The organism is Nocardia sp. NBC_01327 (assembly GCF_035958815.1).
In the GTDB taxonomy this organism is placed as follows: Bacteria; Actinomycetota; Actinomycetes; order Mycobacteriales; family Mycobacteriaceae; genus Nocardia.
Window position 1 is genome coordinate 4,075,071 of the sequence record NZ_CP108383.1, and the last position, 57,361, is coordinate 4,132,431.

General features: G+C 65.7%; 56 protein-coding genes and 1 pseudogene (2 of these 57 only partly in view). 34 read left to right on the plus strand and 23 right to left on the minus strand.

Features of this window, described 5'->3' with window-relative positions; translation table 11 throughout:
- A protein-coding gene (locus tag OG326_RS18530; protein ID WP_327145895.1) for an STAS domain-containing protein crosses the window boundary here: on the minus strand, positions 1-225 show its 5' portion. 123 nt of this gene lie to the left of the window's left edge; 225 of the gene's 348 nt are visible here — the first part of the coding sequence; the start codon lies at positions 223-225; its stop codon lies beyond the left edge, outside the window.
- Positions 226-589: 364 nt separating this feature from the next.
- Here OG326_RS18530 and OG326_RS18535 point away from each other — a divergent pair, with 364 nt between their 5' ends.
- The gene (locus tag OG326_RS18535) at positions 590-916 is read left to right on the plus strand and encodes a hypothetical protein (RefSeq protein ID WP_327145896.1); all 327 of its coding nucleotides are present in this window, start codon (positions 590-592) and stop codon (positions 914-916) included.
- A gap of 754 nt (positions 917-1,670) precedes the next feature.
- On the opposite strand, the gene OG326_RS18540 is transcribed toward OG326_RS18535, so the two are convergent.
- Complete coding sequence (locus OG326_RS18540) at positions 1,671-3,179, minus strand: HNH endonuclease signature motif containing protein (protein ID WP_327145897.1); 1,509 nt, start codon at positions 3,177-3,179, stop codon at positions 1,671-1,673.
- A gap of 1,200 nt (positions 3,180-4,379) precedes the next feature.
- Between OG326_RS18540 and OG326_RS18545 the strand changes: the two genes are divergently transcribed.
- Positions 4,380-4,781, plus strand: a complete 402-nt coding sequence (locus tag OG326_RS18545) for a nitroreductase/quinone reductase family protein (protein WP_327146519.1) — start codon at positions 4,380-4,382, stop codon at positions 4,779-4,781.
- Positions 4,782-4,940: 159 nt separating this feature from the next.
- Entirely contained in the window at positions 4,941-7,004 is a 2,064-nt protein-coding gene (locus OG326_RS18550) for a neutral/alkaline ceramidase (RefSeq protein WP_327145898.1), read from the plus strand.
- A 4-nt stretch (positions 7,005-7,008) separates the two neighbouring features.
- On the opposite strand, the gene OG326_RS18555 is transcribed toward OG326_RS18550, so the two are convergent.
- On the minus strand, positions 7,009-8,517 hold the full coding sequence (locus OG326_RS18555) for a PucR family transcriptional regulator (RefSeq protein ID WP_327145899.1): 1,509 nt from the start codon (positions 8,515-8,517) through the stop codon (positions 7,009-7,011).
- Between the two features lie 162 nt (positions 8,518-8,679).
- Between OG326_RS18555 and uraD (OG326_RS18560) the strand changes: the two genes are divergently transcribed.
- The 17 genes from uraD (OG326_RS18560) (at position 8,680) to alc (ending at position 23,639) form a co-directional block, all read left to right on the plus strand.
- Positions 8,680-9,216 (plus strand): 2-oxo-4-hydroxy-4-carboxy-5-ureidoimidazoline decarboxylase, encoded by a 537-nt coding sequence (gene uraD, locus OG326_RS18560; protein WP_327145900.1) that lies wholly within the window; start codon positions 8,680-8,682, stop codon positions 9,214-9,216.
- On the plus strand, positions 9,213-9,512 hold the full coding sequence (gene uraH, locus OG326_RS18565; RefSeq protein WP_327145901.1) for a hydroxyisourate hydrolase: 300 nt from the start codon (positions 9,213-9,215) through the stop codon (positions 9,510-9,512). Before uraD (OG326_RS18560) ends, uraH begins: the two co-directional genes overlap by 4 nt.
- Position 9,513: 1 nt before the next feature.
- Positions 9,514-10,386 carry a factor-independent urate hydroxylase gene (pucL, locus tag OG326_RS18570; protein WP_327145902.1) on the plus strand — a complete coding sequence of 291 codons (873 nt, stop codon included), beginning with the start codon at positions 9,514-9,516 and terminating at the stop codon, positions 10,384-10,386.
- A gap of 16 nt (positions 10,387-10,402) precedes the next feature.
- Entirely contained in the window at positions 10,403-11,800 is a 1,398-nt protein-coding gene (locus OG326_RS18575; RefSeq protein ID WP_442790972.1) for an 8-oxoguanine deaminase, read from the plus strand.
- Between the two features lie 219 nt (positions 11,801-12,019).
- Positions 12,020-13,459: an NCS2 family permease gene (locus OG326_RS18580; protein ID WP_327145903.1), complete on the plus strand. Its 1,440-nt coding sequence runs from the start codon at positions 12,020-12,022 to the stop codon at positions 13,457-13,459.
- A 99-nt stretch (positions 13,460-13,558) separates the two neighbouring features.
- Positions 13,559-13,801 carry a thiamine-binding protein gene (locus OG326_RS18585; protein WP_327145904.1) on the plus strand — a complete coding sequence of 81 codons (243 nt, stop codon included), beginning with the start codon at positions 13,559-13,561 and terminating at the stop codon, positions 13,799-13,801.
- Positions 13,794-14,183 carry a helix-turn-helix domain-containing protein gene (locus OG326_RS18590; RefSeq protein ID WP_327145905.1) on the plus strand — a complete coding sequence of 130 codons (390 nt, stop codon included), beginning with the start codon at positions 13,794-13,796 and terminating at the stop codon, positions 14,181-14,183. The genes OG326_RS18585 and OG326_RS18590 overlap by 8 nt, the downstream gene beginning before the upstream one ends.
- 200 nt (positions 14,184-14,383) lie before the next feature.
- Positions 14,384-14,878: a 2-oxo-4-hydroxy-4-carboxy-5-ureidoimidazoline decarboxylase gene (gene uraD / locus OG326_RS18595; RefSeq protein WP_327145906.1), complete on the plus strand. Its 495-nt coding sequence runs from the start codon at positions 14,384-14,386 to the stop codon at positions 14,876-14,878.
- Positions 14,879-14,932: 54 nt separating this feature from the next.
- Positions 14,933-15,838, plus strand: a complete 906-nt coding sequence (pucL, locus tag OG326_RS18600) for a factor-independent urate hydroxylase (RefSeq protein ID WP_327145907.1) — start codon at positions 14,933-14,935, stop codon at positions 15,836-15,838.
- 10 nt (positions 15,839-15,848) lie between these two features.
- A complete protein-coding gene (locus tag OG326_RS18605) occupies positions 15,849-17,255 on the plus strand; it encodes a nucleobase:cation symporter-2 family protein (protein ID WP_327145908.1) in 1,407 nt (468 codons plus the stop codon).
- A 150-nt stretch (positions 17,256-17,405) separates the two neighbouring features.
- Positions 17,406-17,786, plus strand: a complete 381-nt coding sequence (locus OG326_RS18610; protein WP_327145909.1) for an allophanate hydrolase-related protein — start codon at positions 17,406-17,408, stop codon at positions 17,784-17,786.
- Positions 17,783-18,580 (plus strand): hydroxypyruvate isomerase family protein, encoded by a 798-nt coding sequence (locus OG326_RS18615; RefSeq protein WP_327145910.1) that lies wholly within the window; start codon positions 17,783-17,785, stop codon positions 18,578-18,580. Before OG326_RS18610 ends, OG326_RS18615 begins: the two co-directional genes overlap by 4 nt.
- Positions 18,577-19,452, plus strand: a complete 876-nt coding sequence (locus OG326_RS18620) for an NAD(P)-dependent oxidoreductase (protein ID WP_327145911.1) — start codon at positions 18,577-18,579, stop codon at positions 19,450-19,452. Before OG326_RS18615 ends, OG326_RS18620 begins: the two co-directional genes overlap by 4 nt.
- The gene (locus OG326_RS18625) at positions 19,449-19,622 is read left to right on the plus strand and encodes a hypothetical protein (protein ID WP_327145912.1); all 174 of its coding nucleotides are present in this window, start codon (positions 19,449-19,451) and stop codon (positions 19,620-19,622) included. Before OG326_RS18620 ends, OG326_RS18625 begins: the two co-directional genes overlap by 4 nt.
- Before the next feature lies 1 nt (position 19,623).
- Positions 19,624-21,426 (plus strand): glyoxylate carboligase, encoded by a 1,803-nt coding sequence (gene gcl, locus OG326_RS18630; protein ID WP_327145913.1) that lies wholly within the window; start codon positions 19,624-19,626, stop codon positions 21,424-21,426.
- Positions 21,423-22,601 carry a glycerate kinase gene (locus tag OG326_RS18635; protein WP_327145914.1) on the plus strand — a complete coding sequence of 393 codons (1,179 nt, stop codon included), beginning with the start codon at positions 21,423-21,425 and terminating at the stop codon, positions 22,599-22,601. Before gcl ends, OG326_RS18635 begins: the two co-directional genes overlap by 4 nt.
- Positions 22,602-22,616: 15 nt before the next feature.
- Positions 22,617-23,639, plus strand: a complete 1,023-nt coding sequence (alc, locus tag OG326_RS18640) for an allantoicase (protein WP_327145915.1) — start codon at positions 22,617-22,619, stop codon at positions 23,637-23,639.
- 65 nt (positions 23,640-23,704) lie between these two features.
- On the opposite strand, the gene OG326_RS18645 is transcribed toward alc, so the two are convergent.
- Positions 23,705-24,814, minus strand: a complete 1,110-nt coding sequence (locus OG326_RS18645) for a lycopene cyclase family protein (protein WP_327145916.1) — start codon at positions 24,812-24,814, stop codon at positions 23,705-23,707.
- Positions 24,815-24,906: 92 nt separating this feature from the next.
- Here OG326_RS18645 and OG326_RS18650 point away from each other — a divergent pair, with 92 nt between their 5' ends.
- Positions 24,907-25,851 carry a hypothetical protein gene (locus tag OG326_RS18650; RefSeq protein ID WP_327145917.1) on the plus strand — a complete coding sequence of 315 codons (945 nt, stop codon included), beginning with the start codon at positions 24,907-24,909 and terminating at the stop codon, positions 25,849-25,851.
- A 62-nt stretch (positions 25,852-25,913) separates the two neighbouring features.
- Here OG326_RS18650 and OG326_RS18655 read toward each other — a convergent pair whose 3' ends face one another.
- Positions 25,914-26,678, minus strand: coding sequence for an SDR family oxidoreductase (locus OG326_RS18655; protein WP_327145918.1), 765 nt, complete (start codon positions 26,676-26,678; stop codon positions 25,914-25,916).
- A 462-nt stretch (positions 26,679-27,140) separates the two neighbouring features.
- Positions 27,141-27,443 (minus strand): annotated as a pseudogene (locus OG326_RS18660) (Ltp family lipoprotein); the annotation flags it as partial.
- 146 nt (positions 27,444-27,589) lie between these two features.
- On the opposite strand from OG326_RS18660, the gene OG326_RS18665 reads away from it, so the two are divergent.
- Positions 27,590-29,004 (plus strand): IS3 family transposase gene (locus OG326_RS18665; protein ID WP_327146491.1). Its coding sequence is split into 2 segments (ribosomal slippage): positions 27,590-27,956 and positions 27,956-29,004, totalling 1,416 coding nucleotides; the frame shifts between segments, so codons are not numbered across the junction.
- On the opposite strand, the gene OG326_RS18670 is transcribed toward OG326_RS18665, so the two are convergent.
- The gene (locus tag OG326_RS18670; protein WP_327145919.1) at positions 29,001-29,231 is read right to left on the minus strand and encodes a hypothetical protein; all 231 of its coding nucleotides are present in this window, start codon (positions 29,229-29,231) and stop codon (positions 29,001-29,003) included. The genes OG326_RS18665 and OG326_RS18670 overlap by 4 nt on opposite strands.
- A gap of 430 nt (positions 29,232-29,661) precedes the next feature.
- On the opposite strand from OG326_RS18670, the gene OG326_RS18675 reads away from it, so the two are divergent.
- The 3 genes from OG326_RS18675 (at position 29,662) to OG326_RS18680 (ending at position 31,912) form a co-directional block, all read left to right on the plus strand.
- Positions 29,662-30,507 carry an alpha/beta fold hydrolase gene (locus OG326_RS18675; RefSeq protein ID WP_327145920.1) on the plus strand — a complete coding sequence of 282 codons (846 nt, stop codon included), beginning with the start codon at positions 29,662-29,664 and terminating at the stop codon, positions 30,505-30,507.
- A gap of 386 nt (positions 30,508-30,893) precedes the next feature.
- Positions 30,894-31,172 (plus strand): DUF7336 domain-containing protein, encoded by a 279-nt coding sequence (locus OG326_RS43045; RefSeq protein WP_442790973.1) that lies wholly within the window; start codon positions 30,894-30,896, stop codon positions 31,170-31,172.
- Between the two features lie 83 nt (positions 31,173-31,255).
- Positions 31,256-31,912, plus strand: a complete 657-nt coding sequence (locus OG326_RS18680; RefSeq protein ID WP_327145921.1) for a hypothetical protein — start codon at positions 31,256-31,258, stop codon at positions 31,910-31,912.
- A gap of 261 nt (positions 31,913-32,173) precedes the next feature.
- Here OG326_RS18680 and OG326_RS18685 read toward each other — a convergent pair whose 3' ends face one another.
- Both OG326_RS18685 and OG326_RS18690 read right to left on the minus strand, forming a co-directional pair.
- The gene (locus tag OG326_RS18685; RefSeq protein ID WP_327145922.1) at positions 32,174-32,494 is read right to left on the minus strand and encodes a putative quinol monooxygenase; all 321 of its coding nucleotides are present in this window, start codon (positions 32,492-32,494) and stop codon (positions 32,174-32,176) included.
- A gap of 371 nt (positions 32,495-32,865) precedes the next feature.
- Positions 32,866-33,705 (minus strand): TY-Chap domain-containing protein, encoded by an 840-nt coding sequence (locus OG326_RS18690; protein WP_327145923.1) that lies wholly within the window; start codon positions 33,703-33,705, stop codon positions 32,866-32,868.
- 425 nt (positions 33,706-34,130) lie between these two features.
- On the opposite strand from OG326_RS18690, the gene OG326_RS18695 reads away from it, so the two are divergent.
- The 3 genes from OG326_RS18695 (at position 34,131) to OG326_RS18705 (ending at position 36,177) form a co-directional block, all read left to right on the plus strand.
- Positions 34,131-34,478, plus strand: coding sequence for a hypothetical protein (locus tag OG326_RS18695; protein ID WP_327145924.1), 348 nt, complete (start codon positions 34,131-34,133; stop codon positions 34,476-34,478).
- 357 nt (positions 34,479-34,835) lie between these two features.
- Complete coding sequence (locus OG326_RS18700) at positions 34,836-35,447, plus strand: TY-Chap domain-containing protein (protein WP_327145925.1); 612 nt, start codon at positions 34,836-34,838, stop codon at positions 35,445-35,447.
- Positions 35,448-35,556: 109 nt separating this feature from the next.
- Positions 35,557-36,177: a YxiG-like protein gene (locus OG326_RS18705; protein ID WP_327145926.1), complete on the plus strand. Its 621-nt coding sequence runs from the start codon at positions 35,557-35,559 to the stop codon at positions 36,175-36,177.
- A 212-nt stretch (positions 36,178-36,389) separates the two neighbouring features.
- On the opposite strand, the gene OG326_RS18710 is transcribed toward OG326_RS18705, so the two are convergent.
- Positions 36,390-36,704: a hypothetical protein gene (locus tag OG326_RS18710; protein ID WP_327145927.1), complete on the minus strand. Its 315-nt coding sequence runs from the start codon at positions 36,702-36,704 to the stop codon at positions 36,390-36,392.
- A gap of 242 nt (positions 36,705-36,946) precedes the next feature.
- On the opposite strand from OG326_RS18710, the gene OG326_RS18715 reads away from it, so the two are divergent.
- Both OG326_RS18715 and OG326_RS18720 read left to right on the plus strand, forming a co-directional pair.
- The gene (locus OG326_RS18715) at positions 36,947-37,270 is read left to right on the plus strand and encodes a transposase (protein ID WP_327141148.1); all 324 of its coding nucleotides are present in this window, start codon (positions 36,947-36,949) and stop codon (positions 37,268-37,270) included.
- A complete protein-coding gene (locus tag OG326_RS18720) occupies positions 37,270-38,169 on the plus strand; it encodes an IS3 family transposase (RefSeq protein ID WP_327141149.1) in 900 nt (299 codons plus the stop codon). The genes OG326_RS18715 and OG326_RS18720 overlap by 1 nt, the downstream gene beginning before the upstream one ends.
- 74 nt (positions 38,170-38,243) lie before the next feature.
- Here the strand turns inward: OG326_RS18720 and OG326_RS18725 are convergent, their stop codons facing one another.
- Positions 38,244-38,471, minus strand: coding sequence for a hypothetical protein (locus OG326_RS18725; protein WP_327145928.1), 228 nt, complete (start codon positions 38,469-38,471; stop codon positions 38,244-38,246).
- A gap of 257 nt (positions 38,472-38,728) precedes the next feature.
- Between OG326_RS18725 and OG326_RS18730 the strand changes: the two genes are divergently transcribed.
- The 3 genes from OG326_RS18730 (at position 38,729) to OG326_RS18740 (ending at position 40,508) form a co-directional block, all read left to right on the plus strand.
- Entirely contained in the window at positions 38,729-39,070 is a 342-nt protein-coding gene (locus OG326_RS18730; protein ID WP_327145929.1) for a hypothetical protein, read from the plus strand.
- A gap of 271 nt (positions 39,071-39,341) precedes the next feature.
- On the plus strand, positions 39,342-39,761 hold the full coding sequence (locus OG326_RS18735) for a hypothetical protein (RefSeq protein WP_327145930.1): 420 nt from the start codon (positions 39,342-39,344) through the stop codon (positions 39,759-39,761).
- Positions 39,762-40,043: 282 nt separating this feature from the next.
- Complete coding sequence (locus OG326_RS18740) at positions 40,044-40,508, plus strand: hypothetical protein (RefSeq protein WP_327145931.1); 465 nt, start codon at positions 40,044-40,046, stop codon at positions 40,506-40,508.
- Positions 40,509-41,654: 1,146 nt separating this feature from the next.
- Here OG326_RS18740 and OG326_RS18745 read toward each other — a convergent pair.
- Positions 41,655-41,939, minus strand: a complete 285-nt coding sequence (locus OG326_RS18745) for a hypothetical protein (protein WP_327145932.1) — start codon at positions 41,937-41,939, stop codon at positions 41,655-41,657.
- 392 nt (positions 41,940-42,331) lie between these two features.
- On the opposite strand from OG326_RS18745, the gene OG326_RS18750 reads away from it, so the two are divergent.
- Positions 42,332-43,516, plus strand: a complete 1,185-nt coding sequence (locus OG326_RS18750) for a hypothetical protein (protein ID WP_327145933.1) — start codon at positions 42,332-42,334, stop codon at positions 43,514-43,516.
- Between the two features lie 128 nt (positions 43,517-43,644).
- Here the strand turns inward: OG326_RS18750 and OG326_RS18755 are convergent, their stop codons facing one another.
- From OG326_RS18755 to OG326_RS18805, 11 genes are all read right to left on the minus strand, one after another.
- Entirely contained in the window at positions 43,645-44,388 is a 744-nt protein-coding gene (locus tag OG326_RS18755; RefSeq protein WP_327145934.1) for a hypothetical protein, read from the minus strand.
- Between the two features lie 17 nt (positions 44,389-44,405).
- Positions 44,406-45,170, minus strand: a complete 765-nt coding sequence (locus tag OG326_RS18760) for a hypothetical protein (RefSeq protein WP_327145935.1) — start codon at positions 45,168-45,170, stop codon at positions 44,406-44,408.
- Between the two features lie 268 nt (positions 45,171-45,438).
- Positions 45,439-47,958 carry a glycoside hydrolase family 3 C-terminal domain-containing protein gene (locus OG326_RS18765; protein ID WP_327145936.1) on the minus strand — a complete coding sequence of 840 codons (2,520 nt, stop codon included), beginning with the start codon at positions 47,956-47,958 and terminating at the stop codon, positions 45,439-45,441.
- Between the two features lie 7 nt (positions 47,959-47,965).
- Positions 47,966-49,360, minus strand: coding sequence for an MFS transporter (locus tag OG326_RS18770; protein ID WP_327145937.1), 1,395 nt, complete (start codon positions 49,358-49,360; stop codon positions 47,966-47,968).
- A gap of 220 nt (positions 49,361-49,580) precedes the next feature.
- Positions 49,581-51,164: a sulfatase family protein gene (locus tag OG326_RS18775; protein WP_327145938.1), complete on the minus strand. Its 1,584-nt coding sequence runs from the start codon at positions 51,162-51,164 to the stop codon at positions 49,581-49,583.
- Positions 51,165-51,199: 35 nt separating this feature from the next.
- On the minus strand, positions 51,200-51,766 hold the full coding sequence (locus tag OG326_RS18780) for a PadR family transcriptional regulator (RefSeq protein ID WP_327145939.1): 567 nt from the start codon (positions 51,764-51,766) through the stop codon (positions 51,200-51,202).
- 65 nt (positions 51,767-51,831) lie between these two features.
- On the minus strand, positions 51,832-52,791 hold the full coding sequence (locus tag OG326_RS18785) for a formylglycine-generating enzyme family protein (protein ID WP_327145940.1): 960 nt from the start codon (positions 52,789-52,791) through the stop codon (positions 51,832-51,834).
- A 66-nt stretch (positions 52,792-52,857) separates the two neighbouring features.
- Positions 52,858-54,651: a sulfatase gene (locus OG326_RS18790; RefSeq protein ID WP_327145941.1), complete on the minus strand. Its 1,794-nt coding sequence runs from the start codon at positions 54,649-54,651 to the stop codon at positions 52,858-52,860.
- A 224-nt stretch (positions 54,652-54,875) separates the two neighbouring features.
- Positions 54,876-55,493: a TetR/AcrR family transcriptional regulator gene (locus tag OG326_RS18795; protein ID WP_327145942.1), complete on the minus strand. Its 618-nt coding sequence runs from the start codon at positions 55,491-55,493 to the stop codon at positions 54,876-54,878.
- A 79-nt stretch (positions 55,494-55,572) separates the two neighbouring features.
- On the minus strand, positions 55,573-56,805 hold the full coding sequence (locus OG326_RS18800) for an MFS transporter (RefSeq protein ID WP_327145943.1): 1,233 nt from the start codon (positions 56,803-56,805) through the stop codon (positions 55,573-55,575).
- Positions 56,786-57,361, minus strand: partial view of an SDR family NAD(P)-dependent oxidoreductase gene (locus tag OG326_RS18805; protein WP_327145944.1) — the 3' portion only. 291 nt of this gene lie beyond the right edge of the window; only the last 576 of its 867 coding nucleotides appear in the window; its start codon lies beyond the right edge, outside the window — the gene reads right to left on this strand; the stop codon is at positions 56,786-56,788. Before OG326_RS18805 ends, OG326_RS18800 begins: the two co-directional genes overlap by 20 nt.

The window sequence follows — 57,361 nt, forward strand, 5'->3', positions numbered from 1 at the left end:
CACCGATTCCAGCGCCTCGACCAGCACGCTCAGTCCGGCGGAGCCGAAGAAGCCCACCTCGGTCAGGTCCAGGATCAGCAATTGTGAAACGGTGGCCAGCGATTCGGCCACCGCGGCGGAGAGTTTGGGCGCCGACACCATATCGACCTCGCCCGAGACCGATAGCACCACTGCCGAATCGATCGAGGTGGTCCGCACGTTCAATTCGCGGTTATCGCTGCTCACCGACTGTTCTCCCGCTGCCCGATCGATCCGTCCATGCGAATCGTCACTTCGCCACCTCCGACACCTTGGCGCTGCGCGAGCCGACTGTTCTGCCGACCGGTAAGCCTACCCGCGAGAACCTACCGCCAGTAAAGTTATACAACCCATGTCGCTACCGACACGGTTATCGGCGAATCGCCGCCGCCCACCGCCCGGCGTGTTGCGCGCCACGGCCCCTCTGCCCAATTGTCACGGCCGCTCTGCCCAATTGTGGTGCCTCGCCCCGATTCCTGGCTGTAGACCAGGCAGGCTGCTTCGATGCCCGCATCCCGGATAGTACCTCCGAACGTATGCCGCAGTAATCGTCACGAACGGAGGCCTCGACATGAGCATCGAACAGCACAAAACCCGAGATCAACGCCGCCGAGCACCGGGCCGCTCCTTCTCCAGCCGATTCCGCACGCCTCGCACCCACGCCGAAGAAGGCGTCGAAGACAACTACAACCTCCCCGGCTTAGCCCTACTCGGCCTAGCCCTGATAGCAACCGCCCTCTCCCTACTCGCCGCCGCCTACGGCTTCTCCACCCGAGCAATCATCGCCGCAGTGATAGCCGCCCTCCTCTACCTCTCCGGCGCCCTCTGGCTAGCGATCGAGTGGCGCCGCCGCAACACCCAAGGCCGCAGCAACAACATCGACCGCCAAGGCCACTGATCCCAACACAACCCCTTCCAGCCCTTCATCTTCCGTGTCTTGTTCTCGAGAACGGCACCACAGCCGGTCGACCCCGCTGGAACCGCAGGTCCGCTCCTGACTGCGGAAGGTAAACCGGGTACCCCTCCCCACGCGCCCAGCACGGCCATCTCGGGCTTTGCCCGCACCCCGTGCTGACCAACCCTGCCCGGGACGCACGCAACCCAGGTGCACCGGCCGTTTCGGCATAGAACCCGTCGGCCACCGGGGATGGAACAGCGGGTCTCTCAGCGGCACAACGGTTATCGGTCCTGTACCGTGCGGACACCCGCTGTGCGGCCGAGATGAGGCCGGTGCACCTGGGTTGCGTGCGTCGAGAGGCGGTGTTGAGTCCCGGGGTGCGGGCAGGGCCCGAGATGGCCGTGCTGGTGGCCTCGGGTGGGGTACCCGATTTACCTTCCGCGGTCAGGAGCGGTACCTGCGGTACCAGCCGGAAGACTGGTTGTGGTCCGGTTTCAGAGACAAACACGAAAAGACGAAGAACGAAAAGACGAAGGACGCCTGGAACACAGGGACGAGATCAAGAACCCGAAAGACCCACTCGGGCAACGGCTGTAGGGGGACGGGTCGGGCTGGCAGGGGCAGGGAAGCCCTGTGCCTCGACCGAGGTGCATGGTTCGGGTTCCGCGAGCGAGCCGGTCTCGAAACACCCTGATAGGCAACGACCTGTAGCACCGACAGGATGATCCTGTCGGTGGCACGAGGGGCGGGAAACCTATTGTCGCGGCGGCGGTGTGGCGACCCGGCGCAGCACCCGGTACCGCACCGGGGACAACCCCCAGGCACGACACACCCGGCCAGGCCGCAGCGACGGCGGAGCCTCCGACATCAACTCGCCCGGATGGTGCAGATGATTGACCTGCGGAGTACCCGTCGGGTCCACGTGGGCGGGCGCGATCCACGCGGTCCGGCCGGGGAAGTCCGAATCCTGGCCCAGCTTGATGGTTTTCCAGCCACGCGGGCCATCCTTGACCAAGGCATGGCAGTGATCGCAGGCCAGGGTGAGGTTCTCGATGTCGGTGCGGCCGCCTTTGCAGAACTCGGTGACGTGATGCACCGCCGCCATGCTCGCCGGGGCCGAGCACCCGGGGCGGGTGCAGCCGCGTTCGGTGGCGATCAACGCCAACCGTTGTGCCGGGTTCGCCAACCGGGCTTCCCCCAGGTGCAGGGGCATGCCGTCCTTGTTCTTCACCAACACGAACGTCTTCGAGCGGCGGGCCACCAACTTCAACGCCTCAGGAACCGGCACCGTCCCACCGGTCGCGGTGGTCGCCACCCCGGCGACGCGTTCCACGTCCTCGATGCTCATGGTGAGGATGGTCGAGACGGGCAGCCCGCGATGGGAGCCGAGCTTGGCCGGGTTGAAGTCCGGGTGCAGCACCGCCAGCAACGCATCATGCTGGCGCTGCACCTTCGAGCGCTCGTCGCGGGCGGCGCAGGCTTCGAGTACGTCCCGGGGGATCGGGTTGTCCTCATCCTCGGCCCACGGGCTTTCCTTGTCGGCCGGGTTGCACATGCCCGGACGCGCGAGCTTGGCCATGACCGCATCGAAGGCCCCACGCGCATCGGGGGTGAGTTCGACGGTGAGGGTGGACATCAGGTCGTAGCGTTGCGGACTCGCACTCGCGCTGCGCAACCGTTGCCGGTCGTCATCGTCGGTGAGCTTGCCGTCCGGGTCGAGGTAACCCAGGATCCGCTCCCCGATCCTGGGCAGATGCGTCGGATCCAACGCACGCGCCTGCCGGGCCAGTTCTTCTTCGGCATAGGCGCGGGCCTCGGCCGGGACTTTGCTGGGCAGCCGGTTCATGACCTGCCGGATCACCCGCACATGATCGAGAGAGATCGCACCGTCATCCAAAGCCTGCGCCGAACACGGCAGGACCGGGGCAGGGTCGGGTTCGTCACCGACGCGGTGCCACACGGCGAGGTCTTCGGCGGTACGCCACCGGTTGATCGCGTCCCCGTGCGAGATATGCAGCACCGCTTGCAAATACAGGGCGGGGCTGCCGGACCCGTTCTTGGTGGGCAGGGACCGGGCGCACGCTTGCACGATCAGATCTCGTTGTACCGATGCCAATCGGCGGGTGCTGGTTTCGATCTGCTGCATCAACGCGACGATGTCGGTGTCGGGCAACGGAATCAACGACAAGGTGGTGAGGGAATCGACCGCCGCGACCAGTGCGGCTGCACCGGTCGCGATTGCGGTTTCTTCCCTTGATTCCATGCCTCTATTCTACTCCGGGGAAACAGACTCGGAAAGGCGAATTCTGTTGTGATATAAGCCTATTCAGAATATTCGGGTTTTATCTTTTGTTCTTGTTCTTATGTCTTGCCCTTCTTGTCCAGGCGTCTTTTGTATTGTTCTTATCCCTTCTCTATCAACGGTTTTCAGCATCGAACCCATCAACCGGACTCCTCTCCTACCAGGGGCGGAGGTCGGAGTCGTCTCGGGGCACGATGCGGGTGGAGCGGGGCGGGCATAGTGTTTGCCACCGTGACAATTGAGATTGATGGGCTCGAGGGGATTCTCGACGGGGACTTCGTCGTCGGGCTGGCTCAGGTGACGCCGCTGCGGGGAGTGGTGGTGTCGCCGGTGAACAGTGCCGGGTGGGATGCGGAGACTTCGACGTTTTCGTTTACCAGTGATCTCGCGGCGTTCAAGAAGTTGCGGCGGCTGGAGCGGAATCCGCAGGTAGCCGTGGTTTTTCATACGCGCGAGCACGGCACCGCGGAGGGCGGTGAGTACGTGCTGGTGCAGGGGGATGCGAGTTTCTCCTGGTATCCCGATCGGGAAGCGCTGGCCCCGTTCTATGAGCGGCCCGGTACCGCGCTCGGGCCGGAGAATCTCGGCGGCGTCTTCTGGGACTGGTGGCTCGGGCCGTTCTGGTGGGAGCGGATCGTCGTGCGCGTCCACGCACAGCGCGTGATCGCTTTCCCGGATGCCGAGTGTTCGGGTCCGGCATCGGTGTTCGGGTCCGCCGAACCGTCCGCCGAGCCCGAACCTCAGCAACCGCCCGCGAAGGGCACTGAACCGCGGGTCGACGTCGACAGCACAGCTCGGGCATTGCGGAAGCTGGAGCATCGACTGCTCGGATGGGTAGGCGCAGATGGTTATCCGGTCGTCGTACCGGTCCAGATCGGTGCGACGGAATCGCGAGGGATGACACTGACAGCACCTGCGGGCTCGGTGCCCGACCATGGCCGCCGGGCGGGGCTCACCGGCCACACCTTCACCGCGGGCACGCTCGGACAGCGTCAGACAGCCCTGACCGGCTGGCTCGAAAAAGACGGCAAGACACTGTATTACGCACCGCACACCCAGCTGACCTACATGATCCCTCCGAGCCGCGCGGTCTGGCGCGTGGTCATGGGCGCGGTCACCCGGATCGGTCACGAGCGAGCCCGCCGCGACGGTGTGCCGTCACTGCCGACCCGCAATATCCGACTCCGCCTGATCACGCCGGTGCAGCGCTATATCGCGAATCCCGTCGGCAGACGGGTGGCCCGGTATCTGAACAGCCAGGCGGTGCTGGAGACGACGGGACGCAAGAGTGGTCAGCCGCGCACGACGCCGATCGGCGGCAGGCAGGTCGGATTGTCGTACTGGATCGTCTCGGAGTTCGGTCGCAAATCCCAGTACGTGCGCAATATCGAGGCGAATCCACACGTGCGCTTGCAGATTCGGGGCGTCTGGCACACCGGTGTCGCGGTGCTGCTCGATGAGGACGACTCGCGCCGGCGCCTGCGGGAGCTGCCGTGGTTGAACAGCGCCCTGGTCCGGCTGGCCGGATCGGACCTGTTAACTATTCGTGTCGATCTGGATTGATTTCTGTTCACCATTCTAAATGGTCACTTGTCCAGGTAACGTATCGCCGAAGCGGCTCGCCGCCGCAGGTTGAACGCGACAGGCCGGACCATCCATCGATACTGTGCTGACACGGAACTGGGACCGGTCCCGCCAACCCCGTAACTCAGAGGAGTCTCGATGATTGTGTCCCGGCGATCTGCGCTGGTGGGCGCGGCGGCATCGGCCGTCGCGGTCGGTGCCAGCGGGCTGCTGCACTCGAAGCCCGCTGCCGCCCAGCCGGTCAACGGCCAGGGCTATCTCGTCGGATGCGGTATCGCCGATATGACCGGCGCCCCCGCGGGCCAGGGCATGATGGGCTATTCGGAGCTGGATCAGATCACCACCGGGTTGCTGACCCGCTGTTATGCCCGCGCCTACATCATCGTCGACCAGACGACCGGCGGCCGTGTCGCATTCGTGAACACCGACAACGCCTGTCTGTTCCAGTCGGTCCACCTCGCGGTCATGACGGAACTGGCCAAGCGATTCGGCGACACGTACACCGAGCGCAACGTCAACCTCAATGCCACCCACAATCACAACTCCTGCGGCGGCACCGCCCGCGAATACGCATACTCGCTGGCCGCGAAGGGTTTTCAGCAGAACTCCACCGATGCCGAGGTGAACGGCATCGTCGCGGCGATCGCCAATGCGCACGACCGCCTGGCCCCGGGCACCATCATGCTCGGTCACGGTGAGCTGCACGATGCCAGCGCCAACCGCTCCCGCGTCGCCTTCGACCTGAATCCGCCCGAGGACAAAGCCGAATTCCCCGAGGGCATCGACCCCAAGGTGACCGTGCTGCGATTGCGCCAGGGCGGCAAGGATGTCGGGGCCATCACCTGGTTCGCCACCCACGGCACCTCGCTGACCGATCGCAATACCCTCATCTCCGCCGACAACAAGGGTTACGCCAGCTACCGCTGGGAGCACGATGAGATGGGCGGTCGCTACCTCGACGGGCAACCCGGTTTCATCGCGGCGTTCCCGCAGACCAATCCCGGCGATATGACCCCGAACCTGGCGGTGCGCCCCTGGCATCCGTCCGGCCCGACCGAGGACAACCGCCTCAACTGCACCCTGATCGGCGAACGCCAATATCAGGCCGGGCGAACAGCTTTCGCCTCCGCGCAGGCAATGTCCAAGGGCGGTGTGGACTCGGTCATCCGATACGTCAATATGGCCGACACCGCCATCGACGGCTCCTACACCCCCGACGGCAAGCCCGCGCGAACGTCTCCGGCGATGATGGGCGCATCCGCTGTCGCCACCAGCTCGGAAGACAACTGGAACACCCAGATCCCGTTCCTGCACGAGGGCGATACCAACCCCATGGTGGCCGCGCTCGGCGGCATCGACGCGCCGATCGAGCAGTGGATGCGCGATGTGCAGGCCCCCAAGCTGGCGATCGTGCCCCTCGGCATTCTCCCGCCGCGCCCCTGGGTGCCGCAGGTGCTGCCGATCCAGATCATGCGCATCGGCGATCTCGTACTCGCCTCGGGCCCAGCGGAATTCACGATTGTCTCGGGCCTGCGGGTGCGGCGCGTGGTCGCCGGCGCCCTCGGCGTCCCGGTCGAGAACGTCCTCATGCAGGGCTACGCCAACGGCTACAGCGGCTATGTCACCACGCCCGAAGAGTATGTCTCCCAACAGTACGAAGGCGGCGAGACGCTCTACGGCCGCTGGACCCTGTCGGCGTACATGCAGGAATTCGACCGCCTCGCCCGCGCGGTAGCGGCCCGCACCGACCTCGGCCGCGGCCCCGCCCCCTTGGATTGGACCTCCGGACTCCAGCCCAACCTCTTGGCTCCGGTCCCCGCCGACGTCCCCGTGGCGGGCCACGCCTTCGGCGATGTGCTTGCCCAACCTGCTACGAATAGCGGTGCGGGAGATGCGGTTTCGGTGCAATTCGTCGGCGCGCACCCGAACAACAACTTCCACCTCGGCAGCACCTACTTCGAGGTGCAGCGCGCTTCCGGCGGCGGGTGGACACGCGTCTACGACGACAACGACTGGTGCACCGAATTGCATTGGGAGCGACCAGCGGACAATGACGCCGCCTCGCTCATCCGCGTCGTCTGGACGGTCCCGCAGGACGCTCCGTCCGGTCAGTACCGCATCCAGTACTTCGGCGACAGCCGCGACGGCTCCGGCGCGACGGCTCAATTCACCGGAACCTCGAACGAGTTCGCGGTGGCCTAGGCGGTCAGCGGAGCGCTAGGGCGAGGAAGAAGTCGACGCGGTCCTCGAGGCGGGACAGATCGCGATCGGTGAGTTCCTCGATGCGCTGAACTCGGTACCGCAGGGTGTTCACGTGCAGGTGCAGGAGTTCGGCGCATTTGGTCCAGGAACCCGAGACCTGCAGGAACGTCTCCAGGGTGTGGATCAGGTCGGCGCGATTGTCCCGGTCGTAATTGCTGAGCGGGTCGAGCAGCCGGACCCGGAACATGCGCCGGACTTCATCGGGGACGCTGGCCAGCAGCAGCATATGGGTGGCCAGTTCATCGTGGCGCACCACGCTGGTCGGCTGATTGCGTTCGGCGGCCATGCGGCGCGCGTACCGCGCCTCTTCGACTGCGCCACGCAGACTTTCGCCGTCCACGCCACCGCTGATGCCGACCGCGAGGCGGCTGCCCTGCAGTCCGGGTTCGAGGGCCTCCACCGCGCGATGGATGCGATCCTCGAGCGTGCCGTCCTCCCCGATGGGAACCAGCAGGATGGCTTCACCGTCGATCACACCCGCGGCAGGGCTTCTGTCGTAAAGGATTTCGCGCAGCAGTGAGCGCAATTCGCGCGGCCGGACGCCACCGGCGTCTGCGGTCGCGGCGACTGCCAGATACCGCTCGGACAGCCCCAGTCCGGTGAGTTCGAGCCGCGAGACGATATCGGCGGGTTTGGCATCGGAGACGATGAGCTCGACCAGCTCCTGCGCCAGCCGACCCTCCGCGCTCTGCCGGTCGTCGAGCCGAACACGTTCCAGCGCAACGATTCCGGCGAGTTCGGCGACAATCGCGCGCCGCTCTTCCGGCCAATCCTTGTAATCGCTCTCGAACACCATGAACCAGTCCGCGACCCGCGAGGTGCCGTCCGGATCCACGGCGAACAGCGAGAACCGATTGCCCTCGGAGGTGATCACCTCGGGCAGTCGCGGTGCGGCCAGACAGGCGATCCGCGTCTGTTCGGGCGGAGCCTTGACCGGCCCCGCGACGACACGCCCGGTCGAGGACATCACCCAGCAGGCCGTACCGAGGTTGCGGTGAATTAGCTCTAGCACCGAATCGAGCCCGCCACCCGAGACGAGCTTGCGGTGCCGATCCAGCACGGCCGCCAGATCCGCGGCCCGCCCCGTCGACAGATTGCGATTGATCTGTTCGGCGACGGTCGCGAACGCGAATTCCTCGCGCACCCGGAACAGCGGGATGCGATGGCGGCGGCAAGCCTCGACGAGATCGGCCGGCGGCTCGCCGTAAAGCGCGTCACCTGCGGCGACAGCGGCGACCTTGGCCCGGGCGAGGGCGGCGATGAACGCGTCGCTGTCCGCCGATTCGGTCCACCACTGCAGTCCGGTGAGCACGAGTTCGCCGCCGGAGAGGTAGCGCGAGGGGTCGAGCATGTCCGTCGTCACGACCCAGCGAACGAACCGGTCGAGCTCGTCTTCTCCTGTGACGAGTTCCAGGCCGGTGTCCGAAAGGGCGAGCAAAGATCGCAACCGCATGATTGCTAACGCTAACAGCCGATGACGCGACGGTTACCGGCTTGGATGTATCTACAAGTGCGCCCGTGTGAACTGGGCCACAGATTCGGAGGTCTCGTCCTGGCAGGTGAGGACCCCCGGCGGATGTACTTACGTGGCAAGTCGCCAATGGATGGAGGTCGGATGTCGGGTCGCCTGGAATGGCTCGGGTCGCTGCCCCTGGAAGAGGCCGAGGCCCAGCTGTTGACCTGCTGCGCATCGCAGAGATGGGCACGGAAAATGGTGGCCGGTCGGCCGTACGTGAACGAGTCGAGCCTCATGCAGGCCGCGATCTCGGGGCTCGGTGAGCTCGCGTGGCCCGATGTGGAGGAAGCTCTCGAGGCCCACCCCCGCATCGGTGAACGCGCCGAAGCCGCACGCGCCGAAGGAGTTTCGGCAGAGGCCGCACAGCGCGAGGCGCAGTGGTCGCAGGACGAGCAGTCCGGCGCCGCCACGGCCGCCGATACGGTGCGCGAGGCACTCGCCGCCGGCAATGTGGCCTACGAGCAGCGCTTCGGACATGTCTTCCTGATTCGCGCCACCGGCCGCAGCGCCGAGGAAATGCTGTCGGAGCTCACGCGCCGGCTGGCCAATTCGCCCGCGGAGGAGCGCACTGTCGTCCGTGCCGAACTCGTCGCCATCACCCGCCTGCGTATTCGCAAGCTGCTGGGGTTGATATGAGTCTGTCTACCCATGTGCTCAACGCGGCCACCGGCCGCCCCGCGGACGGCGTGTCCGTCCGGCTGGAAAGAGCCGACGGCACCGTCCTGGCCGCGGAGCGCACCGATACCGACGGGCGCGTCAAAGGATTGCCCGCCCCGGAACCCGGAGTGCACCGGCTGGTCTTCGACACCGGCGATATCAGCCCCTTCTATCCCGAGGTGACCATCGCCTTCACGGTCACCGACCCGGCGGAGCACTATCACGTGCCGCTGCTGCTCAGTCCCTATTCCTTCTCCACATATCGAGGTAGCTGACATGTCGATCAAGCTCGGTCCCAACCGCTACGGCAAGGCGGAGACCCGCGTCGTGCGGGTCAACAAGAGCGGGACCAAACACCAGCTCCGCGATCTCAATGTCAGCGTGGCGCTCGGCGGCGATATGGAGGACGTGCACCGCACCGGTGACAATGCGGCGGTGCTGCCCACCGATACGCAGAAGAACACGGTCTTCGCCTTCGCCAAGCAGCACGGCATCGCCTCCCCGGAGGAGTTCGGCCTGAAGCTGGCCCGCCACTTCGTGGACTCGCAGCCGACCATCGATCACGCGCGCATCGAACTCGAGGAATACGAGTGGGAGCGCAATGTGGTCGGTCTCAACAGCCACCCGCATTCGTTCGTGCGCTCGGGCCGCGAGACCCGCACCGCCCTCGTGCACTACGACGGCAGCCGGGCCTGGGTGGTCTCGGGTCTGAAGGATCTCACCGTTCTCAACACCACTAAGTCGGAATTCCACGGCTACATCAAGGACCGCTACACCACGCTGCGCGAGACCCGCGACCGCGTGCTGGCCACCGAGGTGAACGCGCAGTGGCGGCATTCGGGTGAGAACACCGAATGGGACAAGTCCTACGAGATCGTGAAACGCTGTCTGCTGCAGGCCTTTGCGGATACCCACAGTCTCTCGCTGCAGCAGACGCTGTTCGAGATGGGGGAGCGGGTGCTCGAAACCTGTTCCGACATCGTGGAAGTCAAGCTGGTGCTGCCCAACAAGCATCACTTCGAGGTGGATCTGTCGCCGTTCGGCATGGTCAATGACAACGAAGTATTCTGGGCCGCCGACCGTCCGTACGGGCTCATCGAGGGCACGGTGGTGCGCGAGGTTCCGCCCGCCGGACCGGCGTGGTCCTGAATACGGAAGCGATGCAGTGAAATTCTCAGCACCTGGCACCGGCGGCGACGCGCTCATCCGCAATCTGGGTAAGACCGTCATCGAGAACGCCTATATCGCACCGGTTGTCGGTGACGAGATCGAATCGGGCTACCTCGTGATCGAAGGCGGCCGGATCACAGCTCTCGGCGCCGGACCGGCGCCGGCGGTGCCGGGCGCCGATCGCCTCGACGGCACCGGCTGCCTGGTGACCCCGGGTCTGGTGAACACCCACCACCACCTCTACCAGTGGGCGACCCAGGGCCTGTTCCAGGATTCGACGCTGTTCGAATGGCTGACCGGCCTCTACCGGACCTGGGCCGGTATGGACGCCGATGTCGTATACGGCGCTGCCACAGCGGGTTTGGGCTGGCTGGCGCTGACCGGCTGCACCACCTCGAGCGATCACCACTACATCTTCCCCAAGGGTCGTGGTGATCTGTTCGACGCCGAGGTGAGCGCCGCCCGGGAGATCGGCCTGCGCTTCCACCCCTGCCGCGGTTCCATGGACCGCGGACAGTCCCAGGGCGGTCTGCCGCCGGACGAGGTGGTCGAGGATCGCGAAGCGATCCTGATCAATACCGAAGAGATCATCGACAAGTACCACGACGATTCCTTCGATTCCATGCTGCGCGTCGCCGTCGCCCCCTGCTCGCCGTTCTCGGTGAGCGAGGGCCTGATGGTCGATGCCGCCGTGCTGGCGCGCACCCGGGGCGTGCGCCTGCACACCCACCTCGCCGAGACGATCGACGAGGAGGAGCACTGCATCGCCCAGATGGGTTGCACCCCTGTCGAATACATGGAGAAGCTGGGCTGGCTCGGTGACGACGTGTGGTTCGCGCACGCCGTCCATCTGCACGATGCCGATATTCGCCGCTTCGCCGACACGGGCACCGGCACGGCGCACTGCCCGACCTCCAACGGCCGCCTCGGCGCCGGTATCGCCCGCATCTCCGATCTGCTGGCCGCCGGTGCTCCGGTCGGCCTGGGTGTGGACGGTGCGGCCTCCAGCGAATTGACCTCCATGGCCGGGGAAATGCGGCAGGCGATGCTCTTCCAGCGTGCGGTGCACGGCCCCACCGCGCTGACCGCCCGCCAGGCCCTGGAAATGGGCACGCTGGGCGGCGCGCGAAACCTCGGCCGCCAGCGGGAGATCGGCTCGCTGGAGCCCGGCAAGCTGGCCGATATCGCAGTCTGGCGTATCGACGGCTTCCGGGCCGCGGTCGAAGATCCGGTGTGCGCCTTGGTTTTCGGACCCACCCCGCCGCTGGCCCGACTGTTCGTGGGCGGGCGCACCGTGGTGGCGAACGACGAACTGCGCACGCTCCCGCACGATCAGGTCGGCCGCGCGGGCCTGCTGGCCCGGAAGCGGTTATTGCGTCAGGAGTCCCGATGACTACATCCCGAGCAGTGATGGAGGAAACGCAGGTTCTCGACGGCGCCGGGCACATCAGCCCCGCGCCGGTACAACCGGAAGACATCATCCGGAGCAGTTGATCAACAGGGGCAGACCGGCTTTCGACGGTAAGGACCCCACAACAGCAGTCACCGAATCCGCGGCCCGGAACGATGAAACCCGGACCGTAGGTCGGCTACGCCCTTAGGAGGGCATGCCATGACCCAGATCGAATCCCCGACCCCCACCACCACGCTCGCCGGTGGGTCGGCACTCGACCGGTTCTTCAAGTTGAGTGAACGTCGCACTACTGTCTCACGCGAAATCCGTGGCGGAATCACCACATTCGTCGCCATGGCCTACGTTATCCTGCTCGTCCCGCTCATTCTCGGCGGGGTCACCGATATCGACGGCAACCATCTGAGCATCGCTCAGCTCACCACCGCCACGGCGTTCTCCGCCGGATTGTCCACGGTCCTCATGGGTCTGGTGGGCAATGTCCCGCTGGCGCTCGCCGCGGGCCTGGGCGTGGTGCCGGTGGTCGCCTTCCAGGCGGCGCCGCATATGACCTGGCCGCAGACCATGGGCCTGGTGGTGCTGATGGGCCTGATCATTGTGATCATGGCCGCCACCGGCCTGCGAACTCTGATCATCAATGCCATTCCGGTTGCGCTCAAGCACGCCATCGGCGTCGGAATCGGCATGTTCATCGCCATGATCGGCCTGGTCTCCGCCGGTGTGGTCGGCCATGGTTCGGCGGGTGGACCACCGGTCACCCTCGGCGTCGACGGTCATCTGCAGGGCTGGCCCGTGGTGGTCTTCGCGGTCGGACTGCTGCTCATGCTCGCGCTGTACATCCGCAAGGTGCCGGGTGCGATTCTGATCAGCATCGCCATCTCGACGGTGCTCGCGATCGTGATCAACTGGGCGGCCAAGATCGATCCGAAGACCTGGGGCACCGTCGTCCCCGAGGCGCCCAAATCCCTTTTCGCCACACCGGATTTCGGGCTCATGTTCAATATCGATCTGTTCGGCGGCTTCGCCCGCGCCGGCGGGCTGATCGCGAGCGTGGTGCTGTTCACCCTGGTGCTGACCGGCTTCTTCGATGCCATGGGAACGGTCTTCGGAGTGAGTGACGAGGCGGGGCTGCTGGATGAGAAGGGCGCGCTGCCGGGTATCGGCAAGATCCTGACCGTCGACGGTATCGCCCAGGTCATCGGCGGACTCAGCGGTGGTGCGGGCAGTACGGTCTACGTGGAATCCGCGACGGGCGTCGGTGAGGGGGCTCGTACCGGACTCACCAGTGTGGTCACCGGTGGATTGTTCTGCGCGGCAGTGTTTTTCACGCCGCTCGCGGCGGTGGTGCCGATTCAGGCGGCGGCTCCGGCCCTGGTGCTGGTCGGGGCGCTCATGATGACCCAGGCCCGCAAGATCGACTGGAACGACCTCGAGATCGCGGTGCCCGCCTTCATCACCATCGCGCTCATGCCGTTCACCTACTCGATCACCAATGGTGTCGGCGCGGGTCTCATCGCCTACACGGTGATCAAGCTGGCGCGGGGCAAGTTCGGCGAAATCCACTGGCTGGTAGGCGCGGTCAGCCTGGTCTTCGCGGCCTACTTCGGCATCAACGGTATCGAACAGGTGCTGGGCGGCTGATATGGGTCACAGTGCGGCGCGGCCTGCCGGGGCCGCGCCGCACTGTCGTCTCGGACGAGCCGCGGTTCGCCCGAGCCGCCGGCGAGTAACCTGCTGATCATGCGGCTGCGCGCGGAATTCACGACCGAACCTTTCGACGGCGAGGGGGATCCGCCGCCGCATGCCACCGAAACCTTCGCCGCGCTCGAGAAGCACGGTCTCACCTGTGAATTCGGCCCGCTGGGCACGTCGGTGGCCGGTCCGGGTGAGGAGCTGCTGCCCGCCCTGCAGGAGATGCTCGCGGTCGCCTTCGCCCATGGTGCGTCCCGGGTGACACTTCAGGTCGAGCAGGCCGATGAGTGAGGGCGCCGGGGCGGACGCCACCCATCCGGTGCTGGTGACGCTCGCGCCCCTGCTGGAACGCGTGGGCGGCAGGCTGATTCCGCCCGCGGACGGTGTGCCCGACGATGTACCGCTGGTCTGGGAGGGTGCCACACTGGCGTGGGTCAGGCTCGCCGCCTCGGATGCCGAACCGGCCGAAGGCATTCGACGCCTGCTGAGCGAGGTCGCCGCCCAGTTCGGGGCGCCGCTGGCGGAGCTGCCGCGGGCCGATAAGCAGCGTGCCGTGCGATTGCTCGAAGAGCGTGGCGCATTCAGCTACCGGAAGTCGGCCGAGACGGTGGCCGAGGCGCTGGGCGTCACCCGTTTCACGGTCTACAACTACCTCAACAGAACTCGGCCCTGACAGTCCCCAGTCACATCCGAGAGTCCTCGAAACCCGCTGCGATGCAGCGGGTTTTGCCGTTCCACGGCAGAGTTCCGGGCCGACGGCGCCGGTCGCCGAAGATATATACTTCAACAAACTGTTGACGCGCCGAAGTGACCCATGACACTGTTTTGCGGGACGGAATATAACTTCCGCAAAGCGAGAAAGTGCTGCTGCATATGGTCACAGTCGATGAGTTCAACGGGTGGGAGAGTGCCCGGCTGCGGCCCGCTCTGCTCGAGTGCTGCCGGGTGCCGGCCTGGGCCGACGCCCTGCTGGCCGCCCGGCCCTATGCGGATCTGGACACCCTGCTCGACGCCGCCGACAGCCTGGCGGCCGACTTCGGCCCGGAGGATGTGGAGCGCGCCGTGGCCGCGCACCCACGCATCGGGGAGCGCTCCGAACACGGGGAGCTCAGCAGCTCCTGGTCGCGCGAGGAGCAGTCCGGCGTCGCGGCCGATGTGGAGACCGTCGCGGCGCTGCACTCCGCGAATCGGCTCTACGAGAAGCGATTCGGCCGGGTCTTCCTCATCTGCGCGACGGGGTTGTCGACCTCGGAGATTCTCGCGGCGGTCACTTTCCGGCTCGCCAACGACGCCACCACCGAGGCGAAGGTGGTCGACGTCGAACTGCGCAAGATCATCCGCCTGCGGCTGCAGCGGGTGATCGTCTGAAGCGCCATCACCCATTCGCCGGTACGGCCCACCGCGGGAGTTGAGAGGTTTTCCATGGCAATTCAGCTGGGACAGAATCAGTACGGGAAAGCGGAGAGCCGGGTTGTGCGCGTCTATCGCGACAGCGCCCGGCATACCATCCGGGATCTCAATGTCTCCTCGGCACTGCGCGGCCGATTCGAGGACGCGCACATCACCGGTGATCAGCGGGACATCCTGCCCACCGACACCCAGAAGAACACCGCCTTCTCCTTCGCCAAGGAGAAGGGCATCGGCGCGATCGAGGATTTCGCGCTGACGCTGGCCGACCACTTCGTCTCGCGGTGCCCCGGCGCCGACGGCGCGCGCATCGAGATCGACGAGTACGCCTGGGACCGGATTCCGGTAGACGGTGTGGGACACGACTTTTCGTTCACGCAGGCCGGCGGGGGAGTGCGCACGACGGTGGTCAATCTGGACGGCTACGGCGACGATCGCCGCACGCACGTGGTCACCGGTATCAAGGATCTGGTGCTGCTCAAGTCCACCGGTTCGGAGTTCACCGGATTCTTCGAGGACAAGTACACGACGCTGTCGCCCACGAAGGATCGCATCATGGCCACCTCGCTGGTGGCGCGCTGGCGGTACGACCGCACGGATGTGGACTGGGACAGGTCCTACGCCTCGATTCGGTCGACGCTGCTGCGGCAGTTCGCCGTGGTGCATTCGCTGGCGCTGCAGCAGACCCTCTACAGCATGGGCCGCGCGGTGCTCGAACAGCACCGCGAGGTGGCCGAGATCAAGTTCTCCGCTCCCAACAAGCACCACTTCCTGGTGGATCTGAGCCCCTTCCATGTGGAGAACCCGGGCGAGGTGTTCATCGCCGCGGACCGGCCCTACGGCCTCATCGAGGCCGCCCTGCACCGTGACGACGCGAACCCCGCCGGCAATGCCTGGTTCGGCGTTCCCGGGTTTTGCTGAGGAGGACGCCATGTTCAGTGGCAAACTGCAAGCGCGACAACGACATCCGGGGCCCGAGGATGAACGCTATTCCTTCGGCCGGACGCTCGCCTACGGCATTCAGCACATTCTGACCATGTACGGCGGGGTCATCGCGCCGCCGCTCATCATCGGCGGCGCGGCCGGACTCTCGGCCGCCGATATGGGCCTGCTGGTCACCGCCGGACTGTTCGTGTCCGGCGTCGCGACACTGCTGCAGACCCTCGGCCTCGGCCGGGTCGGCAGCAGATTGCCTATCGTGCAAGGCATTTCGTTCGTGACCGTCTCGACGATGGTGACGATCGCCCAGTCCGACGGGCTGCGCTCGGTATACGGCGCGATCATCGTTTCCGGACTCATCGGGCTGGTGCTGTCGTCGTTCTTCGCGCGCCTGGTGCGGCTGTTCCCGGCCGTGGTCACCGGCACCATCATCACGGTGATCGGCCTGTCGCTCATGCCGGTCGCGTTCACCTGGGCACTGGGCAACGATCCACACAAATCCGGGTACGGGTCGATGGGCAATATCGGTCTGGCCGGGCTCACGCTGCTCGCGATTCTGGTGATCAGCCGGGTTTTTCAGGGCGCTATCTCACGATTGTCCATCCTGATCGGCCTGATACTGGGCACCGTCGTCGCCGCCCTGGCGGGCCGCACCGACTTCTCGGCGGTGGGTCAGACCAAGCTGGTGGCACTGCCGTCGATCCTGCCGTTCGGTTCGCCGGTGTTCAATGCCGGCGCGATCGTCTCGATGACCATCGTGATGCTGGTGATCATGACCGAGACCGTCGCAGACGTGATCACCATCGGTGAGATCGTCGGCGCCGAGATCGACACCGGCCGGGTGGCCGACGGGCTGCGGGCGGATATGGCCTCCTCGGCCGTGGCGCCGCTGTTCGGGTCCTTCCCGTGCAGTGCGTTCGCGCAGAATATCGGCCTGGTCGCCTTGACCGGCATCAAGAGCCGGTTTGTCGTCGCCACCGGCGGTCTGGTGCTGCTCCTGCTGGGATTCGTCCCGGTATTCGGCGCGGTGGTGGCCGGGATCCCCTATCCGGTGCTGGGCGGCGCGGGGGTCGTGCTCTTCGGAACCGTTGCCGCGAGCGGTATTCGGACGCTGGCGCGGGTGGAGTTCCACGACAACCTCAATATGGTCATCGTCGCGGTGGGTCTGGCCGGTGGGCTCATTCCGATTGCCGCTCCGACATTTTGGGATGCGTTCCCGCAATGGTTCGCGGTGATCATGCAGTCCGGAATCAGTGCCACCGCGATATCCGCGATTGTGCTCAACCTCCTATTCAATGTGGTGACGATCGGCAATCGTTCCGGCGCATCGGTCTTCGCGGCGGCAGATGATGAACGTGACGGATCTGGCGAGCGAATCGACGACGACATCCACCACTGACGTACCGCCGGCCGGGCGAATCTGCGCCCCGGCTGGACGAACCTACGAAATCGACCCCGAAACGATTCCCGCGATTGTGGTGATCGCGTCTTTCGAAGGCGCTGTGATCGCCGACATAATTTGGATCAACGGGGGAGGAAGGAATTCAGAATGCCCCTCATTTTCCTGAACGGCGGCGCGATGCGCGGCGGTCCACTGAATCACCTGCTCGCGGGCGCGCCGTTCGCCGGCGAGGTGAAGACCGCGGCGCAGTATCGGTTCTATTCGGTGGGCGATCGCTTCCCGGGACTGCATCCGGTATCGGACGGCGGCACGACCATTACTGGCGAGTTATTCGATGTGCCTATGGAAGTACTGCGCACCAGCCTGCTTCCGGCGGAGCCGCCGGAATTGGAATTGGGCGTCATCGAACTCGATGATCAGCGCTCCGTGCTCTCCATGGTGCTGCGCCGCCCGCCCGTCTCGTACCCGCAGCTGATCGACATTACCGAATTCGGCAGCTGGACGACCTATCGCGAAGGAAACCGATGAAGTTCACCACCGGGGGCGCGCCCCGGAAGTACGACGTCAATTGCTCGATTCTCTTCACGGATCTGCCGCTGCTCGAGCGCCCGGCCGCGGCCAAGGCGGCCGGATTCGACGGTGTGGAATTCTGGTGGCCCTTCGGTGAGAACGCCACCCCCGCCGATAGTGAGATCGACGCCTTCGTCGCCGCCATCGACGTGGCCGGGGTGCAATTGGTCGGACTGAACTTCATCGACCTCATTCCCGCTGGGCGCGGGCTGGTTTCGGTGCCGGGGCAGGAGACCCGGTTCCGGGACAATATCGATATCGCCGTCGGCATTGCCGAGCGCACCGGCTGCAAGGCCCTGAATGCGCTGTACGGCAACAGGATCGCCGGAGAAGACCCCGCCAAGCAGGACGAGCTCGCCCTGGAGAACCTGCGGCTGGCGGCCGCGGCGGCGCAGCGCATCGACGCGGTCGTCCTGCTCGAGGCGCTGAATGCGTATGAGTCGCAGGACTATCCGATCGTCTCGGCCGGGCATGCGATCAAGATCATCGAGCAGGTCGGCGAGCCGAATGTGCGCTTCCTCTGCGACCTGTACCACCTGGCGCGCATGGGCGAGAACCTGCCCGCCGTCATCGACACCTGGGCCGGCTACCTCGGCCACGTGCAGATCGCCGATACACCGGGGCGCGGCCGCCCGGGTTCCGGCGCGCTCGACCTCGAGGCCCTGCTGGGTGATCTCGACAAGGCGGGCTACGACGGCTGGATCGGCCTGGAATACAAGGACCCTGAACTGAACTGGGAGTGGATCAAATGAGCAAGATCGGTTTCGTCGGCCTCGGGATCATGGGCGGCCCCATGGCGGGTCACCTGGTCAAAGCCGGTCATGACGTCACGGGTTTCGACCTCTCTCCGGCGGGCCTGGAGAAGCTGAAGGCCGCCGGCGGCGCCACCGCGGGCAGTGCGGCGGAGGCGGTGCGCGACAAGGACATCGTGATCACCATGCTGCCGCAGGACGAGCATGTGGAAGCGGTCTTCGCCGATATCCTCGAGCACGCCGCTCCCGGCACGCTGTACATCGACTTCTCCTCCATTACGCCCAAGACGTCGATCTGGACGGCCACCGAGGGCGCGAAGAAGCAGCTGCGCGTGCTCGACGCACCGGTCAGCGGCGGCGAACCCGGCGCGATCAATGCCGCGCTGTCCATCATGGTCGGCGGTACGGAGGCCGACTTCGACACGGCCCTGCCGATTTTCGAGACGGTCGGCAAGACCATCGCCCTGGTGGGCCCGAACGGCGCCGGTCAGGTGGTGAAGGCCGCCAACCAGCTGGTGGTGGGCGGCACCTACGCGTTGGTGGCCGAGGCGATCCTGCTCATGGAGGGCCTGGGCGCGGACGCCGCCGCCGGACTCGATGTGCTCGCCGGTGGTCTGGCGGGCAGCAAGATTCTGGAGCTCAAGCGAAAGTCCATGCTGGAGCGCAGCTTCCAGCCCGGATTCCGAATCGATCTGCACCACAAGGATATGGGCATCATCCTGCAGGCCGCCCGGCAGGCCGAGATCTCGATCCCCATGGGCGCGTTGACCGCTCAGCTGATCGCCGCCGCTCGCGCCATGGGCCACGGCTCGCTCGATCATTCCGCACTGCTGCTGGTCGCCGAGGCGCTGGCCGGGAAGGGACAGGCGTGACGGCGCCCGTTCTGAGCATCGGGCACGGCCCGAATATGGCGCACGGGCACGGCATCTGCGCGCTGTCCGTCCCGCAGGGCTGGGTGGTGGAGCGGGTCGCCGTGCACCACCGGACATCACTTGCCGAATCGACGAGTCGGCCGCTGACGCTGATCCGAAAGGGGATCTGATATGACACGCATGCGGGCTGTGGACGCGGCCGTACTCATTCTCGAAAAGGAGGGTGCGACACAGGCATTCGGCTTGCCCGGCGCCGCGATCAACCCCTTCTACAGCGCCATGCGGGCGCACGGCGGCATCCGGCACATTCTGGCCCGGCACGTCGAGGCGGCCTCGCATATGGCCGAGGGCTTCACCCGCGCCGCGCCCGGCAATATCGGCATCTGCATCGGCACCTCCGGTCCCGCGGGCACCGATATGATCACCGGGTTGTACGCGGCGAGTGCGGATTCCATTCCGATCCTGTGCATCACCGGGCAGGCGCCGGTGGCCAAGCTGCACAAGGAAGACTTCCAGGCCGTCGATATCGCCTCCATCGCCGCCCCGGTGAGCAAGTGGGCGGTCACCGTGCTGGAACCCGCGCAGGTGCCGGGCACCTTCCAGAAGGCGTTCCAGCTCATGCGTTCCGGACGTCCCGGTCCGGTCCTGATCGACCTGCCGATCGATGTGCAGCTGGCCGAGATCGAATTCGATATCGAGACCTACTCACCTCTCGACGTGCACCGGCCGGCCGCGACGCGGGCACAGGCGGAGAAGGCCATCACCATGCTCTGCGCGGCCGAGCGGCCGCTGATCGTGGCCGGTGGCGGCGTGGTGAATGCCGATGCGGCGGATCTGCTCGTCGAATTCGCCGAACTGACAGGCATTCCCGTGGTGCCGACCCTGATGGGCTGGGGCACGATTCCGGACGATCACCGGCTGCACGCGGGCATGGTCGGGCTGCAGACCTCGCACCGGTACGGCAATGCCACGCTGCTGGAGTCGGACTTCGTGCTCGGCATCGGCAACCGGTGGGCCAACCGGCACACCGGTGGCGTCGAAACCTACACGCGGGACCGCACTTTCGTGCACGTCGATATCGAGCCGACGCAGATCGGCCGGGTGTTCGCGGCCGACTTCGGCATCGTGTCCGACGCCGGTGCGGCGCTGGCGGTCTTCCTCGAGGTCGCGCATGAAATGGCTCTCGACGGGCGGCTGCCCGACCGCAGCGAGTGGGCGGCGCAGACTCAGGCGCGCAAGCGAACCCTGCTGCGCAAGACGCACTTCGACGCGGTGCCGATCAAGCCGCAGCGGGTGTACGAGGAGATGAACCGGGCCTTCGGCCCGGATGTCCGCTACGTCACCACCATCGGGCTGTCGCAGATCCAGGCGGCGCAGATGTTGCACGTGTACAAGCCGCGGCACTGGATCAATGCCGGACAGGCCGGGCCGCTGGGCTGGACGCTGCCCGCCGCGCTCGGTGTGGCGACGGCGCTGCCGGACGCGACGGTGGTCGCGCTCTCGGGTGACTACGACTTCCAGTTCCTCATCGAGGAATTGGCCGTCGGCGCACAGTTCAAGATCCCGTATGTCCATGTGGTGGTGAACAATTCGTACCTTGGACTGATCCGCCAGGCGCAGCGCGCGTTCGATATGGACTACTACGTCCAGCTGTCCTTCGAGAACATCAACAGTCCCGAGGTCAACGGCTACGGTGTCGACCACCTGAAGGTGGCGGAGGGACTGGGCTGCAAGGCTATTCGTGTCACCGAACCCGATCGCATCGGCTCGGCGCTCGAAGAGGCCAAACGGCTCATGGCCGAACATCAGGTGCCGGTGCTCGTGGAGGTCATTCTCGAGCGGGTCACCAATGTGTCCATGGGACTCGAGATCGACAGCGTCACCGAATTCGAGGAGCTCGCCGGATCCGCCGCCGACGCTCCCACGTCGATCGCCGCACTGGCGGAACTCGAAACCGCCGGGAGCGCGGGGTGATTCACGCGCCGGGCGGTTCGGGGCGCGGATGGCGGGAGGGGCATGTGATCGTGGCCCCGGACAAATTCAAAGGGTCGCTGACCGCCGGGCAGGTCGCCGCGCACATCGCGACCGGCCTGCGGCGGGAACGGCCCGATCTGCCCGTGGTGACCATTCCGGTCGCCGACGGCGGTGACGGCACCGTCGAGGCGATGGTGGCGTCCGGATTCTCCGGACTCCAGACGGCCGTCACGGGGCCGGTCGGGAATCGAGTGGTCGCAGCGTTTGCCATGAGGGGCGATACGGCCGTCATCGAACTCGCGGAAGCCTCCGGGCTGCGGCGACTGCCCGACCGGCCCACCCCCCTCACGGCCCGCACCGCCAGCAGCTTCGGCACCGGCGAACTCATTCGGACCGCGGTATCGCGCGGTGCGCGCCGAATTGTGCTGGGGCTCGGCGGTAGTGCCTGCACCGACGGCGGCGCGGGCATGCTCACCGCGCTCGGGGCCCGGCTGCTCGACGATGACGGGGAGCAGTTGCCGCCCGGCGGCGTGGCACTGCAGCGACTGGCGCGCATCGACACCAGCGGTTTGATGCGGGTGCAGATCACCGTCGCCTCCGATGTCGACAATCCGCTGCTGGGACCTCGTGGCGCCGCGCAGGTCTACGGCGGGCAGAAGGGTGCGGGCTCGGACGATATCGAGGCATTGGAACGCGGACTCACACGGTTCGCGGAGATCGCCGCGCGTGACCACTTCGTCGACAAGGCGGAGCGGCCCGGCGCCGGTGCGGCGGGCGGCGTCGGTTTCGCCGCGCTCGCCTTCCTCGGCGCGCGCACCGAGCCGGGGATCGAAATCATCCTGCGGCACCTGGAATTCGGCGACCGGCTCGCCGGGGCGCGACTGGTGATCACCGGGGAAGGCTGTCTGGATCGGCAGACCCTGCACGGCAAGGCGCCGATCGGGGTGGCGCGCGCCGCCGTCGCGGCCGGGGTGCCGGTGCTTGCGGTCTCGGGGCAGCGGCTGCTCACCCGGGATGTGCTGCGCCGCTTCGGATTCCAGGACGCCTTCGCACTCACCGATATCGAACCCGATCCCCAGCTGTGCATGGCGAACGCCGATGCGCTGCTGGAACAGCTCGCCGCGCAGATCGCCGCTACCCGCCTGGGCGAGCTGCTGGCCCGCACCACCAACTAGTCGAGAAAGGAAGCGATGTCGGACTTTACGAGCCTGCCGGATCTGGCGCTGCGCACCTACCGCGCCAGCGTGATCGCCGCGAGCGACGAATCCTTCGAAGAGCGCGAGAATCTCATCCAACCGTGGGAGCCGCGATTCTCCGCCGAGACCTTCGGCACCAAGGGGCAGGAATACGACGGCTGGGAGACCCGCCGCCACCGCGGCCCCGGCCACGATTGGGCCATTGTGCGGCTGGGCATGCCCGGCATCGTGCGCGGCGTGGTCATCGACACCGCCTGGTTCAAGGGCAACTACCCGCCGCACGCCTCCGTCGAGGCCTGCCGGGTCTCCGGCTATCCCGCTGTGGCGGAACTGGATTCGGCGGAGTGGGTGGAAATCCTGCCGCGCACCGCGCTGGGCGGGGATGCTCGCCACGAACTGCCGGTCGAGGACGAGCGGATCTTCACCCACGTCCGGCTGAACATGTACCCGGACGGCGGCATCGCCCGCTTCCGCGTGCACGGCGAGGTCGTGCCGGATCCGGCCCTGCTCACCGGGCTCACCGTGGATCTGGCCGCACTGGAGAGCGGTGCGCGCACCCTGGACTGCTCGAATATGTTCTATTCCGCGCCGGACAATATGCTCGCTCCCGGCCTGGCGCGCAATCAGTCCGAGGGCTGGGAAACCGCGCGCCGCCGCGACGACGGCAACGACTGGGCCGTGATCGCCCTTGCGGCCCAGGGTATTCCGGAGCTGATCGAACTCGACACCACAAACCTGGTCTTCAACTCCCCGGGCGAAATCCGCCTGCTGGGCATCGATCTCGCCGACGGCGAACCCCTGCCCGCGGACCCCTCCGCCTGGTTCGAAGTGCTGCCCCGGGTGACGATTCAACCCGACACCCCGCACCGTATTCGCGTCGCGGCCGACGCACGGCAGCCCCTCACCCACGTCCGGCTCGATATCTACCCGGACGGCGGCCTCGGCCGACTGCGGATCCACGGATCACTCACCGCAGCGGGCTCGCGCCTGCTGGAAACTCGTTGGGACGCTTCCTGATCGGAAGTCGACTCTACTCGACCCCGTGCCGGGCCTGTTTACCCAACAGGCCCGGCACGGGGTTTTCAGTGGTTGCCGATTCCCGCCACGGAGAGCGCGAGGGTACGGCGTAGTCGCCAGGGCAGTGCCGCGAAGAGCGCGGACATGGCGGCGGCGGTGCCGGGGAGATCCTCGCGGCCGGAGAGGTAGGCGCGCTGCCGTGCGGCGGGGAGGGTGAAGAAGGTGGCGAAGAAGATGGGTAGGTCCTGCGGGGGGAGTGCCAGTAGCGCGCGCAATCCGGCAAGGCGAAGCGCGTGGACGGCGCGGGCCGAGGGCGGCCAGATCGAGTCGCCGGCGGCGACGGTGTCGGCGGTGCGCAGGGCGGTCGAGACGCCGTAGCCGGAGGCGGGGTGCAGTAGTCCGCCTGCCGCGCCGAAGGTGGTGCGTCCGGGCTTGCCGCCGTGGACGGGGAAGCGGACGCGTTCGATGCGCTCGTCGCCGGTGAGAGTGATTCCGCGAGAACGCAATCGGTGCATCAGACGGTCGCGCAGCACGGTGCTGTCGAGGGCTGGACGTCCGGCGAGGCAGGTCTCCTCGAACAGTACGGCGTCATCGCCGAGGGGTACCGCGTAGAGGAAAGAGGGCGGCTCGCTCGGGTCCGCGCCATTGTCGTTGCGCCAATCCATGAACAGCGTCTCCGGCTCAGCCCACTGTGCCCGGTTCACCACCACACCGAAGGCGGTCTGCTCGGCCAGCGTGGGGGAGCGCGGTACCCCGCGCGCATCGATCACCCGGCCGGCGGGCAGCACCGATCCCGAGGCCAGCCGCACCGACGGCCAATCGTGCGCGTGCGGACCCGATCGTGTCGGCGCGACGATATCGGCCACCCGATCGGTGAGGATGCGGGCTCCGGTGAGATCGAGTGAATCCTGCAGTCGCGCGGTATCGAACACGACGTAGCGTCGCGGCAACTCCACACGCCGGGTGGTCCAGGCGAGCGGGCGATCGACGACAGCCGCCAGCACATCCGCGGTAACCCACTCCGGGAGCTCATCCGCCCACGCCGCATAGGTGGCGGTCCACCGCCGCTCGGGCTGCGGATCGACCACGGTCACCGACTGGCCCTGCCGCAATGCCCGATATGCGAGGGCTCGCCCCGCCGGGCCCACGCCGCAGACAAGTAGATCGGAGGTCATGCCGTGATTGGATCATGATCGACAGGCGTCATACAGTTCGGTGACTTGTTGCCGGGTCGGGAGGGTTCCGGCACACCGCGAAAGGTGAACACATGACGTATCCCCCCGGACCACCGTCCGGACCAGGGTTCGGAGGCGATCCGTACGGCCAGGGGCAGGGCCAGCCGCCGCAGGATCCGGCGTGGTGGGGTCAGCCGGTGCAACCCGCGCAGCCGCAGCCGGGCTGGCCGGGCGAACAGCCCGCATGGCAGCAGCCGCAGGCGCAGCCGGGGTGGCAGCAGCCGGTCGAGCAGCCGGGGTGGCAGCAGCAGCCGGGCTGGGGTGGGCAGCAGGGGTATCTGCAGCAGCCGGGATATCCGGCCGGGCCGCCGCCGCAGCCGCCGCGCCGCAATACCGGGCTGATCGTCGGCATCGTGCTCGCCGTGGTCGCGGTGCTCGCGATCGGAGTCGGCGCGATCGTCGTCGTCACCAGGAGCGACAACTCGAACAACCAGGCCGCCGCGACCTCGACGACCACCGTCGCACCGACCACCACCGACACCACGACCGCGCGGCCCACCACGACCACCAAGAGCGCGCCCGCGGGCGGCAAGTTCACCTACTCCGAATACGGGCAGGTCTGGAATTTCAAGCTCGGTGATGTGGCGCTGCAGGCGGATTGGGTCGAGGGGCACGACTACAACAGCTGCGCCCCGGTCGAGGTCAAGGGCAAACTCACCGGCCTGGGCTGCCAGTACGGCTCGGAGCTGGTGTGGAAGGCCGAGAACGGCGCGGTCATGCTCACCCAGTTCATTCTCACCATGAGCACCCCCGACAAGGCGTCGGCCGCATCGGGACAGTTCGACGACAAGGACATCAACCTGCCCGCCGGCAGCTACATCTCGAACTGGGAGACCGGTAAATGGCGTGACGGCAGTCAATCGCAATTCGTGGTGATCACCTTCGCGACCGCCACCGCCGACGTCGATGTCCCCACCGTGGAGAAGTACCTGAAGTACCGGCACAGCGATACACTCGCCGCGCTCGTGTGGCGCTGATCGGCCGCCGCACAGCCTACGTCCGCCCCGCGCTGAATCATGTTGCGGGGCGGACGTTTTTGTTAGATGCCGCCGGTGGCGAGCAGTCCGCCGTCCACGCGAATGGTGGTGCCGGTAATCCACGCGGACTCGCTCGAGGACAGGAACCCGATCAGCCCCGCCACATCCTCCGGTGAGCCGAGCCGCTTCATCGGGTACACCGCCGCGGCGGCCTCTTCGTCAGCCGAGTACAGCGCGTCCGCGAACTTGGTCTTGATGACGCCCGGCGCCACCGCATTCACCCGAATCTTCGGCCCGAGCTGCCAGGCCAGCTCCTCGGTCAGCCGGATCAGCGCCGCCTTGGACGCACCGTAGGCCGCGATCACCCCGGTGGACCGCAGCCCCGCGACGCTGGCGACATTCACCACCGCCCCGCCGTGCTCACCCATCCACGCCCTGTACGCCTCCTGCACATACCCCAGTGCCGCAACAACATTCACGTCGAAGATCTTGCGCACAGCATCGAGATCAGCCTCCATGAGCGACCCGTACACCGGATTGATCCCGGTATTGTTGATCAGCACATCCAGCGACCCGAACTGCGCCACCGCCGCGGCAACCTGCTCGGCCCGCGCCTCGGCTTCCCCCGAATTCCCCGCGACCGCCACCACCTTCCCCGCATACCCCAGCCCCCGCAGCTCCTCAGCCGCCTCCTCCAGCGGCCCCAGCTTCCGCGCCGTCACCACCACATTCGCCCCACGCCGCAACAGTTCCGACGCCACCGCGAACCCGATACCCCGGCTCGCCCCGGTGACCAGCGCGCTCTTGCCCAGCAGATCATCACTCATGTGATGGCACAGTACTTCAGTCATTTGACCTGTGCGGATTCGCCCCATAAAGGGGTTCATGCCGTCACTTTATACCGATCGTGCAGTCACAAGGAAGCACGAGTTCGGTGCAGTCACATGCGGATTCAGGCGGAAGCGGCGAGACCTCGGTAGATCAGGTGCAGGCTGCTTCTTGCCTCATCACACCTTGGAAAGGGGACTGGGATCGGGACGTTCCCCAGCCCAGACGGTATCGGGCCGTACATCTTTCGGCTATCGTGCGCTGGCCGATTCAGACAGCGCGGGTCGCGGCACTATCGCCGACTCCCGCTGACTGAAGCCAGACCGGTTTGGCCCGGGCACCCGACGTGAACGCTGTGGTGGTGATGAAATCCCCACGCGCCGCGCTCCCGCGAGCACTACGGCCGCCGCGCGTCGCAGTGCTCGCTTCTCGCCGACAGGGTCTACCGCCGAAAGAGAGTGTCAGTAGGAGGCATTGGCTCCGTATTCGGCCTGGGCGCGCGTAAAGCCGTCGTACACCAGCTGATCGATCAGTCCGGACCGGGAGAACGAGGTGTAGTCGAGGTACTGCTTGGCGCTCTTTGCCGCCTGCTCGTTCCAGTCCACATTCAGGCTGTCCACTGCGAACGTAGCGTCTGCGGTGGAGAAGTCCTCGTACTCGAGCTGGTGGATCAGACCGCTGCGGGAGAAGGCAGAGTAGTCGAGGTACTGCTGGGCAGACTGGATGGCGTTGTGCTGGCTGGAGGTGTCCTGCTTGGCCGGGGAGAATTCGACCGCGTGTGTCGATACCCTGCGTGTCAGGGTGAGGTGAGTCCACCGGCTCGGAGCCAATCGGAGATGCAGGGCGAGAGACGGATCGCTATTTCATGACCAGGACAAGAGCCGCGGTCGCCGAAGGCCACAATGGGCGGATGGGTTCTCCAGGGCCGCGTGGTGACGAGCCGAAGCGGCGGCGTGCGTTCAGCGCAGCGGACAAGTTGGCGTATCTGCAGGCCTACGAGCAGGCGATCGAACACGGCGACGGTGGCGGGTATCTGCGCCGAGAAGGGCTGTATTCCTCGCAGATCAGCGAGTGGCGCAAGCAGCGCGACGCGGGGGTCCTCTCCGGTAAGAAACCGGGTGAGAAGGTCGGTAAACTGACCGCTGAGCAAGCCGAAATCGCACGTCTGACAGCGGAATTAGCGCGTGCCAACAAACGTCTCGTCACTACCGAGGCCGCCCTGGACATCATGGGAAAAGCACACGCTCTCTTGGAATCTCTCTCCGAGAGAGCGGATTCCGACGAGCAGCGCAGAAGGCGTTGACCACCGCGTACATGTCGTTGACCGATGCCGGAGCCGGTACTCGGCGTGCGGCGGTATTGACGGGACTGGTGCGTTCCACCGCGAACCGCCGCCGTAAGGCCGCCGCGGCACCGAGTTCGGGTGTACCGCAACCGGTTTCAGATCCGGTGAACAAGCTCTCCGAGTTCGAGCGACGCGCGATCCTGGAGAAACTGGGCAGTGCCGGGTTCGTCGATCTGGCGCCGTTGCAGGTCTTCGCCCAGCTCCTGGACGAGGGCACCTACCTGTGTTCGGTGTCCACGATGTATCGGGTGTTAGGGGAAAACAAGCAGGTCAAGGAGCGGCGCCGGTTGGCGCGGCATCCGGCCAAGGTGTGTCCGGAGTTGGTCGCCACCGCACCGAGGCAGGTGTATTCGTGGGACATCACCAAGCTCGCCGGCCCGGTCAAGGGACAGTATTTCGATGCCTACGTGATGATCGACATCTACTCCCGTTACATCGTCGGGGTCCATGTTCACAATCATGAATCCGGTGTTCTGGCAACGGAATTGATGAAAGAGATCTTCGGGGTCCACGGGATTCCGCAGGTAGTGCACGCCGATCGGGGCACGTCGATGACGTCCAAATCGGTCGCCGCTCTGCTCGCCGATCTCGAGGTCACCCGCTCGCATTCACGGCCACGGGTATCCAATGACAACCCCTTTTCGGAGGCGCTGTTCAAGACTCTGAAATACGGTCCAGAGTTCCCCGAACGTTTCCGATCACTCACCGAGGCACGACAATTCATGGATTCCTTCGCCGGGTGGTACAACCACCAACACCGCCACACCGGCATCGGTTTACACACCCCCGCCGACGTTCACTACGGGCTGGCCACCGACAAGGCCGCCGCCCGCCAAGCCGTGCTCGCCCAGGCCCGCGCCCGCCACCCACACCGCTTCGGCACCACCACGGCACCGAAGATCCTTGACCTACCCGAGACCGTCTGGATCAACCGACCAGCCGACGACGCCACCCAGGAGGCCGACACGACAGCCGCTTAACACCCGTTGGACTCATCCACCTTGAAAAATTCCGATACCGCGATATCCGGATGAGTGACGTCGGCCGCTGCCGGACCGCCGTTCCATGCGGGTGCAGCCAGGGCGAGAGCCAGTACCGGGGTGCCGACCAGCCACACCCATTTCTTCTGCTTCTTCGGCGCGTCCGCGGCCGGCAGGTAGCTGGGCTGTGGGGTGGGGAACGGCTCGACGCGGGTGGGTGTGTTCACGGGTGTCCATTCGTCAGGTGATGGGTGGAGCATCGTGCAGTGGTGCCATCTGCTGACGTCAGAGTGTTGTTAGCCGGTCAGGTGCGGTGAGTGCCGGTCAGGCACGGGATGTCGGTCGGATGGCAGTTCATGTCCCCTGAGCGTCTACGGGACCGCGTCGGCGCGGACTCGGCGCAACACACCGCTCGGCCGACCGGGCGGCCTGCGTATGTACTCAGAACCGAACGGCCGGTTGATCTTTCGCCGTGCGGCGCTGCCCGAACTGCGGAGCGCGCTGTGCGGCATGACCGGATACTTTCGTTAACCATAGTCAGCGCTTGGGGTGGGCACTCCCTGTGCAAACGCTCCAGCCGGGGAATGGCTGGGGCAGAGGGCGGCCGCGAAGCTAGAGTGGCCCTGGCGATATCAACCTTCCTGGGGGGAGCGAATAATGGTGGGTACGACCGGTTTTCTCGATGTGCCTGGTGCCCGTCTGCGCTACGAGGTTCGCGGCGACGGCCCGCCGCTGGTCCTGTTGCACGGCAACACGGGTGACGGCGACGTGTTCCAGTTCGTCGCCGCTGCGCTCGCGCAGCGCTACACGGTCATCACCTACGACGCGCGCGGCAACTCGCGCAGCGCACTGACCATCGACAACCCCGGCCCGCAACCGGTGCGCGAACGCGCGGACGACGCGCTCGCGATCATCGACGCGCTCACCGATGAGCCGCCGTGCGTGTTCGGCAATAGCGGCGGTGCTATCACCGCGCTCGACCTGCTCAGCCGGTATCCGGACCGGGTGCGCCTGGTCATCGCGCACGAGCCGCCGATGTTCACCGTCCTGCCCGACGCCGCCGACCACGCGGCCTTCTTCGCCGACGTCCACGCCACGTTTCTGCGCGAGGGCACCGACTCCGCGTTCCAGAAGTTCGGCGCGGGTACCGGCGTACCAGCACAGAACCGGTCGGCCGAGCCGACGCAACTGCCGCCCGCTATCGGCGAGATGCGCGCCCGCATGCACGCCAACCTGCCGTTCTTTCTTGGCAACGAAATGCTTGACGTGGTCGGCTACGGGCCGGACGTGCCCGCGCTCGCCACGTCGGCCGACCGATTGATCTTCGGCATCGGTGCGGACTCGCGTGCCTTCCGGCCCGCGCTGCCCGCCCTGGAGTTCGCGCCGACGATCAACGCTGAACTCGTCGAGTTTCCCGGTGACCACGCCGGCTACCTCGGCTCGGCCGAGCCGTTCGTGACCACACTGCTGAATGTTCTCGCGGCCCGCTCGATCACGCAGTAACGGATCAGCGGCTTGCGACAGAACGGCCCCACAGGTCAGAGAAGCGCGCGTTCAACTGAATTCGCGCTTCTCGGCAATTCAGTACGTTGGAATGAGCGGTGCTTGCCGGTTGTGCTGTCGCAGCGCTGAGTCGGGCGGCTCCCGGCCGGACCACCCTGACCGCCGGTAAACGCCGGACTCCTCTGCACGCGCCGCTGCTGCGTACCGACGGCCCGTATGCCGAGCTGACAGTACTGCCCGTGGCCGTCGGCTTCCGTGTCTCACTCGACGCCGACGTCCCATGACTTCTGTGCCAGTGCGGATGTTCTTGGCTCGCGGCCCGTTTCGCCACCAACTGACGGATCAGAGGCCCATGTCTTCCAACGTGCGGTATAGGCTCCGGCGTCGTGGACGTCTATCTACTGCGGCACATCCATCACGCGCGCCCGTCGGACGGTGCTCCGATTCGACACGTCGATAACGATGGGGACCTCATCTGGGACGAGGAGGGGGGAGACGACGTCAAACTCTTGGGGGCCTACTCAACCGAGCAACGCGCAAACGAACGAATTCGCAAAGCGCGGAACCTCCCGGGCTTCCGAGACGAACCTGACTGTTTTCACATCGACAGATGCGAAGTCGACAGGGACGAGTGGGCCTCGGGCTACTTCACATATCACTACTAGCCAACGCTGCTTCGGGAGATGGACGCACGCCACTTGGAAGTATGGGGCGTTGGGTCGGCGTGGGATGCGGAATGGAGGCGGAGATGCGGCCATCGCGTAGATCGTCCGGTGAGCCGTTCGAGATCGGGTCCGATGCACCCGATCGTGGGATCACGCTGAGGCTGGAGGCACTCGACGAAGCCTTCGGCTCGGTTCGGCCACCCGCGGCGATCGACTGCTGCGCGGACTGTGGGAAGACACAAGACTACGCACCTCTCCTCACACTCCCGCGTCACCAGCTGACCGGAATCGAACTGGGTAAGTACACCTTCCGTGCACTCAACACCGTCGGTTCCGCAGCTGATCTGCACTACTTGACCGGGCGGATTCTGCAACTGCTGCACAGCCATGACAGCCGCATGCCCGACATCGAAGTGTTCTACGACAAACTCCGCCGGGCGGGTTGGCAATCATGGCCACAGGCACAGGCCATCGCTGCCGTCTTCGATGCGCTCTGGCATGATCTGCTGACCCGCGACCCTTCGTACGAGTGCGCGGACACCCTGGTGTGCGCATTGGGTTTGGCCGAGGACACGATTGCGCCCCGGCTGTCGCGCTGGGCCAAACTCGACTGCAAGGTCGCAGCCCGCCGCCTGCACGGGTTCGTCACTCGGGACTGCCGACAGAAGGATGGACTTCTGGTCCCGCGCAACGCCTTCTGGAATCGATCATCACCGACCTACCGTGAACTGGTCACCTGACTGAACGAGGGACCAGCGCTGCGCGCGGTCACCGCGGCCTTCGACCGTAACGATGACCCCGACGTGCTCGAGGTCATCGCGGATATCCACGGACTCCTTGTGACGGTCGGCCACAGAATCGACGAGCCCAACAACATCACATAGTCGGCAGTTGCGTGCGTTCGAATGGCCGAGATGATCTCTGCCCGTTGATTTTCCGACAAGCAGTGTTGCCGGTTCGCTCAGCGCGCAACGCGGCAGAGGAGTGCATTGCCGGCCGCGCTACCGGCCATACCCCTGGGTGTGGACGGCGAGACCGTAGGAACCAGTCGGGGGTGCTGCCAGGAGTGAAACCATCCGCTGCGATACAGCCTTGACCGGCTCACTGTGGGTGGTTGTGTCGTGCGCCGCCTTGTCGGTCCACAGCTGCGTGACCCACAGGGCATCTGGCTCGTCGAGCGACGCATTGATGCTGTAGGAGATCAGTCCGTTTGTCTCCCCGCCAGCCCGGACCGCCTCGTTGATCAGCTCGATGACAATGTCACGCTGCCCCGGCTGCACCGAGATACGTGCATAGACGCTGAACATGTCGGTATCGGCCACTGGATTCCCCTCCGCCTGCTGTCGATCTTCCAATAGATCACTCTAATGCGCTGACGCGCAGTGACTTCGAGGCAATCAGCGACCGCCCAAGCCGTTGCCCGCCGTCATCGTGGCCGATACAGACAGCGCGCAACGCGGCAATGTAGTGCGTTCTAAACGGCCGGTATTCGGTCAGAATCCGTCGAGGCCGAGGACTTTCGCACGGTACACGAGCGCGTCCATCGCCCAGTGAATGCCTGGTCTCGCCTCTGTCCCCCGCAGCGTCAAGCACCCGCCTTTACCGCCCGATCCGACGACCTTCTTGCAGCGAGTGCGGAACGACGCCCGCTGGCGATCATCAGCTTTGTCGCTGTCGATCGGTCTGCACGCGATCATCGGGGCCGGCGTGTCAGGCCGAGCTCCGCATCGAGGTAGGCGAGGGTCGGGTCATCGGTTTGAGCTTCTGCGGTGAAGGTCAGGTCTCGTGGGTCGGCCACGTCGAACACGTCACGCAGGGTAGCGACCGTACGTGGCACGAGTCCGCGCAGCCTGAAATCGCTCCAGGTTCGTACAGGTTCGGAGTTCCACATCGGGTATTCCTCGCCCACGCCTTCGATCGGTTCCCATTCCCAGCCGAGTTCGCCCATCTGCTGCCGCAACTGGGTGCGATCGCGGTGTGTGGCGGGTCCCACCAGAGTGACATTGTGGATGCGGAACTGGTTGGCGAACTCGACGGTGGTGTATTCGGGATCGGTGTTGGGACCGTGCAAACTCAGGATCCCGCCATACGGCAAGGTGTTGATCGCCCATTCCAGCCGTTCGGCGAAATCGTCCCAGCTCGTGGGGGTTTGGCCAGCATTGCGGTGTGTTGGGCGATCCGGAGCCACCGCGGTCAGTTTCTGGGATAGGCAATGCAGGGCATCCTCGGGTCCGGCGAAGTTCGAGACGCTGTAGCGCAATCGTTGTGGGCAGGCGCCCCAGCCGTCGCGGAAGATCTCCACAAGAGCGGCAGCCACCTCCTCACGAAACCTGTCGGCAACCGTCCACGCCGTCGAGACCTGGCACACCGCCGTGTCGCCCGGGTCCTCGAAGACCGAGGACGGCCCCCACATCGGTCGGTGATCTGCACGAATCACCTCCCCGGTAGTCAGAATCAACGTCCCGACATTGGTCGTGCGATGTGTCCGGAGGATATCGACCAACCGCTGCCTAGCTTCCGGCTCGTCCGGCAACGCAACCATGACCTCGACACCGCCGGTGTCGCAGAACAACACTCGATAGCCGGTCTCGACATCGCGGATCTGGAGCAGTGCACCCTCGTGCTCGCCTGGAGGGTACGGATACAGATACTGCGGCAATTCCTCGAGCAACTGCACCCAATTGTGGTCGACCACGTTTCCCCATCACTATTCCTGGACCGAAACTCGTTCCAGGACAACATAACGACGCCCACCGACATCGCAGCCTTACGCTCATCGGCAAGAGCGTACGTCTGGTCGGCTCCAGATCCCCTCCGCCCCTAACGCTTACGAGGAGCCACGCTGGCCGACTCGGTCAGCGGCACACACCAGTCCAGGATGTCGCTGCGCGCTCCGTCGATAGAGGGTTCCTGTCCTACACTGCCACTTGAATAGCCGACCCACTCTAAGATCATCCGGTGAAGCTCGGGGGAACCACCTGGCAAGACCTGTCGTTGTCGACGAGACTCGCGCTGCGAGTCTGTGGCGCTGCGGTTATCGCCGTCATCACGGGTTCGATCGCCTTTGCAGCAATTCCGGATTCCAGGGTACGTATGGCAGATGCCCGGGTAGGCGAGTGCATCGACATCGCGGATAAGCTTGTCGTACCGTGTTCGGACTCTCGCACCTTGTACCAGGTCACCGCCGTACTCGGCCCAGGTCAGGATTCGAAATGCCCAGCGCTGGACACCATTGCCCTCGGTAAGGTTGCGTCGTTCGAGGAAACCGATAACAAGACTCTGTGTTTGGCAATGGTCATCCGCTAGGCCGTCGTCGCTTCCCGCTGGGCCAGCACGTACGGCTGTGCCATCACGCTGTAATCGACTGCCGCACACCGTCAGCGGGCCCGCTGCCAGCCGAGATGATCGTTGCCCACCCACCTTCGGGTCTGCCGCGTGATAGTTTCGGTACCGCACGGTAATCGGTGCGGGTTCAAGCGGTCATCAGGAAGCGCTGTCGGCCAGCCAGTTTGGACGGCCGACCAACGCCCGGGTCGCGTCATGTCAGTACGTATCTTTTGCGGTCTGCGCCCGCGAACGAAGGCCAGTTGATCTTGGGGCTGAGGCGATCACGATCTGGCGATAACATCGCCGAAGTGATGTGAGATCGAGGATTGGTGTCGGATGGACCGGAGTCGGAAAGACAGCGATACGGCGTCCGCCGTAGATGCTGTATGGGAATGGTTTTCCGCAGCGTTGGCCTGGTCGCTGTTCACGCTGCCAGAGCAAGGCATTCGTATCTTGTCGACAGACTGCGGATATGTACAGTTCTTGCGTACTCGCACCATCTTGCAGTGCGAGGTTTCGTCCAACCACATGCTGGGCGTGCAACGGATTTCTGCCGATGGCGAGGCTCTGCTCGCCGCTGACGGCTGGGAGTTGCCCGGGGCCGACAGCAACTGGGTCCTGGAAATCCGGAGTCCTGGCGAGTACACGATCTACGAACACACTGCCGCTTCTATCGTGTCGGCCTTGCGTGACGTCCTCGAGCTGTCACTCCCTTTCGAGTTGGAGACCAAGGGATGGATCACCGACTGGTGGGACACAACCGACCCGGAATATCGATACGCGATCAGAGGTGTCGGACTGCTGTCTGGTTTCTGGCCGAGCGATCGCTCCGCTTCCGAGCTCCTTCGATTCGTCGAGGCAGGATGGGCGGAGCTGGCTGAGAGTAAACGACCTGGGACGTACTGGCGTATCGCCGAGGGCGGTGTGCGGTACCCGGTTGATCGCTAGCACAAGATTGAGCACAGACCGCCTATCGACGTCGTCCCGGTCCTAACCCAGCCTCGCCCTCAATTCGGCAGTACGGTGCGTTCCGCCGGCCTCGGATGAGCACGGCCAGTTGATCTTCCGCGAGCGCGCGGTGGCCGGTTCGATCAGCTCGGTCAGCGGCATGAGCGCGTGTCGAGTGCATCGTTGCGACTTCCCGATCATGGTGCCGCAGAATGACTTCGTGGACGCTGTAGAGATCGCTCAGGCCCTGGATGAGGTATTCGATCAGGGCATCGTGTACCACGGCTTCGCTGACTACATGCGTGACTACGACATCTTCATCTACGCGACTGCTGATCCCCGGACCGGTATCAAGCCGGAGTATCTGCGGTACCGCTTCAAATACTGTGTTCGTGCCACAGCGACGACAGCATTGCCAGTTGAGGTCTGGGCGCGCTCACTCGACGATCGACTCACAAACTATGAAACTGGTGGTGACATGGACGGGTACGTCTGGGGAGTCTGCTGGCAAGAGCTGTATCCGGGCGCGAAACTCCAACTCGATTCTGACGAGGCCCAGGCCTGGTCGGCGCACCTCGACCGCCCCTTCTACGAGGCGAAGATCGAGACCAACGGTCACAATCTTTCGCTGATCTTTGCCGACCTCGAGGTCGAGCCCGTCGAGGCGGGAGTGACACCGTTCGTGATACCGCGTGAAGGTGGTCCGGATTTCAAGTTCCCAATTCCGTAGCACAGCGTCGCCCGACGCTGGCTTCTGCGAGTTCACGCCCCGCATGGATTCGTACGAAAATCGGCATTATGGTGCGTCAACGGAGCCGGGTTGGTCTCTGTCCGTTGATCTTCCTGCAAGCCGCGTGGCCGGTTCGAACCGCGCGCCACGCGGCAAAGAGGACGTTCCTTCCGACCGTGGGGCCGGAGGTCCTGCAAGTATCGCGTCGGCGATCACAGGGGAAGGTCACCCACGATGCGTGCACCGCTGTCGAAGGTGAGAGTCAGTACCTCATCCTTCGTCTGTGCACTGGCTAGTCGGCATCGCAACAAACCTAGGACTGGGCCTGCCGTGCGGGGGTCGTCCTCGGTTCGGACAGCCCATTCCTTGCCCTCGGCGTCGATGAATTGGAAATCGTTGAGATCCAGATGGGGATCGCCTGCAGCGCGCGGGACCGGGTCGAAGAGAACGATGCGCACCCAGCCGCTCCAGACCCATACCTGCTCAACTTCTAGGCCGGACAATCCCGCGTACCAATCTGCAACCACGATCGGCAGCGTACTGGCGACCAGTACTTTCCGTGGGCCGAGATGCTCTCGATTCGTTGACCTTCGGCGGCAGGCGGTCAGGCCTATGTCGGTCCGCCCGCGTCGCGGCAATACAGGATGCGCGCGAACTCGGGCAGCGAGCGCCTCGGACAATGGCCAGAACCTTGTCGTCACGTGAGGCTCCCCCCGATCGGTGGACACCTGATTAGCAGGACGACAAGTCCTGTTGAAAGGATGTCCCTATGCCTCCTCGCAAGCGTCGGTCGTTCACGACCGAGTACAAAGTCGAGGCCGCGCACCGGGTAATCGACACCGGGCGCACGATCGCCGAAGTCGCCCGCGAGCTCGGAGTGGGTGAGCCAGTGCTGGGCGGCTGGGTCAAAGACGAACGCCGCCGCCTGGCGGCCGCCGAGGTCCATGGCGAGGCGCCGTTGAGCCCTGCTGAGCGAGCCGAGTTGCTCGCTTTGCGCAGGCGAGTCTCGGAGCAGGACAAGGACATTGCGTTCCTGAAAAAAGCTTCGGCGTACTTCGCGGCGATGCAGCAGAACCGGCCCGGTTCGAGCTGATGGCCGCGGAGTGCGCCGCCCCGCAGATCACCGGCGCTCGGACCGATATCACCCGCATGGCACGCCTGTTGAGCGTATCGACCTCGGGTTTCTATGCCTGGTGCCAACGCGCGGCGGCCACCGTCCTGACTGATCGGCAGCAACGCCGCGCTGATCTGACGGTGAAAATCCAAGTCGTTCACACCGATTCCGACGGCACCTATGGTGCGCCGCGCATCACCGCTGAGCTGCGTGAGCAGGGTGATCGGGTGTCGGAGAAGACGGTCGCGGCGATCATGGCCGAGATCGGATTGGCCGGGATCAGCCCGCGCACCTTCAAAATCCGCACCACCATCACCGATCCCGCCGCGTCGTTCCCGCCGGATCTGGTGGATCGCGACTTCGACCGGGGCCGCCTCGATGCGGTGTGGACCTCGGATATCACGTATCTGACCTGCGGTGAAGGCGACATGTACTTGTGCGCGATCCGCGATGAGCACTCCAGAAAGGTGCTCGGCTGGACAGTGGCCGAGCACATGCGCACCGAAATGGTCACCGACGCTGTCGAATTGGCTGTCGCCACTCGCGGCGGTTCGTGTGCGGGCACGATTCTTCACTCGGACAGGGGCGCCCAATACACGGCGGGCGCCATGGCCGCCGTTTGCTCGCGTCACGGGCTGCGCAGGTCGATGGGTGCGACCGGAATATGCTGGGACAACGCCGGCGCGGAGAGCCTGTGGTCGACGTTCAAGCACGAGTACTACTACCGGCACACTTTCACCACGAAGTCGGAACTCGTTGCTGCAGTTGACAAATGGATGAATCGGTACAACACTCGGCGACGCCATTCCGCGATCGGAATGCTCAGCCCCGACCGCTATGAGCGGTCACTCCACGCGGCCGATTCCTCGGCCGCATAGAACCCCCGTCCACCATTTGGGGGGAACCTCAACGTGCCACGCGAGCGCGAACCTGCTCGGAGAGCCGTCCAGGCTCAGGCCAAGGCTCGGCGGGCATCCGCGTAGGCAGCCGTCCCGATCGTTGTGTAGTCCATCGCGTAGCTCCACATCGCGAACAGCTGTTGATCCTCGCGTTCATATGTTTTCCCGAAGCCGTTGTCCAGGACCTCATTCCAGCCCAAGCCTTGGCCGTAGTGAGCAAATAGGCAGGCGTTGCGTTCTGCGGCCGCGGCTTCGGACTCGGCAGGCGTCTGAAAGATCACCTCATGCAGCTCCGCGTACCAGTACGTCAGGAGGATCCGACCGGCAGGGACCCGAAGGCAGAGAACGAACGAGTCCGGGGGACCTCGGCTTCTTCGGTCCACCACTCGAAATCGCCGGGGTCGGTCAGTTCGTCAGGTGTAGTTAATAGATCGATCAGGCGTAGCTCATGCGTCACGGCGAAACGCACCCCCCGGCTCTATGTTTCGCTCCGGAATGTCGCCTGGTAGCCGAGTCGAGCCGGTACTCGTCGAAGGTAGTGCGGGATCTGCGCTACGACGGCGATCTCACCATCGCCATTCAGGGCCGTCGCTTCTCGTACGCGAAGGTGGTGTTCCGCGCACCCGTAGGGTTCCGGGTACTGAACGAAACAGACGTCACCGAATACTGGAATACCTACAGCCAACCTCACGGCTGGTTGTGGGAAGTCCTTCGAGGTGGCTGGCTCGAGATGGAGCGTCAGCGCCCTAGGTTTTGGCGGGGTGAGCAGGCTGGTCTTCGCGAATACTTCCTCGTGGACGAAGACTGCATCAATGTGCTCGCCTGGGAACCGCCTGAAATCATCGATCTCGGAACAGACCCCACGAGGGCCATGGATTAGTACAGAGCCGAATCCGCGGGCCTCGAATCGGCCTGGCCCGTTGATATTCCGCTACGCCGCTGGCCAGTTCGATCAGCGAGGTACACGGCGTGAGCGGATATCGCTATTGGCCGTTCCGATCCAGTACGGAGGTCTATCTGCAGCACCGGCCGCAGACGGGATAGACAGAGCGCATCTAAGATCTGCTCCATGACGTCACGAAGGTCGTATGCCTCGTAGGTCCCCGCGCGTGGTACGCGCCACCCTGACTGGTCGTTCAGGTTGCCCCTCAGTGAGCACGTTGCTGATCAGCGCCTGCCCCGGACCACCGATTTGCAGTGCCGTACATGCGTACCTCTTTGTTGATGGCGTCGACTTCATCACCCGCAGCAACAGCGGCGCGGTCGGCGGCCACCTGAGCCAGCTACTCAGGCCGGGAGGACCGCTCTATCCGACTGGGCAAGCCCGGACCGTACAGGTAACTGAGCAGGATGAAGCGTCCAGCGGCTCCTCGGGAGTCGAGGTCCGGGTCAAACTCCGAGGCCAGACTGTCATCTGGAGCGATCTGATGTACCCCGGCGCCGACGACCGGGTAGTTGAGGAAGTTCGCTTCGACCTGAGCCAGTACCTAGCTGAGATCGAGCGAGGCTACTGGCAGAGCCTGCGGCAATCAGATGCGGCTTCCGGTCCGCTTCACGTGGACCGCGGGTGACGACCTGCCCGTCCACGGCACGGTCGATTCGCCGTCGCGCTTCGGTGTAGGCCGCGGCTACATCATCGGCTGCCGCTGCCACGGCAATTTCCAAGGCCGCACACCGGCCTGGCAAGATCGTTCGGAGCCGGAGCGAATGTGTTTGTCCGGTGGGGAGATTCGATGGGTGGGAGCTCAATGATGCGATTTGTTCTTGCGTTGGTCGGTGCTGCGGCTACGGTCGCCGCCGTGACCAGTTGCGGCACCACAACCTCGGGGACGGCCAGCCCTGCGCCTACCAGTGTGACGACCAGTTCGCCCACAACGACCGCTGATCGCGCGGCGGGCCTGGGGCCGGCGTCCAAGACTGCCTGTTCTACTTTTCTGGCCGAAAGCCAGTCCGACAAAGAGGATCTGCTGCGTCAGATCGCCGGCGAGAACCCCGGCTGGCACAGCTCGAGTGTTGGCGAACTGGGCGTCACCTGGGCGGAAATGAATTGCAAGGACAAAGGAACCCAGGCAATCGGGGTCGCCTTGGACGTCAATCCCTCGACCGAAGTGCATGCCACCAACGTCGCGGACATGACCTGTCACGACTTCCTGGCCAAAGACACAGACGACGACACCGGCATCGCGCTCATGCAGGAGCTGTCGAAGGAGAAACCTGGCATCGGCGCCGTCGGCCCGTTCGGCACGCTGGTCATGGTCCGCATCGAATGCAAGAAGCCCGGCGCGGACAACAAACCCTTGTCCGCAGTAGCCAAATAGGCGTCCCAGTCGTCGCCGACACGTCGCGGAGTCGGTGTGGTCGCTTTCCAGCCTCGTCTCGACCGACCTCATCGACAATGGTGGTAGCACCGGGTGTCGAGCACAGTCTCCTTGGAGTGGTCAGCGCCGTGACCGTCGATGATGGGCACATGTCCCGTCGACACCGTCACGGCCGCCGCCATTGCCCTCCACAAGACGCTGCGCGCGAAATACGGCACGTGCCATCGTTGATCCGCGAAAACTGCTACACCGGAAGGACATTCGTGAAGTCCCCGGCGCGTTGGGCCTTGTTCGGTTTGGGAGTGCCGGTGCTGGTCGCCGTCGCCGTGGCGGTCGGTCTGCTCATCAGCGGGGTCCACGATCTGACGCACACTGCTACCTGTGGCGGCGCTGTGATGGCTCCGATCGATGGATGCGAGGTGCTGCACGGCCACGTTCGCGGCGATCACGACGTGCACCTCTACTGGCCAGGCGGGCTGATGAAGGGGATGTCTCACAGCGTCCCCGGGGACCTGCAGAGCCAGGCGCAGATGCAGAGCCATGCTCGCAGCGATGGGCGCGTCGAGGTTTTCACCGGGTCCGCGATACTCGTCGCCCTCGCTTATGTGCCGGTTCGATGGACCATCCGTCGGTGGCGGCGACCGCATTCAAGGGGGAATCGCGGTCTCTGATCGTGCGCGCGGGATCCGGAGAATCCCGGCAGAATCGATCGGCAGCCGAGGAGATACGCCCGGCCCAATGATGACGATTCTGTCGAGCACCCGATAGTGGAATTGATCGCCGGAATGGGCGGGATCGGCAACCCGAATCCGCTGTGCCGCTGATTGTCCGGACGAATCAGCAGTACCGCAAGCAGGGAGAAGTTAGGGCATGTTCCTGATTGCGGGCCTGCTCAGATCTTCCTAGGGTCGAGGGCATGTCGATTCGGATGAAACAGCTCGTAGTTGTCGCAGCCATTGCGATCGGGTTTGTCGCACCAGCGGGTTCGGCTGTGGCGCAACCGGTTTCCATCGACTCGGTGTCCGCGCCGGTACCTGTGGCGGGGTCCTCATCGGCGGATGTGTTCTGTGCCGTCATCCAGTTTCTGAAGGGTGGCTGGGCGGGCCGGGCGACCGACTGCTCGTTCTGACGGCATAGGTTTTCCGCTTAACCGACGGGGTGGTAACCGCCGGAGCCGGCGCCCTGCAGCAAGCTCTGGCCCGAGCCGGAATTGCCGATGGTGTTCCACAGGTTGGACCACACGCTGCCGGGTCCGATGAGGGCCTGCACCGAGCCGGTGGTCAGCAGGTTGTTGCCGAGTGCCGAACCGGAGTCGGCGGCGATCGTTTCGGCCGCTTCCGGCGAAGCGCCTGGTGCGGCCTGCGCAATGCCCGTCGCGAGCAGGAGTGGGACGGCGATCGCGGCGGCCGTGAGGACGATCCGGTGTTTCATCAGGGCGTGCCTTTCTGTTGGGGTGCCGATACTACGAAGTCCCCCAACATATGAAACGCCCATATTTCCTTTGGCCGTGCTTGCGGGGTCGCCGAGTATCGGGTGTGGTTCCCGGCGAGTAGTCGGAACGAAAGGTTCGCTCCGAAGGAGTCGATTCGATACTGGCACAGTAACTTTCACGGCAACGGGCAAAGTTCGGCATATGCCGCATCGGTAATCCGCTTCCGGCTCGCGCGGTGTCAGTTGCGGGCACACTATGACCCGTGAACGCACGTCACCGCTTGGATCTGCGGTCTGCGCGCATATCGAGTGGCGGGGATATAGCCGGTTGGCCCGCGGTCGACATCCGCAGGCTCCGACGCCGCGATCGCATGTGGTGCGGTGTGCCGGTCGTGAAGGTGATTCGGTCGATCGTGACGCCCGGCGTGGAGGAGGTCCGGGCTTGGCTCGCGGACTGGGCCGTCGCCTACCCGGACGATCCCTGGGTGCGGTTGCTGTGTGTCGAGCGCGGGCGCACCGGCCGTCCGGCGCCGGGGCGAGAGGCCGCGTTCCTGCTGGCGCTTGTCGCGGGCTCGGAGGAAAGCTGTCCGCCGGACGACGCGCTGGATCCCGCCGGACTCGACTTGGGCGGGTTGCCATTCCGGCTCACCCTGGGCCGGGACTGGGCGCAGTTCAGTCATTCGCACGCACCGGGTGACGGTTTCGCGGCATGGTATTTCCTCGGAATGCTGCTCGCGCCCGGCGATCGGCAAGGCATTCGCTCCGGTCAGATGACCGGCGCGCCACTGGCCCGCGGACTGCTGCGGGTATTCGGCCCGCCCGGATCGCGACTGCCGCACGCGATCGCGATCCAGCGAGAACTCAGGCACCTGCGAGCCTCCAGCGCCCGGCCTGCGGTCGAACGCGCCGCCCGCTCGCCTTCCTTCGCGGTGGTGACTGCGGTCAGTTCCGATTCGTTCACCCAGCGGGTCCGCGTGTTTCGAGCGGCGCGTGGCTCGGCGGCGTCGGTGATGTCGATCATGACGATGCGGGCGCTGCTGCTGTGCCGCCATCACGGGCTCACCGTGGACGGCTCGGTCGCGTTCATGGTCGACCTGCGGCGATATCTGCTGGCCGACGCGTCGGTCGACGGCAATTTCAGCTGGTCGAAGTCGGTCCCGGTCCCGGATTCGGACACGCCGACCCAGCTGAGCGCCCGAATCGGCGGCATCCTCGACAGCGGGCTGCCCCTGCTGATCTTCGGTGATGCCTTGCGGCACTACACAATTCTGCGTCCCGGCCGGTCACCGGCGAGGCAGCACGGAGACCGCACCGTCCGCTTGATGATCTCGTACGCGACCAAGTGGGCAAACGCGCCACAGCCCGCCGGCTCGGCGTCACCGCGGATCACCGTGTCGATCGCACCGCCGGGCCCGAACTTCGTGGGCTTCAACGTGGTCGAAGCCTATGGGTGCATCCACGTATCGATGAACTGGTGCACGGCGACCCTCGACAGGGCGGTCGCCGAGCGGATCGCTGCCGAATTCGTCGCCGAACCGGGCGCCGGACCGATCGACGAATCGATCTGGGAGCGCTGACGGGCCGGGTGAACCGATCCGGCGGCGACATCGCAGTCCCGCCGTTTCCGGCGCACGTCTGTCATCCATCCGGCTCGGCGGCAGGATGGATGACAGAGTTACGCAGTAGTCAAGTGCTGCAAACTGATTCAGCCGTGTGATGAGCCTCCCGATGAGCCGGTCTTGAATCCGTTCGCCGAACCGCTGGGGAGGCGGAGATTGGCGTCGGGTACGCCGGTGCCGTCGGCATCGAGGGTGACCTTCGGTGCGTAGGCGCTCTGGCCCGGGGCGGCCTGGAGGGTGGTGACGTATTTCCACAGGCCGTCGGCGGCCGCGGCGCCGCCGAGGGCCAGGGTGCCGAGCACGCCGCCGGCGGCAGCGAAGGCGCCGATCGCGGCGGGCACGGTGGCCAGGCATGCCGGGCCGACGACCAGGCAGGAGCCGAGGCCGACCACACCTCCGACGACCGCGCCCAGGAGCAGGCCGACTACGGTGCCGACGGCCGGTCCGGTGAGCATTCGGCTGGAGAACTCGTTCATGGCCAGTTGGTTCTCCATGGGTGATGCCACCGGCTGCAGGTCGGTGCCCGGCCGCAGCGTCAGGGTGTGGCCGTCGTCGGTGATCTGCTGCTGAATCGAATGCAGTGCGCCGTCGAGCTGATAGGTCATCGGTACGCTGACCCGCTGCTCGCCGCCCGCGTCTCGCACCAGTACCGATTGCGCATCCGGTGCGAGTGCGAAGGTTGCTTCGTCGAGCGTTGTCACGACGGCATTGTCGCGAATCGTGGCGTGGTAGCCGAGTGTCGTGTCCGGTTCCGCGCTTGCCGGGGTGGCGGCAACCGTTATCGCACCCGCCGCCACTGCGGCGGCGAAAGCTGTTGTGCGAAGGTTCATAACGATGCTCCTACGGCTCAGTTCGGGGCGTCGGTCGCGGCAGCATCTGGAATGCCGGGCTTGCCCTGCAGATTCGGTGCGTACCTACTGTGTCCCGGTGCGGTGTTGAGCGTGGTGACGTAGTCGAACAGGGCCGCGGCAGCTACCGGGCCACCGGCAACGACGAGCCCGGCCAATCCGCCCACGCCGCCGACCAAGGCCATGATCGGCAGTACGGCGACAACGCAGCCCAGACTCAGGACCACACAGGACGCACCGGCGAGCACTACCCCGACACCGACGCCGATCACCGCGCCGATGGCCGTGCCGACCAGGCTGCCGAGTGAGGTTCCGATACTGACCGCATTGATCAGGTCGTTCATGGCCAGCTGGTTTTCCAGCGGCGCCGCAACGGGTTTCAGGGCGGATCGGTCGAGTCCGCCCAGATCCGGGGTGAGTCGCAGGGTACGTCCCGCATCGGTGATCTGTGAGTGGAGGGGCAGCCCCTGACCGTCCAGGGTGAGGGCCAGCGGTAGTGCGTCGAGGACCTGGCCGGAGATATCGCGGACGGTGACCGAGCGCTGATCGTCGGCGAGCGCGAACACGCCGTTGTCGAGCGTGGCCACGACCGAGGTGTTGTCGAGGGTTGCGTGATAACTGACCGCGGGCGCGGTTGTACCGGGATCGGCCACCGCGGTGGCGGTGCCGACCACGCTCGCGGTCAGCACGGCCGCGGTGTACGAGGCGAGACGGATATTCATATGTTTCCTCATCAGGATGGTGCCGGTCGTGATCTCGGCCATATCCGAGCCGTCGAAGTTCCGGTTGCTCGCACGTAGCAGGTAGGCTCGAATCGATGCCGGAGAGCGCCGGCGGAGGCGAGATTTATTGCCCGCGTGCGATATTCGACTGCGCGAAGCGGCGAGGCGCCGGTCTTGCAGATTTTCGGTATGCCGAATAAGACCTGCGATGCCAGAATCGGTATGCAGGCAGTGTTCACCGGCCCGCCGAGTTCGAAAAGTTTCGGCGGGTTCGGGTTTCAGTGATTCAATTGGTCAGAAGTGCACGGTGTCAGGGGTGGGCCGATGTCACCTCCTCCTGATCGGTCGCGGTGACGCGAACGGTGGTGGACAGGCCTGGATCGGTACTGCTGTGCCCGGCGCGGATCAGGTATGGGCCTGGACGCGTGGACCATCGGCCCCGCGTCTCGTCCCATATCTGGAAAATTCGCTCGGCCAGCGGGATGTCGACCTCCACGGTCTCGCCGGGGTCGGCAGTGGCCGTGGCGAATCCCGCCAGCCGGCACGCCGGACGCGAATCGTCGGCGTCGACCGGCCCGGCATAGATCTGGACGATTTCGCGCCCGGGGCGGGAGCCGCTGTTGCGGAGGGTGACCCGAACCTCGCGCGCTGTCGCCACGATGTTCTCGTAGTGCCAATCGGTATAGCCGAGGCCGTGCCCGAACGGGTACGCCGGCCGCACGTCGAGGCGCTGCCAGGCGGGATATCCGATGAAAATGCCTTCGTCGTAAGGCAATACACCGTCGGTGGGGGTGACCAGGGATACCGGTGCGTCTGCCAGGCGAACGGGCCAGGTGGTGGGCAGCCGGCCGCCGGGCTCTGCGCGTCCGAGTAGGACATCGGCGAGTGCGGCGCCGCCCTCCTGTCCAGGGAACCAGCTGACCAGGATCGCGGATACTTCTTCACGCCAAGGCATTTCGACCGGCGACCCGGAGTTCACCACGACCACGGTGCGTGGATTCGCGGCGGCGACCCGCGCGATCAGCTCGTCCTGACGGCCGGGCAATCGCAGATTCTCCCGGTCGGAACCCTCACTCTCCTGCGCGGTCGTGGTAGCGACCACCACCACGGCCACCTCGGCGGCGGCCGCGGCCGTTACCGCCTCGGCGATCAGGGTGTCGTCGTCGAGCCGCGGTTCCTGAACGGCCAGCGTGAAACTCACCCCCTGGATCGGTCCGAGCGCCGCTTTGGGCGTGGCATTGAGCAGGCTGATCGTGACCGGGCGACCAGCCTCCAGCTCCGCCGAGCCGTGCGGGGTCGGCGGAGCGGTCAGCGCCTCGAAAGGATCGGCGTGCTCGGGGGTTTCCTGCATGCCGTCGAAGAGCACCCGGTCGCCGACCGTGAGCCGGAAGCGGCCGAGGCCGCCGATGCCGAACACGTGCGGCCCGGTCTCCTGCGGGGTGAAGGTGCCGGTGAATTCCACCGAGGCCAGGGCATGGAAGTCCGCCTCTGCGGGCAGGGCGGTATCGGTCCACCGCACCCGTGCGAGCGTCAGCGGTTGCTCGGCGAGCACCGCGCCGTCCTCCGCACGCAGGACCGCGTGCAGATCGAAACCTGTTGCCGCCAAGTCGAATCCCTCGTTGGGATCCGCCCCGACGGCATAGGTGAGTGCCACATTTGTGGGCAGGGCGGCCCACAGCCCCTCCAATGGGGACACGATACGGGCGGGGAAGACGGTGGCGGAGCCGCCGCCCAGCACCCGCGCATCACGTGCCGCCCGCCCGATCAGGGCGATACTGCCGACGGCCTCCGGATCCAGCGGCAGCACCCGGTCCTGGTTGCGAAGCAATACCATTGCGCGCGCGGCGATCTCGTGCGCCGTCGCGATTCCATCGGGCGGAACCGGTCGCGCCGACTCGGGCACCGCCGGCGCGACATCGGCGAGCAGTCCCAGGCGAGCCGCCAGCAGCAGCACTCGTCGCACGGCATCGTCGACGGTCGATTCGGCGACCTCACCCGCCCGCACCGCGGCAGCCAGTGCCGGCCCGAAGATCGTGAGCGGACCCGGCATGGCGATATCGAGCCCACCCTCGATGGCGCGCACGGTATCGCGGGCGGCGAGCCAGTCCGAGACGACCGCACCGTCGTATCCCCATTCCCGTCGCAGCACCTGGACCTGTAGGTGGTGATGCTCGGTCATGGTGGTGCCGTTGACCGAGTTGTACGCCGACATCAGCGCCCACGGCCGGGCGGTGGCGATGATCTCCTCGAACGGCGCGAGATACAACTCCCGCAGTGCGCGCGGCCCGACCTGGTTGTTCACTGTGAACCGCTGCGTCTCAGCGTCATTGGCGACAAAATGCTTGATGGTGGCGGCGACCCCCTGCTCCTGCACCCCGTTCACATACCCGGCGCCGATCCGCGCGGTCAGCAGCGGATCTTCGGAGTAGGCCTCGAAATGCCTGCCGCCCAGGGGCGATCGGTGCAGATTGACGGTCGGTGCGAGCAGGACGTGCACGCCCTTGCGGTGCGCCTCCTGCGCCAGCACCTGCCCGGCCCGGTGCGCGAGTTCGGGATCCCAGGTGGCGGCCAGAGCGGTAGGGCTCGGCAGGGTCAGCGAGGGATCGTCCGCACCCCAGCCGACACCGCGCACCCCGACCGGACCGTCCGACATGACCAGTGACCGCAGCCCGATCTTCGGCAGAGCGGGCAGGGACCACAGATCCTGTCCCGACAGCAATACCGTCTTGTCCTCCAGATCCAATGCGGCAAGCAGTGATTCGATGATCGGTGCGTATTCCGCGCCCCGCTGTTCGGTGATGGGTGGGATGAAATTTGGATGTCTGGACATGGAATCCTCACTGGGCGGCGGATGCGGCCGCGGCGCGGGCGGCGGCCAATTCGGTTCGGAGTGCGGCTGATTCGCGGTGATAGGGGCGGTACATGAGGGTGATGAACAGACCGTTGCCGACATTGACGGCGACAATCAGCCACAGGAATGCCGCTTGCAGGCCGACCGAGTCACCGAAATATCCCAGCGCCAGCGTGCTCAGTGCCCAGCCCGCGGACTCCGCGCCGAGCATCAGCGCGAAGGCGGCACTGCGCAGTTCGGGCCGGGTCACCGCCATCAGAATGGGGCGGGTGCTGCCGGGGCCGAAGCCCTGCAGCAGACCCAGAATCGAGAACACCACGGCGTAGTGCCACAGCCCCGGCCAGGCGACCTGCGAGGCCAGCGCCGCCGCACCCGCCCAGCCGAGCACCGCGGCCTGCCACACCGCCAGGCGCCCGGCGCCGGGAAAGCGTTGTCCGGCACGGTCTCCGGCATATCCGCCCGCCACAGTTCCCAGGACGTAGGTCAGCATGGCGAACGGGGCTACCAGAGCCGCCTGCGCGGTGCTGAAATCGCGGACGCTGACCAGATAGACGGTGCCGAAACTGAGGAAGGCCAACTGGGTGGCCGTCAGGCGCTGCACCATCATCAGCCGCAGGGTGTGACTGCCGAAGGCCGCGGTCAGCTGGGCCCGTCCCGGTGTGCTCTTGCCCAGCGGCGGTGCGGCATCGCTGGCGCCGACGCCCGGATCGACGAAATAGCGCCAAACCAGCAGCCCGAACAGCACGGTGATGACTCCGCAGGCGAAGAAGCCGTAGCGCCAGCCCTCCGGTATCCGCGACAACTGGCCGAGCAGCGGGCCGATCACCGCGCCCAGCACCGCGAATCCGGCATAGAGCCAACCCGCGGCGCGGCCCCGCTGATGCTCCGGGAACATGTCCGCGAGCAATCCGTTGACGAGGGGGCCGCCGGCCGCGAAGCCGACCGCGCCGATGGCGTAGAGGATCAGCAGCTGCGCGAAGTTCTGTGCGAATCCCGCTGCGACAGACCAGATTCCCCACAGTCCGCAGAAGATGACCAGGACCTGTTTACGGCCCAGCCGGTTCGCGACCGCGACCCAGATCGGGCCGAAGATCATGCCGATCACCTTGCTGACCGCGACCAGAATGCCCAGGGCCGACAGCTTCAGATCCAGCGCCGCTCGGATCGCCGGGAACAGGGTGGAGACGACCGCGCCTTCACTGTTGTCCATGCTGATCAGCCCGCTGAGCAGTGCGAGCTGTCGCCAGCTGCGGGCCGCACCGCCGGGCGCCACACCGGGGCGCGCACTGTCCGGCGTACTCGGTGCGAGCGCGGACCCGAGAGAGGAGTCCTGGCCCGGGTTCGTGCCGATCGGCGGTCCCTGGGCGGTGGCGGCACTCATGGTGGCGGTGTGGTCGGTCGAGTCTGGAGATACTGGTTGCATGGCGACCTAGTCGTTTGGCGGCATGGCAGCGAGAGGCCGAAAGCCACTGGGGGAGAGGTAGATACGTTGTTCGTCCGGAAATTCGAGGACGATGCGCACGGGACCGGCCGCTCGGGGCCTAGATGATCACCGATGCTCTGAGAGGTGCGCCGAATCCGATTCAGTCGGAGGCGTGCGCCTAAGCCGGTTCGGGCCGGTCGAGCGATCGCTGCGCGGCGGCCTGTGCCAATTCCGCCCAGCGCTGGACGAGCGCGGCGGTGCGCGGCTGGTCCGCGGCATGCCAGGACACCGGGATCGCGTAGTTCCGCAGCCGCTGTTCCAGATCCTCGGCCAGATGGGCACGGCCGGTTTCTCGAAGGTGCCGGGCGTAGGTGACGGGATCGTTGTAATAGGTGGGCCCGGTTTGCAGGGTGGTCTGCATGGGATCGGGCAGGGCGCCCGGACGTCCGGCGTAGGTGTTCCACCATTCGGCCAGCCGAGATCGCATGGCGGCGAGCAGTTCCGGTTCGGTCTGCAGCAGATCCTCGGTCAGATGCGGATCCGCGGTGACGTCGAACAGCTGCTCCCATTCGGCGCGGAAGCAACCGGGGTGATAGGTGCGAATGTAGAGGTGATCTCGGGTGCGCACGGCGCGCTGATAGGTGTGTGCGCCATGTCCGAGTACCAGATAGTCGCGTGATTCGAGGGTTTCGCCACGAACGGCTGCCGCGAACGATTCACCTTGCCAGCCTGCGGGTTTCGGTAGCCCGACCAGCTCGCACACGGTCGGCGCGTAGTCGATGTTGTAGAGCAGGGCATCATTGCGGCGGCCCGCATCGGGCACCTCGTCGGTGACGCCGGGCCAGTAGAAGACCAGCGGCAGCCGGTGCGTGGGCTCGTTGGCGAGACCGTGCTCGGCGTAGGAACCGTTCTCCCCGAGGGATTCTCCGTGATCGGCGCTGACGATGATCGCCGTCTCCTCGGCGATGCCGAGCTTCTCGAGCACCGCGAGCAGTTGCCCGAAGTGGTGGTCCCAGTACGCGATCGCACCGTCGAAGCCGTTAATCAGATGCTCGAAGTCGGCGCGCGAGGCAATGGCGTCGGGCATATTGTGCGGCACCGGTGAGCGCCCGTCGCCGCGCAGCGAATAGTTGAGATCCAGAGCGCTTCGCGGACCGTAGATTTCGGCGTGGTCCGCGATGGTGTCGGCATCGGGCCAGGCTTGTACGGGACCGGATGCGGCCATCCGATCGGTCCACTCCACCGGTTGTGTGTAATCGGTATGCGGTTCCCAATAGGTCAGGTGCAGGTACCAGTTCTCCTGGTCGGCATGCCGGCGGATCCAGTCGATGGCCGCGCGGTTGACGTCCGCGGCATCCTCGTCGCCCCAATTCGGTGTGGCCCGAATGGATTCGCGGAAATTGCCGTGAAAATAGTAGGCCCGGTGGCGTTCGGCGAACACCGATACCGCGGCGGTGTGATATCCGCCGAACTGCAAGAGCTGACCGAGCAGCGGCCGGTCGGGTTCCGGGCCGTGCCCGGCATCGAGCCGGAACCGCGCCGCCTCGCCGAAGTGGCCGATCACGCCATTGGTGATGCCGAACTGCCCACTGGTCAAGGCTGTTCGCGAGGGCATGCACGGGGAGTCGGAGCAGTAGTACCGGTCGAAGACGACCGACTTGTCGGCCAGGCGTTGCAGATTCGGCGTGGTCGGGCGGTGATAGCCGTAGGGGGTGGTGTGGTCGGCACGCAGAGTGTCGACATCGACATAGATGATGCGCATGGCGTTCCTGATGGAAAGTAGGGCAGGGCGTGCCCTCAGCGCGGCCGGCCTGCTTCCAGGCGGGCCAGGGTGAGTTCCAGCCACACGATGAAGCCGGAGGCGTACGCATAGCCCTGTTCATGGGTCATGGTCTGTATTTCGCGGGCCCACTGCGGGTCCAGTTCGGGCAGTTGCGGGTCGTAGGAGTCGGGAATCGGCGCGAGCGGCGATTGCGCGTCGTGCTTCCTGCGGTACTCGAGTTCGGTGCGGACGATCTCGATGGCGATCTCGCGGTCCAGCGAGCCCGCGAAGAGGAAGCGCAGCTTGAAGTCCGGATCCATCGGTCGCGGCGAGGGCTCGTAGGGCGAGCGCGCCCACTCCAGCAGGGCCTGCCTGCCCGCCTCGGTCATGGTGTAGACCTTGGCGTCCGGGCGGCCGTCGCGCGGATCGACCTCGAACTCGATCCAGCCGCGTTCGGCGAGCTTGGCCAGGCGCCGGTAGATCTGCGGAAGTTGGACCCCGTAGCCGAGATAGCGGCCGGGGCCTTCCATCCAGCGACGCAGGTCGTATCCGGAGCAGCGGCCCAGCGCCAGCACGCCCAGGATCATGTAGTCGAGCTGCATCGATTCTCTCCTCGTTCTATGTTCTTAGGAACATATGACCACCATCACATTTTCCCTGTGAGGTGTCAAGAGCCGGCAGGGTCCGCGGTGCAGCGGAATCCGGTATGACCGCTCGAGCTGTCCGGGGTATTGGCCGAGCGGGCCGCCACTCGGTAGCGGAAGCAATACGAGTCGTGGCACATGTGCGAACCGCCGCGAATCACCTTGCCGCTACCGGACTTCGGGCCGTGTGGATCGATCAGCGGTGGTACGCCGTGATCGACGGTCCACCAGTCCGCGCACCATTCCCACACGTTGCCGCAGGTGTTGTACAGGCCGAAACCATTGGGCGCGAACGCATCCACGGGTGCGGTGCCGCGATAGCCGTCGGCGGCGGTGTTCTTGACCGGGAAGGCGCCCCGCCAGATATTGCAGTGGTACACGCCGTCGGGATCCAGCGGGTCACCCCACGGATAGCGAGCCTGCGCCAGGCCGCCGCGCGCCGCGTACTCCCACTCCGCTTCAGTGGGCAGCCGCGTGCCGGCCCACGCGCAGTACGCCTGGGCGTCATTCCAGGACACGTGGACGACGGGGTGGTCACTGCGATCGCCTAGCGTGCTGCCCGGCCCTTCCGGGGCTTGCCAGGTTGCTCCGGATACCGCACACCACCAGGGAGTTCGATCCGGTCGCGGAGATTCGCGGCGCAGCGTCCCGGGGAGGAACCCGGCGAAGACATACGACCAGCCCAGGCGCTCGGCATCGGTGCGATAGCCGGTATCGCCCACGAAGGCAGCGAACCGGTCGTTGGTGACCGCGCGCGTGTCGATCAGGAACGGGCTCAGCCGAACCGATCGCACCGGGCCCTCGCCGTCGCTCGGGTAGCCGTCGCTGTCCGCGGTGCCCATCAGGAACTCGCCGCCGGGCACCAGCACCATGCCGCCGGTGTCCCGAGCGGGTGCCGCTCGTACCGGTGCGCGGACTTCGGACAGTGCGATCGTGTCGCCCCGTGACGGCGCGCAGCAACTCCGGTGTGGTTCGCCGGTCATGGCGGCTCCCTTCTCGAACTCTCGGATTATATTCCGGAGTACATATGAATTAGATGCCGGCGGCCGTCATGCCGATGTGGAGCCGGGCACGGTCCGGGTGAGGTCTGCGAGGTCGGCGGCGATGGCCCGCAGCTTCTCGGCCGTCAGCAGGCCGCGCGCCACCGAGGCCACATCGAGGAGCGATGCCCCGGTGAGGGCTTGCAGGATCTCGCTGTCGGCGAAGGCCGGGATGTGCCGCCGGAGTACCTCCCCGGCCGCTCGGTGGGCGAGCAGCTCCTGAATGGGGGTCTGCACCGACAGAGGACCGGACGGGAAGTCTTCGGGCCGGGGCGCCGGGGCGGCAGCCTGTTCGGCGATATCGCGCTGTGCCCGCACCAGCAGATGCGCGGCGGTGACCGGCCCCGTCCTGGGCAATCCGAGACGCTCGAATTGACTGTGCGGTGCGTCGGTGTCACGCATGAGCGCCACCAGAAGACCCGCCATGCGCAGTTCGACCGTATCGTCGACGATCGGATTCGACTGCGCCGGATCGGTTTCCAGATCGAACAAGAGCGTTCCGAACTGGTAGGCATTGATGAGCGCACGGCCGGGCACCCGAATGGTCTTGAGCCCCTTCGTGAACGAGAAGGGCTCGGCCAACTCCATATCGACCAGTTCCGCCGGTGCGAATCGGCCCCGCATATGGGTGGGCATCAGCGTGTGCTCGTGCAGCGGCTGATTGTCGGTGTTCGCCGGCGCGCGCATGTAGACGTACCGGCCGTCGGTCACATTGACATGGCCACCGTGCATGCCGAACAGTCCAGCCTCCCGGATCGGCGCATCCGCGGCCGTGGGCAGCGGCCTGCCCTGCATATCGGCCGTGGGCTCGATGCCGAACCAGTCCAGGATGGTCGGCGCGAGATCGATGGTCTGCACCAGTGCCGCGCGGCGCTGCCCAGCCGCCGCGGCGCGCGGGTCGGAAACGAACAGCGGCAGCCGGACCAGCTCGTTGTACCAGGGCTGCACACTCTTGGCCCACCAGCCCTTTTCGCCGAGCAGGAACCCGTGATCGGTATTGACGATCAGCAGCGTGTCGTCCCACATCGCATGCTCGTCCATGAAGTCGAGCACTCGGCCCAGCGAGCGGTCGCACATGGACAGCAGCGCCGCGTACTCGTAGCGGGCGTGCTCGACCTGCTCCTGGGTTTCGGTCACCCGCTTGTAATCGGGCCAGTCGAAATGTGGTCCGTCGTAGTCGTGCGGGTAGAGGTCCTTGTACTGCTTCTGGGTGAAGAACGGCTCGTGCGGATCGAAGGTCTCGATCTGCAGGAACCAGGAGTCCTGTGCCGAATTGTCCCGCAGGAACTCCAATCCGGCGTCGAAGGTCAGCGTCTGCGGCTGTTTGTCCTCGGTATCGAGATACCGGCGGTTGATCCAGTCCTGGCGATAGGCCCGGTGCCGCAACCGCTTCAGGTCCTCGGGGATCTCCGGATCGGCGACGTGCCCCTTCCAGGGGTCGCCCTCCTGCCCGCGGAAGAACTCCCAGGTGTCGTAGCGGGTGTGATAGGTCGCGCCGCCGTCCTCCCAGTAGTGCTGATGATCGCTGGCCAGATGGCTGTACACCCCGGCCCGCCGCAGTAATTCCGGCAGCGAGTCGTCGAACGGCTCGAGCGGACCCCAACTGCGGTGCAGGAAGTTGTAGCGGCCCGTATGGATTTCGCGCCGTGCCGGCATACAGGGCATGGAACCCGCCCAGCAGTTGTCGAAGGTGGTGGTGCGTTCCGCCAGCCGGGCGAAGTTCGGCGCGTGTGTCCAGTCGCCGCCGTAGGGCGGCAGCATATGCCGGTTCAGGCTGTCGAACATCACCATGATCGCTCGCATCAGGTGGTCTCTCCGATCGTTCCGGAAGTTCGCTTGATATGTTCTTGGGAATCTAGCAAAGACTGACAGCCACGGTGAGCGAACGTCAATACCATCATTCGGGTTGATTTTTAAGCTCGGCGAATCGTCTCGCCGTAGCCGGAGGTTGTAGCGGTATGTTCTCTAGAACATAGAATGTGAACCGTGCGGCCGAGCCCGGCCGACCCGGGCGGCGACCTGCGTGATCACCGCTGCGTGATGAGGAGGTCGCGGCGCAGCACCGCGGTCAAGGTCCGCATCGCACCGGCCATATCGAAGGATTCGTCCTGCAGCCACTGCTCCTCGAGTCCCGACATCGCCGCGATGACGATCCCGGCCACCGCGACCGGGTCCACATCGGCGCGCACCTCGCCGGCCGCGATTCCGGCCGCGATGACGCCGGCGAGATTCTCGCGGAAGGTGCGGATGCGTTCCTGCGCCCAGTCGCGGGCGAACTGCGGGGTGTCCTCGGCCCCGAGGTTGCCGAGGTGAGCCAGGCGGGTGAGTTCGCGATTGCTCTGGTTGCGTTCGACCAGGCCGTCGATGATCTCCAGGGCCCGCAACAGTGCCGGTCCCTCGTAGTCGCGGTCGATCTCGACAGCGTCGAAAGCCTGCTCGTCACGTTCGGCCAGGGCTGCCGCGAGCAATGCTTCCTTACTCGAGAAATGGTGCAGCAGACCGGATCTGGTAATGCCCGCGGCATCCGCCACAGCAGCCAGGGAGGTGCCGCGATAACCCCGGGTCGCGAACAGGGCGAGGGCGGCGGTGACGATCTTGGCACGGCGGGCCGCGCCGGTTTGCTCCGCATCGCGGGTTCTCGCCACTGGTCCGGACTCCTCACACTCGACTGCCTGGGGTTTCGTACCGAGCCTAATAGCGCGGTGCAGCGCGGTGGTGCGGGCGTCATCGTGCACTCTTGATGGGCAGCACAGCCAACGCACCGGCGCCCGCGACGACCGCCACCGCGGGAAACAGCGCGCCGTATCCACCGGTGGCCGACACGATGCCCGCGGCGGCGAGGGGAGCGATCACATTCGGGAGGGTGGCGGCGATATTGACGATGCCGAGGTCTTTGGCGAAAGCCTCCTCGTCCGGCAGGATTTCCGAAACCAGTGCCTGATCGACCGACAGGAAGATCCCGAAGCCGATCGTCACCACCACACCCCACAGCAGCAACCCGGTGACCGTCGGAAGCGCCAGTGGCACCAGTGCGGACGCGGCGATGACCAGCCCGCCCGTCAGCGTGAGCGGTTTGCGCCGCCCCGTCCGATCCGACCAGGGGCCGGCCACGGAGATCGCCACCAACAGGCCGGGCAATCCCACCAGCCCGATCAGTGGAACGAGTCTCGCGGCCTCCGCGGCGCTGAGGCCGACGTACCCCTGCGCGATGTACATGGTGTAGGTCAGGACCATGTAGTACCCGCCGAGAATCAGGAAGCGGCCGAGAAATGCCCACCACAGGTCCGGGCAGCGGCGGGGATCGATCCAGAATGACTGCGCGGCAGTCCTTGCCGAGAATTCGGGCCGTGGCATATCCCGGTTGCCGGGCTCCGGATTGAGCGCCACGAAGCCGACTACGGCAACCACGATCATGCCTGCGAAGGTCAGATAGCCGAGCGGTATGCGGGCCGAGAACGCCGATGCGGCAAGGGGTCCGAGCATGGCCGCGACGATCGTTCCCAGCCCCGCCAGCGTCGAGTACCGGCCGCGGACCCGCACCGGAACCCGGTCGGGCAGGATCGCCGAGAGCGGTCCGTACACGGCATTCGCTCCGACATGCACCACCATCACCGCGATCACCAGCATAACCAGCGAGGTCGAGAGCCCGGCGGTGATCAGGCCGGCCGCGCCCATCAGCACACCGATCAGCATCCACGGCGCCCGGCGGCCGAATGCGGACCGAGTCCGGTCGGACAGGATGCCGACCAGCGGTTGTGTGAGCAGCGCCGCCACGGCGGCGGCAACATGCACCAGGGCCAGGTTGCCGACCTTGGCCGCATTGTCGATATGCTGAACCTGTAGTGCGGCAAAGTAATTCGATACCGCGAAGGCCAATTGCGGAGCCGCGCTGACGAACGGAACGGTGAGCAGCAGCCGCCGCATACCCGTACGGGGCTCAGTATCCGTGCGCGACATGCGTTTCTCCGGGCACGGCCAACGCGTCATCGGCCAGTCGCCACATGCGTTCGATCTGGGCGCGGAAGGTATCGCGACTGTATTCGGGTAGTGCGAAAACGATGGGGGCGTCACGGCGTACGCCCTCCACCGCCAGGCGTGCCACCTCGGCAGGCTCGATGCTCATCGGAATCACCCCGGTGCCGAAGGGCTCGGCGGCCGGACGGCCGAACGCCGCGGGGCGGGTGCGCTGTGCATCGAGGATGCGGGTGGCGGCCTGGCCGGGGCACAGGGTGGTGACGCCGATGCCGTCGGCGGCGAGTTCGCCGCGCAAACCCAGCGAGAGCCCGAGGATGGCGTGCTTGGTGGCGCTGTAGAGCGCGGTGCCCGCCGGATCGGGCAGAAAGGCGTGGGTGGAAGCGGTATTCATGATCTGCCGCCACCCGCTCGCCGCGTGCATTCGGGGCAGGAACGCGTGCAGGCAGTTGAGCATGCCCTCGATATTCACCGACGACAGCCAGTCCCAATCGCCGATCGAGGAGTCCGCGACCGACCCGAACAGCAGCACTCCGGCGTT

Coding starts and splice junctions, on each gene's coding strand:
- gcl (WP_327145913.1), top strand. CDS start 19,624: ATGACACGCATGCGGGCTGTGGACGCGGCCGTACTCATTCTCGAAAAG.
- OG326_RS18590 (WP_327145905.1), top strand. CDS start 13,794: ATGAGTGAGGGCGCCGGGGCGGACGCCACCCATCCGGTGCTGGTGACG.
- OG326_RS18785 (WP_327145940.1), bottom strand. CDS start 52,791: ATGACCGGCGAACCACACCGGAGTTGCTGCGCGCCGTCACGGGGCGAC.
- OG326_RS18745 (WP_327145932.1), bottom strand. CDS start 41,939: ATGAAACACCGGATCGTCCTCACGGCCGCCGCGATCGCCGTCCCACTC.
- OG326_RS18790 (WP_327145941.1), bottom strand. CDS start 54,651: ATGCGAGCGATCATGGTGATGTTCGACAGCCTGAACCGGCATATGCTG.
- OG326_RS18540 (WP_327145897.1), bottom strand. CDS start 3,179: ATGGAATCAAGGGAAGAAACCGCAATCGCGACCGGTGCAGCCGCACTG.
- OG326_RS18770 (WP_327145937.1), bottom strand. CDS start 49,360: ATGAGTGCCGCCACCGCCCAGGGACCGCCGATCGGCACGAACCCGGGC.
- OG326_RS18800 (WP_327145943.1), bottom strand. CDS start 56,805: ATGTCGCGCACGGATACTGAGCCCCGTACGGGTATGCGGCGGCTGCTG.
- OG326_RS18615 (WP_327145910.1), top strand. CDS start 17,783: ATGAAGTTCACCACCGGGGGCGCGCCCCGGAAGTACGACGTCAATTGC.
- OG326_RS18720 (WP_327141149.1), top strand. CDS start 37,270: ATGGCCGCGGAGTGCGCCGCCCCGCAGATCACCGGCGCTCGGACCGAT.
- OG326_RS18760 (WP_327145935.1), bottom strand. CDS start 45,170: ATGGCCGAGATCACGACCGGCACCATCCTGATGAGGAAACATATGAAT.
- OG326_RS18755 (WP_327145934.1), bottom strand. CDS start 44,388: ATGAACCTTCGCACAACAGCTTTCGCCGCCGCAGTGGCGGCGGGTGCG.
- OG326_RS18650 (WP_327145917.1), top strand. CDS start 24,907: ATGACGTATCCCCCCGGACCACCGTCCGGACCAGGGTTCGGAGGCGAT.
- OG326_RS18605 (WP_327145908.1), top strand. CDS start 15,849: ATGTTCAGTGGCAAACTGCAAGCGCGACAACGACATCCGGGGCCCGAG.
- OG326_RS18555 (WP_327145899.1), bottom strand. CDS start 8,517: ATGCGGTTGCGATCTTTGCTCGCCCTTTCGGACACCGGCCTGGAACTC.
- uraD (WP_327145900.1), top strand. CDS start 8,680: ATGTCGGGTCGCCTGGAATGGCTCGGGTCGCTGCCCCTGGAAGAGGCC.
- pucL (WP_327145902.1), top strand. CDS start 9,514: ATGTCGATCAAGCTCGGTCCCAACCGCTACGGCAAGGCGGAGACCCGC.
- OG326_RS18620 (WP_327145911.1), top strand. CDS start 18,577: ATGAGCAAGATCGGTTTCGTCGGCCTCGGGATCATGGGCGGCCCCATG.
- OG326_RS18655 (WP_327145918.1), bottom strand. CDS start 26,678: ATGAGTGATGATCTGCTGGGCAAGAGCGCGCTGGTCACCGGGGCGAGC.
- OG326_RS18535 (WP_327145896.1), top strand. CDS start 590: ATGAGCATCGAACAGCACAAAACCCGAGATCAACGCCGCCGAGCACCG.
- pucL (WP_327145907.1), top strand. CDS start 14,933: ATGGCAATTCAGCTGGGACAGAATCAGTACGGGAAAGCGGAGAGCCGG.
- OG326_RS18765 (WP_327145936.1), bottom strand. CDS start 47,958: ATGTCCAGACATCCAAATTTCATCCCACCCATCACCGAACAGCGGGGC.
- OG326_RS18550 (WP_327145898.1), top strand. CDS start 4,941: ATGATTGTGTCCCGGCGATCTGCGCTGGTGGGCGCGGCGGCATCGGCC.
- uraD (WP_327145906.1), top strand. CDS start 14,384: ATGGTCACAGTCGATGAGTTCAACGGGTGGGAGAGTGCCCGGCTGCGG.
- OG326_RS18675 (WP_327145920.1), top strand. CDS start 29,662: ATGGTGGGTACGACCGGTTTTCTCGATGTGCCTGGTGCCCGTCTGCGC.
- uraH (WP_327145901.1), top strand. CDS start 9,213: ATGAGTCTGTCTACCCATGTGCTCAACGCGGCCACCGGCCGCCCCGCG.
- OG326_RS18700 (WP_327145925.1), top strand. CDS start 34,836: ATGGACCGGAGTCGGAAAGACAGCGATACGGCGTCCGCCGTAGATGCT.
- alc (WP_327145915.1), top strand. CDS start 22,617: ATGTCGGACTTTACGAGCCTGCCGGATCTGGCGCTGCGCACCTACCGC.
- OG326_RS18585 (WP_327145904.1), top strand. CDS start 13,559: ATGCGGCTGCGCGCGGAATTCACGACCGAACCTTTCGACGGCGAGGGG.
- OG326_RS18775 (WP_327145938.1), bottom strand. CDS start 51,164: ATGCGCATCATCTATGTCGATGTCGACACTCTGCGTGCCGACCACACC.
- OG326_RS18645 (WP_327145916.1), bottom strand. CDS start 24,814: ATGACCTCCGATCTACTTGTCTGCGGCGTGGGCCCGGCGGGGCGAGCC.
- OG326_RS18610 (WP_327145909.1), top strand. CDS start 17,406: ATGCCCCTCATTTTCCTGAACGGCGGCGCGATGCGCGGCGGTCCACTG.
- OG326_RS18780 (WP_327145939.1), bottom strand. CDS start 51,766: ATGCAGCTCGACTACATGATCCTGGGCGTGCTGGCGCTGGGCCGCTGC.
- OG326_RS18580 (WP_327145903.1), top strand. CDS start 12,020: ATGACCCAGATCGAATCCCCGACCCCCACCACCACGCTCGCCGGTGGG.
- OG326_RS18715 (WP_327141148.1), top strand. CDS start 36,947: ATGCCTCCTCGCAAGCGTCGGTCGTTCACGACCGAGTACAAAGTCGAG.
- OG326_RS18680 (WP_327145921.1), top strand. CDS start 31,256: ATGCGGCCATCGCGTAGATCGTCCGGTGAGCCGTTCGAGATCGGGTCC.